Source organism: Nocardia uniformis NBRC 13702 (assembly GCF_001613345.1).
GTDB lineage: Bacteria > Actinomycetota > Actinomycetes > Mycobacteriales > Mycobacteriaceae > Nocardia > Nocardia uniformis.
On record NZ_BDCE01000028.1, the window covers coordinates 1 to 57,671 of the forward strand.

The following is a 57,671-nucleotide window of genomic DNA, read 5'->3' on the forward strand; positions in this document are numbered from 1 at the left end:
GGCCAAAAGCACGCCGGGATGACGGGGGTATGCCGACACCGCGGCGTCAACCTCGATAACCGTTGCCGGGATGACGAGTCCGCGCAGGGCCCCTGACATACGCGAAAGCCCCGCACCCGAGCACTGCTCAGATGCGGGGCCGATGCGAAAACTATTGCGGCTAAACGCTGTCGCCCGCCTGCACCCGCGGCTTGGGCGCACGCATCCGGCGCAGCTGCGAGGCGCGCACGAACGAGTACCACCCGAGCGACATGGGCGATTCGGTGGCATCCGGGAACCGCTCCCGCACCCGCCGGTTCACGATCCGCCCGAGCAGGAAGCCCTCGGCGACCATGAACACCATCATCACCAGCATCGCCATCGTCACGTACGCCTGTAGCACCGGCGATAGGAACATGGTGAGAATCAACACCAGCGCCAGCGGCATGAACAGTCCGAGCAGATTGCGCCGCGCGTCGACCACATCGCGGACATAGCCCTTGACCGGTCCGCGGTCGCGCGGCAGCAGGAACTGCTCCTCACCGGCGAGCATGCGCGCCCGGCGGTCGGCATTGTCGGCCTTGCGCTGCGCGGCGGCGACCTTGCGATCCTCCTTGCTGCCGCGCGTGGCCTTGCGGCGGGCACGCGCTTCCTTGGAGGTCATCGGCGCGGGCGCGACCGGCCCGCGACGCCGGCCCTCGGCATCGCGACGCTTCGGGGTCGGACGCCCTTTACCGAGGGTCACGGTCTGATCGACGGCCGCACCATTGGTAGTGGTGGTGTCGTCGGTGTTGCTGGACTCGCCGCGGCGCAGGAACTTCACGCCGACCAGGCTATTCGATCGCGCCCGCGCGTGGACAACGTGGTCCGTTTCAGATGGCGTCGGTCACCGACCGAATGGCGAATAATCTCGGCCGGGTCAACCGGCATCGCGGCCACATCCCCCGGTCATGACGGGCATAGACCCGTTCAGACCCCGCAATCGCCGGTGTGCGCAGCGCCCACGACCAGCGGTGACGAGCACCTCGAACACGGTCTCGGGGCAGCAATCGCCGAGCGGCGCGCGGGGAGGCGGTATCCAGAACCGAGGTCCCGCGTAGGATATGGAATAAGCCGCCGGGGAAGCGGCGTTGACAGCTGTCGAGCCGTGCGCTGTTCACGGATTGAACACAGGTCCCATAGGAGAGTTCATGACTGCGAACGAGACCACCACTACTCACGGTGCGACTCTGACCGACGCCGCCGCCCTCAAGGCGAAGGCGCTGCTCGACCAGGAAGGCCGCGATGACCTCGCGCTGCGCATCGCTGTGCAGCCGGGTGGTTGTGCCGGCCTGCGCTACCAGCTCTTTTTCGATGATCGCTCCCTCGATGGCGACCTGGTCGTCGAGTTCGGCGGCGTCAAGCTCGCGGTCGATCGCATGAGCGCCCCCTACATCCAGGGTGCCTCGATCGACTTCGTCGACACCATCGAGAAGCAGGGCTTCACCATCGACAACCCGAACGCCACCGGCTCCTGCGCCTGCGGCGACAGCTTCAACTGAGGTAGACCGACCAGCGCGGAACCTTCGACAGGTTCCGCGCTGTCTCATGTCCGCGCCGGACCAGGACAAGAGGGACTCAGCCCCACGGCCTCCCTCCGCCATACTCACCCAGGCATCCGCCTGTTCTCGCCCTCGCCCTCCCGGCGTGACCTACCCCGTCATCCCGGCGTGACCTACCCCCGTCATCCTGGCCTGACCCACCCCCGTCACCCCGGACCTGACTCACCCCCGTCATTCCGGCGTGCTTTTGGCCGGAATCCACCGCTGATAGCCAACGGGTCTCGGCCAAATGCCCGCCCGGGATAACACCCCACATGCAGCACTCGACCGCCCAACCCTGGAGCAGTCCGTCTCGGACAGTGTAGTTTTAGTGTGCGCGGCCACTTTTCGGCCGCTCCCCACCGCCGCCCCGCGTCTGTCGTCACAGCGCAAACCACCACCGAAGGATTCCGCACGTGACCATCGCCGTGTCCGCCTCCATCGCGACCGATCACCTCATGCGCTTCCCGGGCAAGTTCTCCGATGTGCTGTTGGCCGACCAGTTGCAGCAGGTGTCGTTGAGCTTCCTCGTCGACGACCTGGTCATGCGCCGCGGCGGTGTCGCGGGCAATATCACCTATGCGATGGGTCTACTGGGTCGCACCCCGCTGCTGGTCGGCGCGGTCGGCGCCGATTTCGCCGAGTACCGGCAGTGGCTGGAATCCCATGGCGTGGACTGTTCCGCCGTAAAGGTCTCCAGCACAGCGCATACCGCACGCTTCGTCTGCACCACCGATGAGGCGATGGCGCAGATCGCGTCCTTCTACCCGGGTGCCATGAGCGAGGCCCGCGAAATCTCCATCGGCGACCTGGCGCAGTCGCACGATCTCGATCTCGACCTCGTCCTGGTCGGCGCGAACGATCCCGACGCCATGCTGCTGCACACCGAGCAGGCGCGCGCCGCCGGTATCCCCTTCGCCGCCGATCCCTCCCAGCAGCTGGCCCGCCTCGACGGCGAGCAGGCGCTGCGCCTGATCGACGGTGCCGCATACCTTTTCACCAATGAGTACGAGTGGGGCCTGCTGGTGCAGAAGACCGGCCTCACCGCCGCGGAGATCGGCGAGCGCGTCGGCATTCGCGTCACCACGCTCGGCGCGAAGGGCGCGCTGATCGTCGACAAGGACGGCACCGAACTCCATGTCGATGTGGTCCCCGATACCTCCCGGGTCGATCCCACCGGCGTCGGCGACGGCTTCCGCGCGGGCTTCCTCACCGCCCACACCGGCGGGCTGAGCCTGGAGCGTTCGGCGCAGCTGGGTTCGCTCATTGCCGTGCTCATCCTGGAAACCGTTGGCACCCAGGAATGGACCCTCGATCACGATGTGGCGCTGAAACGTCTGCGCGCCGCCTACGGTTCGGAGGCCGCGGCGGAAATCGAACAGATTCTTCGCTGACACCTCCCTGACCCCCGCTGGACTTCTCGGTCCCGCACACTGATCCGAGTGATCAACGTGCGGGGCCTTTCGCCGTGTGCTCGATCACCGGCCCCAGTGCCGCGCCCGGAGAGATCGCCGCGAAAACCTGCCCCGTTCTTCCGGCGAGTTTCGCGCCGACCTTTCTCGACGCGGCACTAGCTTGATCTTCGCGATCAACGACGATCGCGCTCCTACCCGAGGGATTGAGGACAGTGTTTGCGTCAACTGGCGCCACGCCGTCATGCGTGCGAATCGGAATTGTGGATCTGATTTCGCAGCGACCGGAGAGTATGACGCGGCGGGTATTCGCGGAGGCGGTACTCGGCGCGGCGGCGCGACTGGGGGTGCGCGCCACGGGCTTCGGGGGCGAAGCGCTGCCGCAGCAGGACACCGGGTGGGGTGCGATTCTCCCTGACCCCCGGCTGGGCAACCAGACGAGCACAACCATCGCGGATCCTCCGGAAAGCGCCCGCGCGGGCGCAAGTGCCGTGGGCAGTCCGGACAGCAACCACGCAGGCGCAAGCACTACGAGCCGCCCGAAACACAACTACGCGGGCGCAGGCTTCGCAAGCCACCCGCACAACCCCGTGGGCGCAACCACCACGAGTCATCCCGAACCCGACTCCGCAGGCGCAAGCTCAGCGCGCCATCCGGAACAAAGCAGGAAGGGCTCAGGAGTCGCGGACTTCTCGGTCGCCATCGAGCCGATCGCGATCGCACCGCACCGGTCGGACCGCTCGCTGTCACGCGAGTTCGTGATGTACCTCGAGATGCCGTACACCGACACGGCGCGCATCGACCCCGAATATGACGTGGAGATAAGCGTTTTCGGCATCGACCCGCTCGGACCGGTCGAGGCCGTCGACTGGGCGGCATTGGCCGAGATGGATGCGCTGATCATCAGCGGCAGCGAACCGACCGTGCCCGATATCGCCGACGAACCGTGCCTCGCGATCATCGACCGCATCATGCGCGAATGCTCCGACGCGACCTCACTGCTGTTCTCCTGCCATTCCGCCCATGCCGCACTGCATTTGGAGTACGGGCTGCGTCGGCACCGACTGCCGCGACGGGAGCACGGGGTATTCGACCACTGGGTGCACACGCCCGCGCTGTACGCCGATGACTACGGCCGGGCCGAGGAGTACGACCTCACCGAACCGCATGTCATGCACGGCCCGTATCCGACCGAGGACACCGCCCACACCCTGGTCTCCGGACTCAGCACCCCCGTCCGCGTACCCCATTCCCGCTGGAACGTCATGACTTCCGCCGACCTCCGCGCCGCCGACGTCACCGTCCTGCTCGATTCCGCCGACGCCGAATGGCATCTCGCCACCGGCCCCGACGGCCTGCGCCGCGTCTTCATCCAGGGCCACCCGGAATACCTGTCCGACACCATGGCCCGTGAATACCGCCGCGATCTGCGCCGGTGGCTCACCGACGCTCGGCGTCCGTTCCCCGATATCCCGCAGCGCTACTTCTCCCGCGATACCGAGGACCGACTGCTCGACCAGGCGGTCGGCCTGCGCACCAGCTTCGATCCGGCACTGCTCGACGACTTCCCGCTGCCGTCGGACTACACCGAGGTGTCCGCGGATTGGTCCGCGGATTCGACGCTGTTCTTCGCCAATTGGATTCGCGCCATCGCCGACGCCCGACCCGGCGCGCCTGCCGAAATGGTGTCGAATCCGGCCGATGATTTTCGGTACGCCCACCCGTCTACCCAATAGACATCGCGGAAGGAGCGACCATGACCGACCCGAAAACCCACACGCTCGAGGTGCCCGGCGCCACCCTCACCTATGATGTGCGCGAGGCCGAGGCGTCCGATAAGCCGATCCTGTTGCTGATCGGATCCCCCATGGACGCTGGGGGTTTCGGCACCCTGTCCGGGCATTTCAGCGATCGCACAGTGGTCACCTACGACCCGCGCGGGGTGGAGCGCAGCATCCGGACCGATAAGGCGCGCGAATCGACACCCGAGCTGCACGCCGAAGACCTCAGCCGCCTCATCACCGAAATCGGCGGACCGGTCGATATCTTCGCCAGCAGCGGCGGCGCGGTCAATGGCCTCGCCCTGGTAACCGCGCACCCCGAACAGGTCCGCACCCTGGTCGCACACGAACCCCCCGCCGCGCAAAACCTCCCCGACCGGGAGAACGCCCTCGCAGCGGTCATGGATATCCGAGAGACCTACGAGCGCGACGGTATCGGCCCGGGCATGGCGAAGTTCATCGCCATCGTCTCCCATAAAGGCGAGATCCCCGCCGACTTCTTCACGAACCAGCCGCCCGCCGACCCCGCCACCTTCGGCCTGCCCACCGAAGACGACGGCAACCGCGATGACGTACTGCTCGCCCAGAACCTCGTCACCTGCACCCACTACAACCTCGACTTCAACGCCCTGCGCGCGGCACCGACCCGCATTGTCGTGGGCATCGGCGTCGAAGCGGAAGGCGAACTGGCCCGCCGCTCGGCCGAAGCCGTCGCCGAACGCCTCGGCCTGCAGCCGGTAGTATTCCCCGGCGGCCATGACGGCTTCCTCGGCGGCGAGTACGGCATGACCGGCGACCCGGACGCTTTCGCAGCGAAACTGCACGAGGTCCTCGACGACTAGGCGGCAAGCCAAGAGCAGCGCCGGGTAACCCCTTCGCTATTCCGGGCTGGCCAAGAGCACCAGCGACGAACCCCCTCATCGTTCCGGCTGGCCAAGAACACCGGCCGCTGAGCCCCTCGTCATTCCGGCGTGCTTTTGGCCGGAATCCACGCCCGAAGGTCCGAGCCTCCGTGTGGATCACGGCTACGACGCGAGCCGGGATGACCGGGCCTTCGGTCACGCAACGTGCGGTACTTCCGACCGCACTCCAATCCGCCTGAAGGACATCGCGTCGAACACACGTGGTTCTGGCGAGCCACCACTCCCACGACCTGGACAAACGATCACTACGAACAGGTGGCGGCGATGCGCGAGAGCATCCCGCCACCGGTTCATCGTCCATACCTGGCACCTCGCATAAGGATCGGCTGGTAGGAGTCGGTGTTTACACCCCACCGTCGCGCCCTAGGGTGTGGTGTATGGCATCCGACCGTTTGTACTTCCGTCAACTGCTCGCCGGGCGAGATTGGGCCGTGGGCGACCCGATCGCCACCCAGATGCGCAATTTCGCGTACCTGATCGGCGATCGCGATTCCGGCGAGTGCGTGGTCGTCGATCCGGCGTACGCGGCGAGCGATCTGGTGGAGATCGCCGAGGCCGACGGCATGCGGTTGAGCGGTGTACTGGCCACCCATCACCATCCCGATCATGTCGGCGGCACCATGCTCGGTTTCACGCTGCGCGGGGTCAAGGAACTCTTGGAGAACGTCGATGTGCCGGTGCACGTCAACAAGGAGGAGCTGTCGTGGGTCGCGCAGGTCACCGATATCGCGCCGAGTGAGCTGACCGGACACGAGCACGGCGACAAGGTGGCGGTCGGCGGCTTCGAGATCGAACTGCTGCACACCCCCGGGCATACGCCGGGCAGCCAGTGCTTCCTGTTCGAGGACCGCCTCATCGCGGGCGACACCCTCTTCGTGGACGGTTGCGGCCGCACCGATTTCCCGGGTGGCGATTCCGAGGCGATGTTCCACAGCCTCCGGTATCTCGCCGGCCTGAAAGGTGATCCGGTGGTGTACCCCGGCCACTGGTATTCCGAGGAGCCCAGCGCGACCCTGTCCACCGTCCGCGACAAGAACTACGTCATGCGCCCGAAGACCCTGGACGAGTGGCAGATGTTCATGCCCGGCTGATCACGGCACCCACAGCAGTTGCCGTTCGGCATCGTAGATTTCGTACCCGAGCCCCCGGGTCGCGGTCTCCAACACGCGCCGAATAACCGCCGCCGCACTGTCAACCGCCATACTCCGGGTTCTTCGCCGGTCGAAACTGTCGGCCGGAGTGACACGCACGGCATTCCCCGCCGCTTCGATATGCAGCACGGCATGCCGATGGATCACCGGCAGTTCGTCATTCCACATCCGCAGCACATGAACGACGAACAGCATATTGGCGGTGACCGGAATGCCCTGCTGCGCACGCACATACGAGGGCACATCCCCCGCCGCCGCGACAACCCCCTCCGGCAGCACCACGTATTCATAACTCACCCCTTCCAACGTACGTGCCGATGCCGAGCAGGTCGCGGCCCGGATTTCGCGAAAAGCCCACCCCGAGGCCCCACATCCGCTAGTTTGCGAAACGCTTTCGTTTCACAACTTGGGTTGGGGGTCGCTCCACCTCGGCGCGTCCACAACCCGTCGGGGAAGGACCCAGTAACTATGCGTAAAACCCTGTGGCTCAACGGCGCAGCCCTCGCCGCCGCGGCAGTCCTGGCCACGGCCGCACCGGCACAGGCCACCGCCACCGGCATTATCGGCTCCGACGGCACCTTCCAGGTCGGCGTGGATATCAAGCCCGGCGTCTACACCACGACCACCGCGGTCAAGGCGTGCGCGTGGGCGCGGCTGAACGCGAAGACACCGGAGCTGAGCGCCATGCTCGAAACCGGCGGCGCGCTGAACGGCAAGGCGACAGTGGAGATCAAGTCCGGTGACGTCGCGTTCTACACCGTGGGCTGCGGGACGTGGAAACTGAAGACCACCACCGAGTTTCCGACCGGGTCGAGTGGATTCCCGACCGGATCGGCGTCGAATACGACCGGGTCGGCTACCTCCGCCGAACAGGGCTAGCGTTCGCCTCCAGAATGACTGAAGCTCGCCGCCATCATGGCTGAGCCTCGTCATCCAGACAGAGACGCCCCCGTCATCCCGGCATGCTTTTGGCCGGGATCCACACCCCACTCATGAGCTGAGTCTGGTGGACTCCAGCCAACACTCCCCGGAATGACGGAAAGCTCCCGCAACGACCTGACCGGTCACACATCGCGACGTCGACCGAGATGTGTGACCGCTCAGTCCGATTCAGCGCTCAGGCCAGCGTCCGCATCCATCCGTGGCTATCCGCGAAGGTGCCCCGCTGAATTCCGGTGAGCGTCTCCCGCAATGCCATGGTGACCTCGCCGGGCTGCCCGTCGCCAATGGTGAACTCACCCTCGGCCGACTGCACCGTCCCGACCGGAATAACCACGGCCGCGGTCCCGCACCCGAAAACCTCAGTGATCGCACCGGATTCGACGCCGGTGCGCCATTCCGCCACGGAGATCTTGCGCTCTTCGACCTTGTATCCCGAATCGGCGGCGAGGGTGATCAGTGAGTCGCGGGTAATCCCCGGCAGCAGCGATCCGGACAGCTCCGGCGTCACGAGCCGCGCATCCGACCCACTGCCGAACACGAAGAACAGGTTGTTGGTCCCCATCTCCTCGACGTACGTGCGCTCGCAGGCGTCCAGCCACACCACCTGATCGCACCCCTGCGCCGCGGCCTCCTGCTGCGCCAACAGCGAGGCAGCGTAGTTCCCCGCCACCTTCGCCTCCCCGGTTCCACCCGGCGCGGCCCGCACGAACTCCGTGGACAGCCACACCCGCACCGGCTGCAACCCACCCGCGAAGTACGCGCCCGCAGGCGACCCGAGCAGCAGGTACTTGTACCCATCGGCGGGCTTCACACCCAGCCCCGCCTCGGTGGCGAACATGAACGGCCGCAAATACAGCGACTCCTCACCCCCTGCGGGCGGCACCCACTCCCCATCCACCGCGAGCAGCTGCCGAATCGACTCGATGAACAACTCCTCCGGCAGTTGCGCCATAGCCATCCGCTTGGCCGACCGCTGGAACCGCGCCGCATTGGCATCCACCCGGAAGGTAGCGATACTCCCGTCGGCCTGCCGGTACGCCTTCAACCCCTCGAAGATCGCCTGCCCGTAGTGGAACACCATGGTCGACGGATCCATCGACAGGGGGCTGTACGGCAGTACCTCCGCATTGACCCATTCGCCACCGACATAGTCGATCGACACCATGTGATCGCTGAAAAACCGTCCGAAACCAGGTGCCGCGAGAATCTCCTGTCGCCGCTCCGCCGAGGTCGGGGCCGGGTGCGGGGTACGGGTGAATTGCGCGGCAACAGTCATAACCCGGAGTTTAATTCGCCGGTTCGGAGCTGGTGGCTGCCACCCACCCCACTCTGTCGAATCGGCTGCGCGGAGTACATCCGCCACATAGCCAACTCGTCGTCATGGCCGCTCAATCGCCGGACAGCTTCCTCTAGCGACCGCTCCTGGGTGAGCTCGTAGAACAAATACAGCGCGGCGAACAGACTGGCGTGCCCGTACGGCGAGTCGGTCGGCGCGATGTAGTGGTTGGCACCGCTATCGAGGAATGCCCGGGCAAGTTCCGCATTGCCGGTATCGCATCCGAGCGACAGCACGGCACTGCCCTGGAATCGAAGATGCTGACGCACTTCTGCGGGCCCCAGCTTGCCATTGAACGGCTGCTGCGCGGCCAACTCGCCACCGAGTTCCGGCAGCACGATCGAATCGTCCACACCGTGGCAGCACACGATCACATACGGGGCCACGGGCCGCTCACCACCGAGCACCGCAACCAGGTGCCGTGGCTGACCGATCGCCACATAGTTGACCTGAATACCGAACTGTTCCAGGGCATTACGCAGCGGCAGCGCCGTGGAGTCCTCGATGTCGATGAGATCCACTGTGGTCCAAGCCAACCGACCCTGACTGACCTCGTCTATACGCGACACGATCATGAGTCTCGCGGATACCTGAAGCGACAGACAAATCCGTGAGCGGTCGCACGTCGACCCGGTCCGCGAAGATCCGCATACGTCCGGCGATGTGCGACCGCTCAGCCCGGTTGATCAGGCGGTATTCGGCGCAACGAACGGCGGCTTCACGACCTCACACCGCAGCCGACGACCACGCACATCGACCTCGACCTCGGCACCCGGTTCGATTCCGGCGGCGGTGTCGAGGAGGGCGAGCGCGATACCGACCTTGAGGGTGGGCGAGAAGGTCCCGGAGGTGGTCTCCCCCACCTGCTCGTCACCCCGCATCACAGCCTGCCCCTGCCGCAACACACCACGATCAAGCGCCTTCAGCCCCAACAGAATCCGCCGCGGCCCCTCGGCCTTCTCCTTGACGAGAGCGTCCTTGCCCCAGAACTCGGGCTTCTTCCAACCGACCGCCCAACCGGTGCGCGCCTGAAGCGGGGAGATTTCCACCGACAGCTCATGCCCGTGCAACGGGTAACCCATCTCGGTGCGCAGGGTGTCACGCGCGCCGAGTCCAGCGGCCTGACCACCGGCGGCCTGCACCTGCGCGACCAGGGCGCGGAACACCGCCTCGGCATCAGCCCAACGCGGGAGCAGCTCATACCCGTGCTCACCCGTGTAGCCGGTACGGCACACCCGAACCGGCCGCCCATCCCACTCAGCATCGGTGTAGGCCATGTACTCCATGTCCGTAGGCAGCCCGAGCGCCGTCAGCACCTCAGCCGACTTCGGCCCCTGCACGGCGAACACCGCATACTCACGATGCTCATCGGCAATGCTCAGCCCCTCCGGCGCGACCTTCTGCAACTCAGCGACCACGGCCGCGGTATTAGCGGCATTGGGCACGAGGAAGATCTCGTCATCAGAGACGTAGTAGGCAATCAGGTCATCGATCACGCCACCATCAGGCGTGCAGCACAGCGTGTACTGCGCCTTACCGGGCCGAATCCGACCGAGGTCGTTACTCAGCGCCGAGTTCACGAAGGCAGCCGCCCCGGAGCCCTTGATGGTCGCCTTACCCAGGTGGCTGACGTCGAAGAGGCCGACAGCAGTCCGAACAGCAGTGTGCTCCCCCACGGTCCCCGCATAAGAAACCGGCATCTCCCACCCCCCGAACGGTGCGAAGGTAGCGCCGAGCTCGACATGAACGGCGTGGATAGGTCCCTGCAGCAGCTTCTCGTCGGTCACCAGTGCAGCTTATCGGCCCGAGGTCGACCTCCGGCTCAGCGGAACCAAAACCGCCCGACCAGCGTCGATAGTGATGACAGTTCGCTATCGAGCCGTTCAGATTTCGCTGAACATCCGTTCCACCTCGGTAATCGATTGCGTCAGCGATTCCGGATCGGACCGCAGCCCGGCCACGATCTGGTCCACCTTCCGCAGCCCAGCGCGGGCAAGCATCCGCTTCTCATTCAAAACCCACTCCCCGCGTCCCGCCAGAATGGCGTGCGCCGTATATATCGCGGCTGTGGCAATGGCTCCCGCGACTTCGGTGACTTGGTTGCGCGGGGCACAAGCGCTCTTGGCGTACTCGAGGGTCATACTCGCTCGTTCGCGCCATTGCCGCGGAGCCGACTCTCGCAGCGGCTCAGGAAAGCTCGGGCTTGGCAGCTCACCGCGCAGCACCTTGTTCACAGCCAGCTCGGCGACGACAAGATAACTAGGGATGCCCGCCAAATGAAACATCAACGGCTCCCAATGGAACCGCCCCGCCTCAGCCTCCGCCAGCTCATGCTCGACGACATCGAGATCGCGGTAGAGCAGATCGACCTTGCGACCGTCGATGCTCAACCACGCACCACCGTTGAAGACCCCCGCGCCCCACTCACCGACGCCGAAAACCTGCCCTTCCCAGCCAATCGCCCGCAGATCGGCGGGATCGAAATCACCGCGGTAGTAGACACCGAAGTCCCAGTCGCTATCCGGCGCATGGGTCCCCTGAGCGCGGGAACCACCGAGCGCGACCGCTTCCACCGCAGGCAGCACAGCGAGCTGGTCGGCGACGTACTCCTGAAATTCTTCGTCGGCATACTTCATGACATCGATTGATACTGCGGAGAGCCCTCCGAGTCCCGCTGACGCGCCGAGCCCACCGATGTAACCGTCGATCCGAGGTACGAAACCAGCCGCCCCTCGTCCAAAACATCGATCCGATGCCCCTTAGCCCGCAACTCCACCACCCGGCGCGCCTTGGTCGTAGTGAACATCCCAGCGTCATCCCCCGAAAACCCGTCCCCGACAACCAAACAGGTAGTCCGCCGAGTCACATTCTTCGCAGGCACAGCCCCGCAGGCGGCAATCGCATCCCACGCCTGCTGCCGACTCATCCCCGCGAGATCCCCCGTGAACACCACGATCTGCCCATACAGCGGATGCCCCGGATCAGTCCCGAAAACCTCCGGCATAACCAATTCCTCGCGCCCGAAGTAGGCCCGCCGCTCCCGAGGCACAGCCGCTTCCCGCTTCGCCCGCCGAGGCGCCCGCCCAACCCGCATCTCCCCCATCCGCTCGAGCTCCGCCAACGACCCCACCCCGGCCCGCCGTGCCAAAGCCACCACAATGTCCGCCGCCGCCTGAGCATCGGCAGCGGCATTGTGATGCGAAATCAACTCGACACCCAACGCCTCCGCTACATGCGGCAACCGGTAGCTATCGAGATCGAGGTGTCGCCGAGCCAGCGCCAAGCTGCAGCTGAACTCCCAACTGGGAGAATCGATCCCGCTGAGCCCGCAAGCCTCCCGAACAGCTCCACTATCGAACCCGGCATTATGCGCAACCAAAGGAAGATCCGCGACAACCTCCACCACCCCCGGCCACCGCTCCGCGAACTCCGGCTCATAGGCAACCATGTGCGCCGAGATCCCGTGCACCCGAACATTGTGGTACGCAAAGAAATCCACGGAGGCAGGCGGACGACACAACCAGGACCGCGTAGCCACCCGCACGCCGTCCAGCACCACCGAAATCCCCACAGCGCAAATACTCCCCCGCGAGGCATTCGCGGTCTCGACATCGATAGCGGCGAACGACAGTCCCGCCATACTCACCGCACCATCAATGGCAACGGCTGGGCGGAGGGCTCACCCTGCTCAACCACTACCCCTTCACGTCCGACCACCCGGTATCCACCGACCGACGAAGCCACCGCACCACTCCACCCCGGCTCGAACACCCACGCCCCCGATAGCTGCGAAATCCCCTTGTACTGATCAATATTCGCATTCCAGACAACGAACCGTTCGTCAACCTTATTCAGTACAAACACGAGTTCGAGAACAGCTTGCGCTGGGGTGCTCATCACGCTCCGGTGTGTGTTCGCGGACGGCCTGCACGGGACACCGTAGACCATGGGCCCGACAGCCAACCGCTATTCGACGATGGCGCGCCTGGGCTCCACCAGTGCACCCTGACGGCGGCTGCCGAAGAACTCTGGCGTCGGACGGCGCAGCCAAGATCCGTTGGCATCGTTGGAGACTGACGTCGCGGTGCGCGTGGCCGGCCGCTAGAAGTGTCCAGTGAACCCACGACAATCCCTGCGGGCTCAGGCCGCACGGCGGGCGGAAGATCGGGACGAGCGGCATTACCTTGCGGGTAATCGACGCTCGTGACCCCCTCGTGCATTGTGGCCGATATGAACAACATCGCGGCAAACCCCACCCGCGTCCTCGTCGAGGAGCTGCTCCGTCGAATCGGCGCGGGTGCCCCGGACACTGTCGCCGCCCTCTACGCCCCCGTCAGCGACTGGAAGCTGAATTGGCCCGAACATGAGCACGGCCGCGCCGCAACGCCGTGGATTCGGCACCGCTCTACGCGCGCCGACGCGGCCGAGCACTATCGCGAGATCGTCCGCTGCCACGTGCCCGAGGAGGTCGGCACCGTGATCGAACACATTCTGGTCGACGGCCCAGACGCGGTGGTGCTGGGGGAAATCCGCCAAACAGCCCGATCCACCGGCCACGCCTACCGATCCCGATTCGCCCTGCACCTCACTGTCGACAACGGCCTCATCACCCGCCATCACGTCTACGAAGACAGCCTCGCGGTCGCCCAGGCATTCGACCCACCGGCAACCGAGCATGATCGAAGCGACTCGAGCACACGACGATTCCGCTGATCACTCGGATCGCGCCGACGCAGGCCCGGGCGGCCCGAGTTCCCAACTCGCGAACACACCCCTCATGGCTCCCCTTTATGTCAAGACATGGCTGCCACGTTGCGCAAGGCTTCGGCGAATCGGGTTCCGGTACCGTCGAGGACGCGATAACGTCGGTATGAGCAGGGGATTGCGTGGATCTGGAACTGGTCGGCACGAATGGGTCGTGGGCGTTCGGGGCTGACGCGATCCGGATGCAGTATCTCCCGAAGCGACCCGCACACAAGCTGCTTCGTCGACTCGGCGAGCTGGTAGTCCCGGAGCGGGCGTTGGCAGGAGTGACATTCAACGCGGGCCGCAAGGAGGGTGTACTGCGCCTCAAGCTCCGCCCTGGAGCGTGCCCGTTCACCGACGCCGCTGCCGGGCAGCTGCCGGAGAAGGCCGAACCGTACCGGCTCGTGGTCGCCCGCGACAAACAGGAGCTGGCAGGGTACTACGCCGGCTACTTGCGAGACAGGATCGCCCTCAATCCGGATGCCGATCGCCCATCGCCCGAGTACCTCGTGTTCGGGCCGCCCCCTCCATTGACCTTCGAGGGTGAAGACGGACACGTGTCCTTCGACGGCAGGACAATCACGTTCGGCCGGAGCGAGAGCGGCAAGCCTGATAAGACCTTCGACCTGGTCGCCTTGGAAGGGGTGGACTGGACCTTCTCGGGGTGGGGAACCAGCTCCCTACGGGTGCGGCGGCGCGACTCTCGTTCCACCACAATGATCTTCGGCGAATGGACCCAAGACATCGACACAACGCTGCCGTTCGCGGCCGCCGTCCGTGTCGAGTTGGCCAGGCTCCGCGCCGCCGAGCCCGCCCCGCAGGGATCCACCGCCACACCGGCCATAGCCGGGGAGCCATTGGTGACCGCCGAGAACATCCTCACCACGCTGCGGAGCCTCGGCGAACTGCGCGACGCCGGCGTACTGTCCGAGGACGAGTTCCAGCGCAAGAAGACCGAACTGCTCGGCAGGCTGTAGCTGCCTGGTATCCCGGCCGGACAAACGAATGACCGCGTACGCCCGTCCTGGACTCACCGGTAGGGCAGCAGGCGGGACGCGCCGGCGATCGAATACAGGTGGCACCGGAGGTCTCTGTGCCCGATGCCACCTACCGCCTGCCATTGAATCGGTGCCCAGCGTGCCTATGCCGACGAACAGCAGCTATGCCGACGGCGGCGCGAACAACGTCCAAGCCGGAATTCTGGATGCATACACCCCACGTTCCGGATCGTGTCGTAGACGAGTGCGCTGCAACATCAATCGGAGATGACGGCTGGGATCGTCGTCGACCGACCCGGAGTCGAGGATGTATGCCTGATCAGCTCCGTCATGGTGCTTTTCCAAGGCATCGGTGTGGTGGCCGAAGACGCGGGTTCCGTACTCAATATCAGTACGCGTTCGGTCGGTGAGCCAGCGGTGCAACCGCATCAAGAGCTCGCTGGATTCCCCGGTCGCGAAGTCGCCACCGTCGGCGGCGGCCCTGAGTTCCTGCCCGATTCGACGTTCGTCCCAGACGCGGCCGTCGCCGACGATGTGCAGCTGCGATCGTGCCCGGGTAATGGCGACATTCCACAGGTTGGGCTGCTTATCGATCCAATCGATCGATCCTCTCGGCATATCGGGCGTTGCGACGAGAGAGAAGATCATCACGTCTCGTTCGCCACCCTGAAACGTGTGCACGGTACCGACTTTGATGCGATCGTCCCCGCCCACCAGCTCCTCGATGGCCTGCGCTTGAGGTCTGAACGGTGTCACGACGCCGATAGTCGTGGTGTCCGAGAGCTCTCCGGATTCGAACAGAACGCCGATCAGTTCCACAACCGCCCGCACCTCATCGGCGTTGTGCCACGATCCTTTGCGGGCTCGTTCGGCGGCGCCGAGTACGTCATGCCATCTCAGCGCTACACCATCACCGCCAGGCCGTGCCCGCACATCCGTCATCACGGTCAGACGTCCGTTGTAGAACAGTCGGTTGGCGACCTCCGCGATCCGTGGATGGCATCGAAAGTGTTCGTCAAGCAGCATGCTGTCGCCATAAGCGCGGGCGGCCGCGTGGAACGCCGAGTGCCGCGGATACGACATGTCGTGGCGGTCCAGCCAGGTCGCCGAGATTTGCGCGATGTGCTGAGCGGCGGCGTCACCTTGCGCGTCGACGAGCGCAATATGGTTGAGCTGCATGGGGTCACCGATGATCAGGGCTCGTCTGGCTCGAAACAGCAGCGGCAGGACGGCCGGTATCGAGCACTGGCTCGCCTCGTCGATCACCACCAGGTCGAACAAGCCTGGTTTCGGTGGGAAGGCGCGAGCCGACAGAGCGGTGACCGCCCAGGCCCGCGCGCCGCGCAGTGCGGCGGTCTTGGGACCCCAATCGCTGCTGTCGGGCCGGTGGTTCAGTAGCGCATCCAATTGACGACGTCCCGCACTGGCGGCGGCGCGGACGGATGTGTCCAGCAACGTCATCGACGCAGATTGCACTGCCGCTTCGGCAGCATCCATCACCTCAACCAGTTGATGGTCAGCCGATCGCGCATCGTTCTCGTTCTGAGCTGCTCGCCAATCGATTTCCGCTGCGGCAAGCTCGAGCAGTGAGGTGGACTGAGCGAGCGTCGCCGCTGCGCCGACGGGAACCCCCAATCGGCGCAGCAATCGCCGGGAACGCCATGCTGCGATTAATGGAATACGGTTGACAGCTTTGGCTTTCCGGACTACCCAGGCTGGATCGTGGGCCCGGAACAATGCGAGAATCTGCCCGTCGTCCAGCGACAGCCGTTCCCCGTGCGCGCTGCGCCGTTGGGCCGAGTCCAGCAACCGGAGCTCAATGTCCGCTACGCGGGCCAGTGTCACTCGATGGTCGTCGCGTGCCGCTAGCGCGGCATCGATATTCAATAGCGCGGTCTGCAAGTTCGTCCGCGGCGACTCCAGCCGTGTCAGATTAGTCAGCCCGGTCTGAGTTTCCCTCTGAGCCTCACGATTACCGGTCCGGACAACGGTGCCCGGCAAGAGTCCCTCGCAGCGTTGCCACACCTCGTCCACGGCTTTGTTGTTCGTGGAAGCGACCAGCACCGTCTGCTCGTTGGCGATTGCGGTCGCCACGAGGTTCGCCACCAGCTGGCTCTTCCCCGTGCCCGGTGGTCCGGTGGCGACGGTGAGTGGCTGGACCATCGCAGACCGGATCACCGCTTCCTGAGATTCGTTGCAGTGCAGTGGAGTCACCAACCGGACCGACGAGATGTCACCGTTGGCGCCAGGACGGCTCGCATGATCGGGTGCGAGCGCGGCAAGCGCCGTCGAGGCGATCTCGGGCACCCGGCCGGCAATCTCGACGAGGTCTTTGAGCAGCTGCTTGTTCGGGCCGGATTCGACGGATGGCATACGGAACAGCACCGCGACATTGCGCGCGCCGTCGTTGGAGGTATCCACGTCTATGGAAGGCTTGAGGTCATCCGGTTCCGGGTCGTCGACCGATCCGATCTCAAAATCGTTGCGGAGCAACTGCATCAGGTCGTAACCCATCCGAGCGTACTCACCGGCATGCCAGGTCGGTTGATAGCTCTGGACGAACGCGGCCGCCTCGTCGGCGGTCATGAACTCCTGGAGAATCGCTGGATGTGGAATTGGCGGTCCAGCAGGGGCTAGCCTGGTCTCCCCTGCGGATTGGACCAGCTCGACCCTACGAATAAGCAACGGTGCGAACGTAGGACGTATGCGATTGCCACGCTGGTTGCGCCGCAGCCGGTTTGTGACGACGACGGCGGGATACCCGGCCCAGAGCTGTTCGTGCGCTCCAGTGACGCCGACGACGAAATCCTTTGCCTCCGGCGGAACCTCCATCGAATGGTCGGAATCCATCGCTCCGACCAGCAGCCGCTCCTTGCCCTGCAAACAGATGTAGGTTTCGTCGATATCGTCAACCGACAACCACGAATCACCCTCGGACTGGAGGCAGTGGCGATAGTAGTCGATCACTTGATCCCATTGTGGTGCACCGGATTTGGTAGGCGCTGGGGCCAACTCGGTACCCGAGACTGGTTCGACGATAGACGCGAGCGCAATCGGCGACAGCGGTGACGTCGCGAGAATCATCCGATCGTCCACTCCGGACGCCGAGATGACCGGGACCTGTCCGGAGTCACTGCGGCGCAGCCTGTCGTTGACGTGCTCGAACAGATCCTTGACAGAAACCTCCCGACGCCCGCGCGCCGCCTCACCTGTACACAGCGCATCCACCAGGACGCCGGTGAACACCGACGGCTCCTCGGCGCCGCGACCCGCGAACGACCGCTCTCCTGCCCGCGAGGACGACACGACATAGACGCCTCGGCTGGCCAATACCGCAGCTGCCTTCGAGCCCGCGGTGGCCGCGGCGACGCCCTTGGACGCCGGTTGAGCATCAGAAGTGCGCATCCCAACCGAAAATCCACCGCTACGGCAGCTGTCGATGATGACGACCTTCTGCGGAGCCAGACATGCTTCCAACAGGTCATTCACGAATCCGGCTCGCACGGCGGTGTGCGCCATCCGGTTCGGATCGCTATTGGTTGCCATGAAATGGAACTCGCCACTGTCGGCGATTGCGCGGTCGCCGTGCCCGGAGAAGTAGAACAGCGTCAGCTCGTCCTCGCGGCTGCCACCGAGGAAGGCCTCAACCTTCTCCCGCATCTGATCCGCCGTGAGATTGATCAGAGATTCCACCTCGAACGCCCCGATACGTCGATCGGACAGCGCTGCCTCCATCAACTCCAGATCCCTGCGCACCGAAGGTAGCGCCGGAAAGTCGGCGTGATCGTAGACCTCGTTGCCGATGAGCAGCGCGCGCTGCCGCGGCAGCCTGCTCACGATTCCTCCGTCTCGGCGGTGCCGGACTTGCCGTCCGCGCTGTCGAAGAACTCCTCGACGATCGCGAGCTGATCCTTCGGATTGCCCTCGATCACCAATGAGCGGCCGTCCAACCGCATTTCCACGCGCCGTTGCCGATTGAGCGCGCACCATTCCCGAACCATCGTCGCCACCAGTCGGAGAGATCCGGCCGATGCCCCCGCTGCCACCAGCAGGACCAGTTCCTCACCGATGCCACCCTTGTGCCCCGCATCCAGCACCGCGGCGGTCTGATGCCGGACCTGCGCGCCTCCCGATTCGAGATGCGCTCGCAACTCCCGGGTCAACCGTTCGGTGACAAGGCTGCCCGATCCGGTCAGCACCGCCACCTGCCATATGTCGTCACCGTTCACTGCGTAGACCCCCTTTGATTCGACCCTCGCAGTTGTCACCGCAGGTTCAGTATGCACAGCAGAGGGCTTGTGGCAGAGAGGAATTCAGCGAATGCCCGAGAAACTACGATCCGCAGCAGGGCGACTAGTCGGTACTTCATCGCAAGGCCACGGACCTGGTCGGGACGATCGAATATAGGTGGTGCCGGAGGAGAATGATTGCCGGATATGAGCGAGCCCACCAGCCCCCAGTGGACTCCGCCCAAGGCGTGTGATCGATGCCGACATCCGGTCTCCGAACGCACAATTTGGGCTCCGGACGAGGTGTGCGACGGCTGGATGCACTGTGGAGATGCACTGTGGAGCCGCCGCCTGCCGATGCTGGCGCGAGTGGCCGCGGCTGACCCGCATTCAATCGTCCGATTAGGCCCAGCCGGAAGAAGATCACGATCCGATTCGCGCGGTAATCTGTCAGCCGCGCATTTCCGATAGCGACGTGCGGCGGACCGGATCGCGGTCATGCGGTGAAGATCGAGGGGGAATCTCTGATGACGCTGACGGCTCCGACAACGCACGGGAGCTCCACAGCCCGCTTACGAATTGCCTTGGCCAGCTTGGGATTCGGATTGCTGGTCGGTGCGGTGGCGTTGGGGCTGTACAGCCTGTTCATCGCGACGACCGTGCCGCTGAGCGATAGTCATCTCCGCAACGGCGGAGTGACGTGGCGGCTAGAAGAGGTCGGGGGCATAGTCGTGGTCGCGGGTGGACTGCTGCTCGTGCTGACCGCCGTCGCGTTCTGGCGTGGCCGCAGATCCACGGGGACCACCGACCCCGAAGGTAAGTTCGAGAACTTCGCCACCGGCACGGTTGTCGTCACCGTGATGGCGTTGGCGTTCATCGCCTTCGACGCCCGCATACCGACCATATTCGCCGACATCCGCAGTGACTACCCGTACTTCTCCCGTCTACCGACCGCCGTGGCGGCGTTCGTGCTCGTCGCCGCTGGCGCTCTGCTCGTACTGGGCCTGCTCCCGAGGATGACGAACGCGGCGCTGGTCGGGTATCGGCCGGTGGCCACAGCGGTGGTGGTGGGACTGGGACTCTCGACCGCCGTCGGGTTCGCCGCGGTCCGCGCGGGCGACGACAGCGTCAACCTCGACCACGCCACCGCCACCGCTGCCGACCCCCTGCCCACTCCCGACCGGCTGGGCCCCGAGCGCTACCGAGTCGTCATACCGCCCACCGAGAAGGACCCCGACCGCTTCATCACTTCGTCCACCCAGGTGGCGCCCAACATTGTCCGCGCCGGAACCGGATTCGTGATCGGAACTCGCGACGGCCTCACCGCCTATGACGGCAACACCGGCCGTGAACGCTGGCACTACCGTCGACTCCCGCGCGACGGCGAACTCCGCCTGCCCTACGCCGCGAATTCGCTTCGCTCCCTCGACAACGGCACAGTCGTACTCGCGGTCTGGCGCGGGATCGGTTACCGCGCCTTCGACGCGATCACCGGTGAGCTCTTGTGGACCGAATCCGAGTTCACCCGCGACAATTCGGCCATCGACTGGTCGACGTCCAGCCATCACCGCAACGGCTCTCTACCGGGCCTGCTGATACTGGCCAGCGAGACCCGGATCGCTCGCTACGACGCCCGCACCGGAACACGCGAGTGGATCAGCGACATCGATGGCGGGGAATGCCCCGGCTTCGACCGCAACAGATGGAACCCGCACAGCGACGACGCGCACACCGCCAACGCCGTCTACCGCCTGCTGCACTGCGAACGCGACGACCAATCGTGGATCCAGATCCAGGCCCTCGACACCGGCACCGGGGCGGCCATCGGCACCCGCGATATCGCACGCGGGCCGCTCGAACACGAAAGAACCTCCAATCCACTCCGCTCCTATCCCGACATGGAGCGACTCGAGAACACCCTGGTCATCGACTGGAAAACCCGGGAATCCGGACCCTGGCACCTACTGGTCGACCACCCGAGCCACCTCGTCACAGCGCCAATCCGACAGCCCGGCACCCCCTTCGGAGCGGACCCGGAAGGATCGGAAGTTGCGGTCGGAACGTACGGCGCTCGCTACGGCGACGGCTACGCGGACGTGATCGCCGCCGACAGCGACACCCTCGTACTGCCGATCCAGGAGATGGACCTCTGGTCTGCGATGCCGAAACGAGTGGTGTTCCTGCGCGACGAGTTGCTGACGGTCCTGCTCGACCCGTCTCGCACGGTCGAAGGACCACAGGTGGGCGCATGGGATCGCACTGACGGTCGCTTCGTCGGGATGCAGCCGATCGGACACGGACGTGAACGCTGCGACTCCATCACACTCCTGCCGGTACCCTCCGCGCTGCTGGCCATTTGCGCCCCACGGGATCCCACACGCTCGGAAACGACGATCATCGGCTATACGCGGTGAGGGTAGAGGCGGGAGTCGGGCCTCGTGGCGAAGATGTATGGCCCTTGTGGTCATGCGCGGCACGCCATCTCGACGGACCGAGCAAACGCTGATGGGGAGCCGTGAGGCCCTGGCGCTCTGTCGGCACTACCGAGCCATCTCCTCCAAGAACTCCTGTGTCTCCGAATCCGTCGAGTAGACACAGGTGCCCTTCATTCCACGGGTCAGCAGCACCTTGTAGGTGTTCCGAATCAGAGCGCCGTAGTCCGACTCTGCGGCCTCTTTGACCTGGGAATCCCAGGATGGTTCCCGCCGGGCTACCCACCTATTACTTCGCCGAACGAGATCGGGACCGAAAATTACTCCAGCCCAATCATATTCGAATCCCTGTGCGGTATAGATGCAACCAACCTGGCCGACTCCCCGCTCATCGGAGGCCCAGTAGTCGGCGTCCGGCACTCCCGGGACGTGCTTATCAGGCTTCGCATTCCACGGTCGGCTCCAGTCATCGATTCGCACATCACCGACAAGGCGCTTCTGATCTCCTCGACCGACAGGATCGCTCCACTCCCAACAGAATCCGGCCGCCATCCGCGCCGACCCGGACTCGTGTTCGTGCTTATGGTTCGTCCAGGCTTCCAGCGCGGCGGGCGAGCTCGCGTTGGAGACAACGAAGCCGTCATCGACGTCAGCCGTGAGCTGACTCCAGCTGACTGGAGGTCGCGGGTCGAGTTGAAGCAGCCGTCGGACCCACACCTCGTAGAGATCCGAACCACCACAACGGAACTGACCATCGAGCCGCACAACCCGCACCTTGCATCCAGCGGCCTGAGCGGCTGCTTTGATCTCGGCAAGCGAGCCCATCTCGCGCGGGCGCACCAGCTGCTGCTCATCGAGCAGGAAGATCGGAACCCAGGCCACGTCGATCAGTTGATCGATCTGGCGGCGACGCTTCCAGGGCTCGTCTGGACCTGGTCGCCAGTAGTCGCTGTCATTGCGAATCCGATGTGCCTCATCACAAATCAGCACATCGAGCTCGCCCGGCGCAGACTTCTTGTAGTCGTAGAAATACTTGAAGATCGATTCGGCACGCGCACTTCCGGCAGCCGCCACCTTCCGCATCGTTTTAGTGAAGGCACGCGAACCAGTGGCATGATTAATCGTCAGCCCGCGACAGGCCAGATCGCCGAGCAGGCTGAGCGCGATAACGCTCTTCCCGGAACCTGGACCGCCCAGCACAACGACGACCGTTTTGGTTCGTTTCGTGCGTGCACGCTCCACCGCCCCCATGACCAGCTCGTAGGCCACCCGTTGTTCGTCCAACAGCATGAACTGTTGACGGCCTCGGATTTCCGCGGCAGCCAGCTGGAGCAACGGCTTCGTCGGCGCGTGCCTGAAATTGAGGAGCCGGTTCGCCGCATCATGGGCAAGTCCACGTCCACCTGATGGATCCAGTAGCGTCCGTAGATATTCGAGCATCTCCGACTTACTGTCTCCGGTGAACAACCGCCCGAAGCCGGTTTCCTCACACTGGTTCAGCACCTCGACGTCAGCGGATAAGGCGTTGTGCAAGTAGGCGATGCCATGCACGGAATTCGGCAATCCGACAAGGTCCGGTGTCATATCGACCAAATATTGGCAGTACCACCGAACCTGCTCGACCGGATGCAGGATCGCGTCCGCGTACCCCCTGATCGACACCAGCTTTTCAGTTGCTGCTTCGACCCGGGACCATTGCTTCAGCTCCACCACCACATAGCTGAGCGCTCCGGTTTGCGGATGAACACCGCACAGGACAGCGTCCATGCGCTTCGGGCTGTTCGGAAGTTGCTGCTCGAGCAGCACCTCGATGTCGCCGAGTCCGCCGCCGACCAGGTCGTGCAGAAACTCCAGCAGGCTGTGCTTCCACGAGGCCAGTTCACTCGTTCCGACTTTCTGCTCCCACTGCAGCAGAGCCTGCGCCGACATCAGTTTCGCCAGTTCGCCGGACTCTGCCGCAGTCCACAGATCCTCAGCACTTCCTTGCACGAGAGCCACTTGTCATCCCCACTGACGCACGCGAAATCGACGTGCGGGTGGGGGCAGCGGTCGATGCGGTGCATCGGTGCCCGGCGGGCCGCGAGGTTCAGATTAGCGGAGGCCGAACCCGAGGTGACCGAACTGCCTGGGAGAGTGCATGTTTCCTGCGGTACAAGGACTTCGTTCGCGCTGAGTTCCAGCCCGGGGGCAGCGCCTCATCCAACGGTGGCGTCGCCGCTGTCGAGCTCCGAATATTTCACAGCACGCCCACGAGCCTTGTCCGCAGGGTAGCGCCGTTCGTTCAACCTCACCTTGGCCTCTGCCACAGCGACGAGATCGACGTCCAGGACATCGGCAAGGCGCACAAGGTAGAGGAAAACGTCAGCGAGTTCCTCGTCTACCTTCGAACGTCCTGCGTCGCTGTGCCGGATAGCAAGGCTCTCCTCTGGCGTCAGCCATTGAAAGATCTCAGAAAGCTCGCCCACCTCCCCGGTCAAGGCCATTACCAGGTTCTTCGGCGTATGGAACTGCTCCCAGTCGCGACGGCGGGCGAACTCGGACACCATTTCCTGCAATCTTTCGACTGTCATAGGGCCTGTGTATCAGCCGTGCTCGACGACGTGGTAACCGGCCCGCGCACCCTTCCCATGCCGGAGCCAACGTCCGCACGGCAGGATCCTAGAGTCGACGCGAGCTGCGCACCCCGCTCGGCCTCAGCTCAGCGCACGGGTACTCAACCTCACCCGGCCACACGATCTGGTGCTGCCATCTCCTCCAGGAACGCCTGCGTCTCTGGGTCCGTCGAGTAGACGCACGTCCCCTGCATGCCGCGAGTGAGCAGCACCTTGTACGTGTTCCGGATCAACGCTTCGAACTCGGAGTCCTCAGCCTTTCGTACTGCCGGATCATGGGACCGCGACCTCACCGCCACCCACCGATCACCTCTGCGAACGAAGTCTGGTCCGAAAATTACTCCCGCCCAGTCATATTCGAAGCCCTGCGCTGTGTAGATGCAACCGACCTGACCGAATCCGCGGTCGTCGGAGGCCCAGTAGTAGGACTCTGGCGCATCGGGGACTCGCTTCTCCGGTTTCGCGTTCCAGGGACGTTCCCAGTCGCCGATCGTCACATCGGCGACCAGCCGCTTGCTGTCTCCGACCGTGACGGGGTCACTCCAGGTCCAGCAGTATCCAGCCGCGATGCGAGCGGTGCCTCCACGTTCGGCGCTCTGGTGCAATAGCCATGCTTCGAGCGCCTGTGGCGATGCGGCGCTGGCGACACGGAATTCATCGTCACTGTCGCGGACAAGTGTGCTCCACGCGATCGGTCCCTCAGCGTTCAAACCAAGCAGTCTCTCCACCCACACATCGAACAGTTCCGAACCACCGCAGCGGAACTGGCCATCCAAGTAGACGACCTCGACCTCGCAGCCGATGGCCTCAGCAGCCGACCTGATCTCCTCGAGCGAACCCATCTCGCCGGGCCGCACAACCTGGTTCTCATCCAGCAGGAACACCGGAACCGCTGCTACATCGATCAACTCGTTGATCTGTGGGCGAGCCTCCGAGCGAAGTTGTGCGGAGGTATAGCGGTTGGCACTGGTTTCGCGGACGCGGTGCGCCTCGTCGCAGATCAATACATCCAGTTCGCCACGTCGCGAGCTCATGTAGTTGTTGAAATACTTGAACATGGTCTGTACGCGCTTATCTCGGCGTCCGGCGACCTTCCGCATCGTCTTCGTGAACGCACTCGAGCCTGTGGCGTGGTGTACCCGGCGACCTTGCCTGGACAGCTCACCGAGAAGGCTGAGCGCGATCACGCTCTTGCCTGAGCCTGGCCCGCCGATCACGATCACGATCGTCTGGGTCCGCCCGTCACGTGCGCGGTCCACGGCCTGCATCACCAGCTTGTAAGCGACCCACTGCTGGTCCAACAACACGAACTGTTCCCGGTCTTGAATCTCCTTGGCCGCCAGGTCGAGTAGCGGTTTGGAAGGGGCATGCTCGAACTGGAGGAAATCGTCGGCGGCTTTCAGAGCAAGAGCACGGCCACCGTTGACGTCGAGCAGCGCGCGCAGGTGCTCCGCGAAGGCGGCCTTGTCGGCCATGGTGAACATGCGCCCGTATTCGCTCGGCGTGTACTGCTCGAGCGAGGCAATGTCACTGGAACGGGCATTATGGAGATACGCGACACCGTGCACGAGTCCCGGCCGCTCGGCGAGCGCGGGCGTCGAATCCATCAGGTACACACAGTATTGCCGCACCTGATCGACCGGGTGCAGATGCTTCTTGGCCATCCCGGGAACCGTGACCAAACCCTCGCCGCACAGTTCGACCTTGGACCACTGTTTCAACTCCACCAGAACGTAACTCGGCGCACCGGTACCCGGATGAACGCCACACAACACGGCGTCCACCCGCATAGGGCTATGCGGCAGTTTGTGTTCCAGCAGCACCTCGACATCGCCGAGCCCCGCCTGGACGAGGTCGCCGAGAAAAACCACCAGGCTGTTGGTCCAGGAATTCTGCTCCGACCCACCGACCTTCTTCACGCCCCACTTGAACAAAGCCTGATCGACCATCAGTTTAGTGAGGCGACCGGCAGTCGCCTCGGCGAACAGGTACTCGGCACTATGCCGCACAAGAGCCACTCGCCACCCCTACAGACGCATGCGGAAGTCAACATGCGGGTAGGGGCAGCAACGAAGCGGTGTTCGGTGCCCGGCGGGCCGCGGTGATGACATTACTCGTACGGCTAATGACCGGAACCATGCGCCACTGGAGCATCCAGCGCCAGAAGCGAATTCACACAACGTGCATATGTCCCCAATCACCATGCGCGTCAATCCAACCCGCACCGCAGGCTGAACGCCCTCTACCACGGCGGCACAGCGTTCGAGCGTGCGCAGCGACTGACCTGAGTGGTCCCGGGGTTATGGCGTTGCCTCAGATTTCTGGCCGTCTACCTGCGACACTATGGTCAACCAGATCAGCACGCTAATCGTGCCGACAGAGATGATGTGAGTGATGAAAGTGAATGAAAAACCGGGAGATTCGCAGGAAACATGCAGGTGAAGAAGTGTGCTCCCCGCGCATGCGGGGATGAGCCCCCCACACTGGTCAGCTGCCCAGGATGTGGCGCGTGCTCCCCGCGCATGCGGGGATGAGCCCAACCATCTGCGGGTGGGCCTATTCGTGCAGCGGTGCTCCCCGCGCATGCGGGGATGAGCCCGCAGATTGACCCTGAAACGCGAAAAGAGCCCCGTGCTCCCCGCGCATGCGGGGATGAGCCCTCGAGCGTGCAGACGATCCAGCTGACCGTCCCGTGCTCCCCGCGCATGCGGGGATGAGCCCCTGGGGGTCTGGTTATTCCTTGGGCAGGCCCGGTGCTCCCCGCGCATGCGGGGATGAGCCCCACGATGCGTTTACTCATAGAACCTCCGTAAAGTGCTCCCCGCGCATGCGGGGATGAGCCTCGACAGTGTGGCACCGACCTCGAGATGATCCGGTGCTCCCCGCGCATGCGGGGATGAGCCCACCCTGACGACGTGGGCACGTGCTGTAGCTGAGTGCTCCCCGCGCATGCGGGGATGAGCCCGGCACCCAGCTTCTTCGGGGGCAAGTCGTACTGTGCTCCCCGCGCATGCGGGGATGAGCCCATCGGGCACGATGGGCTGGACGGAATGCTCAGGTGCTCCCCGCGCATCGGGGATGAGCCGCCACTGCGCCCGTTCAGGTCTCGCCTTCCGACATGCTCCCCACGTGTGCGGGGAGCACAACATCTCCACTTGCTCACTGGCGTCCGGGAAGGGCTCAGCCCCGCGCGTGCGGGGAGCACATCACCGCATCCGCCGACCAGATCAGGATGGCGGGCTCAGCCCCGCGCGTGCGGGGAGCACACTTCCTGAACAGTGTCTTCCTGCTCGAACATACTGTTTTCATTCACATTCCATCGTTCATGGCGTAGTTGTTGCCGAAGTGAACGGCTTCTCAGTGTCTGCTGGCACTTCTCCATCCTGCACACCGTTGCCCGGATTGCGTCGTCTGTATCGGTGGCAAGTCTGCACAACGACTCGGTGGTGGTGTCACTATCGGCTACCGGTGTTGGACCCTTCGTTGCGAGTGGGCAACGGTCACGCCTTCTCCCTCTGCTAGCGTTTCGGCGTTGGGACAACAGTGCTCCCGGCACCATGCCGGGATGAGCCGAGCTCGACGTCGGCACCGCCGAGCGCGCTATCGAGTTCCCCGCATGCGGCGGGGATTGGGCTGGCACCGCGTCCCAACCCAAGTGGCAGGTAGCGGTCGTTCGGGATGACACACAGCGACTCGGAACTGCGACTGAGTCACTTCACAGCCCGTGGGCAAGAGCTTGGCAACTGGTATTCCAGTAAGTGTGTCATCCCTGTGGATCGAAAATGGTCTCCATACCGACTGGCCGCCCCGACTCCCTGTTACCTGACGGCTATCATCGACGCTCTCTGAAAATCGCCAATCATCAACAGCTCCACGTCTGCTGAGATATATAGTGGCCTGGGCGCACCCAGGCCCGAATGAAACCGGATGCGCCCCTTATGGATTACCGCCTCAATGATTGGCGCCGAGGCGACACTTGCGTTCTTTGATGACGATTGGAGCACTGCTCGTGAATTCGACTCCGCCTGTGAGGAATGCTGCCGATGACGGGTCGGGCCAGCCGGCGCCCAAGGCGATTCCACCGATCTTCGGGCTGGGCGTGAGCGCATTGGTTGCGCTGGCGGTCGGTCTCCTGGATGACTGGGGAACGGCATCAGATGTTTTCATCCTCGTGATGGGACTGTTTAGCGGCCAGCAAGGATGGGGAAGCCGCGCTCAGTCGAGTCGGGCACCAGGACCGGAGTAACGCGCAGACCCATATCGGAGATGCACCGGCTAGTGGTGGGTCTTTGGGTTCGATCCTGCGGTAGTTCGTGCAATGCCTTCGAGGGGTCGGATCGGATTGGCGAACCTGTCGGTGGGGCTCGATATGCTGCCGAAGCCAATGATACTTACGATCTTAATATTCGAGATGTAGGTTAAATGCTTTCTCCTGCAACGCGTTCCGCGTGGGCTAAGAGCGACCGTGAGGGCGGGAGCCTGTCTGTGGCGCGGCATCTACTCGACTCCGTCGCCGTAGCTGGGCTGCTATGGGATCAATGGTTACCTAAGAGGACTCAGCAGTTGGTTTCGGCTGCTCTACCTCGAGGGCTCGAAGACGGGCGGCTATTGCTGCGGTGGTTGGCTGGGGTGCACGACATCGGCAAAATCAGCCGGGCTTTTGCCTGTCAGGTACCGGATTTAGCGGACAGAATGCATGCGAAGGGGCTGACGTTCTCTGGTGTGCCGGCGAATCGAAAGGCGTTGCCGCACGGCCTTGCTGGTCAGGTTGCGGTGGATCGATTCTTGGAGCAGCACGGGTGGAGTCAGCCGGTTGCGCGGACGTATTCCATTGTTGTGGCCAGTCACCACGGAGTGCCGCCGACGCGGCAGGAGTCTCGTGACGCGCCTCGTCGTAAAGGGCTACTCGGTGACGGTGCGTGGGACCGTTCTCGGGAGGAATTGCTCGACCATGTCACCGAATTTGTTGGCGCACGGGAGCGTTTGCAGGAGTGGAGCCGGGCTCCGTTGCCGGTCCCGGTGCAGGTGCTGCTAACCGCAGCGGCGATCGTGACCGATTGGATTGCCAGCAACCAAGATCTGTTCCCGCTCGACAGCGACCGGGATTCGGAGAAAGTGGCGGTGGAGGCATGGAAGCTGTTGGGACTGCCAGCACCCTGGCGGCCGTCGCCGGACACCGACGGTGAGGACCTGTTCCGAAAGCGTTTCGATCTCGCGGCGGACACGAAAATCCGTCCGTTGCAGGCGGAATGCGTGCGGTTGGCGGAGTCGCTCGACGAACCAGGGCTAATGATTGTTGAAGCGCCGATGGGAGAGGGTAAGACCGAGGCCGCGTTGCTCGCCGCGGAAGTACTGGCTCGCAGGTTCGGGGTGGGCGGGGTATTCGTGGCATTGCCGACTATGGCGACGTCGAACGCCATGTTCGACCGGGTACACGAGTGGGCGGAGAACCTGCCCGACACCGCGGGCAGCATGTTCTTGGCGCATGGCAAAGCGGCCTTGAACGACACATTCAACCAGTTGCGGCGCAAGGGATTCGCCTCGATCGGCATCGACTGCGGTCACCAAGACGTCATCGCGCACAGTTGGTACGTCGGGAAGAAAGGCCCGCTCGCCAACATCGTGGTCGGCACAATCGACCAGGTGCTGCGCGCGAGCTTGAAGACCCGGCACGTCATGCTGCGGCACTTGGCGCTGGCCAACAAGGTAGTCGTTATCGACGAGGTCCACGCCGCTGACAGCTATATGTCGACCTATCTCGAGCGTTGCCTGGAATGGCTGGGCGCCTACCGGGTGCCGGTGGTGTTGATGTCAGCGACATTACCTCCTGCGCAACGGCTTTCGCTGCTTCAGGCGTACCAACGTGGCGTGAACGGCACCGAAGCGGGCATGGACGACATAGCAGTACGTGACATCTACCCCTGCGTGACCGTATGGCCGTCCAGCGTCGACGCCGAACCTATCGCGCCTTCGGGGCGGGCGACCGATGTGCGGATCGAGCATCTCGGTGACGAGATTGCCGACGTTTTATCGGTGCTGGAGGATGCGCTGCCCGAGGGTGGGGTCGTCGGCATCGTGTGCAACACGGTCGCACGGGCACAGGAGCTGTTCGAAGCGCTCCGTAGCAGCGGCAGATTCGATTCCAACGACGAATTGCTGCTTCTGCATTCACGATTCGTCGCTCCGCACCGTGCCGAGCGGGAGAAGCGACTGCGCGCGCTGCTGGGTCCGCCGGGCAAGGCGGACCGGCCGAAACGTTTTATTGTCGTCGGTACCCAGGTTATCGAGCAGTCACTCGATATCGATGTCGACCTGTTGATCACAGATCTGGCCCCGATCGACCTTCTCCTGCAACGCGTCGGTCGCCTGCATCGACATCTTCGGGACTCCCGCCCGGCCCGAGTCGTGTCCGCTCGGTGCCTGATCCGGGGAGCCGACTGGTCGGGTGCGGTGCCCGTCCCGGTCGTCGGGTCGGTGGCGGTGTATCAGGCGGCACGGCTACTGCGGGCAGCAGCCGTGCTCGACCGCAGATCAGGCGGACAGATCCAGATCCCCGGCGATGTGCCGGCATTGGTCGCCGACGGCTACGCGGAATCCTTCGTAGCGCCCGAGGGGTGGGAGTCGGAGGTAGAGGCCGCAGAGCGGACATGGGCGGCATTCGAGTCCGAGCAGCGGGTTTCTGCCGGTACCTACCTGCTCGGGCGTCCGTTCGGGGAGTCGGCGAGCCTGCGGGGCTGGCTGACCGCCGCGGCGCCGGATGTCGATGGTGCGGGTGGTCAAGCCCAAGTCCGCGATGGCGAGGACACGATCGAGGCGATCGTGGTGCGTCGCGACGGTGATGACGTGTATGTGCTCGACGAGGTGGCCGACTACGGCGGTCGACTCGTCCCCACCGAAGGGCCGCCGCCGTCGCGATTGGCAAAAGCACTGGCGGGCTGCACGATCCGCCTGCCCGCTGCGCTGACCCGGTACGGCCGGATGGACGCTGTGCTCGACACGCTGGAGAAGAACTGGTACCCGGGCTGGCAGCAGTCGCATTGGCTCGCCGGTGAACTCGTCCTCGAGCTCGACACCAGTGGGTCGGCGATCGTCGCCGGACACCGGCTGCACTACGACACCGTTCTCGGATTGCGGATCGAGCGGATGGAGACACCTCAATGACCGCCCCCGGCACCGACTTCGACCTTGTCGACGATCCCTGGATCCTGGCCTTGGACACCGCAGGCAAACCCTGCACGCTGACTCTGCGGGGAGCCCTGCACCGCGCAGACGAAATATCGACTCTCACAGGCGAAGTGCCCACACAGGTGTTCGCGATCTTGCGACTGCTGCTGGCGGTGCTGCGGCGCAGCATCCACGAGCGGACGGAACCGACCTATGAGATCTGGAGTGGTCTGTGGACCAGCGACACTTTGCCCATCGCGGAGATCGACGACTATCTCGGCAAGCATGCTGGGCGTTTCCGGCTGTTCGATCCAGATGCTCCGTTCTTTCAGGTCGCCGGGTTGCGGTCGGATAAGGACGCGGTCAGCTCGCTCGACCGGTTGATCGCCGATGTACCCAACGGGGAGAAGTACTTCACGACACGCGCCGGTGCGAGTATCGACCGTATCGGTTTCGCCGAAGCAGCACGATGGCTGGTGCACGCGCAGGCGTTCGATCCGTCCGGGATCAAGACCGGCGCGGTTGGGGACCGTCGGGTCAAGGGCGGCAAGGGATATCCGATCGGTGTGGCTTGGACCGGCAACCTCGGCGGCGTGTTCCTGGAAGGTACGACCCTGCGGGAAACATTGCTGCTGAACCTGGTGCTGCGCGATATCAACAGCGAACGGTTCAGCATCGACGACCGGCCCGCCTGGGAACGCGACCCCACCGGCCCAGGAGCAGTCGAGGGCCGACGACCGGCCGGTCCTGCGGACCTGTGCACCTGGCAGAGCCGACGAATCCGACTGGTACACAACCAAACCGAAGTCACCGGTGTGGTGTTGTGCAACGGTGACGCGCTCGAGCCATTCAACTGGCAGCACCTCGAGCCGATGACGGGCTGGCGATACAGCGAGATCCAATCCAAGAAGGCCCGCGAGACCCGGCACTACCCGATAACTCACGATCCCGAACGTGGGCTATGGCGAGGGTTCACCTCGCTGGTCCGCCAAATCGGCAATACCGGCAGCACCGAGGGCAGGCCGATCGCGCCCGCGTTACTGGAGTGGGCCTGCTACCTCATCGACGAAGGCGTACTGAACGAAGCGCATCCGATGCGGTTGCACGCGATCGGGATGCAGTACGTCAACAACCAATCGGTCGTCGGCGACATCGTCGACGACACCCTCGGGTTCCGAGCGGCACTGCTGGCCAGCAACCCGGACCTGCGCGTCACCGCCATCGATGCAGTACAGGTCTCCGACAGCGCTGTCGACACCTTGGGGGCATTGGCCGCGAACCTTGCACTAGCCGCCGGAGGTGTGCCGGACGGTGCGCGACGTCGTGCCCGCGAACATGGATTCTTCGCTCTGGAACACCCGTACCGGCAGTGGCTCGCCGCGCTCCTCCCGGAAGGCAATACCGAAACCTACGGCCAACACTGGCAGCGGCAAGTCCGGCAGGTCATCGAAACCATCGGCACCGACCTGATCGAATCGGCAGGACGACCCGCGCACCTCGGACGCGTGGTCGGTGAACGGTATCTCGACGCCAGCCTCGCCTCGATCTGGTTCTACGGCCGTCTGAAGAAACTGCTCCCGGCCGCCTACCTGGGCGGCACCGAGCGAGGAAGGAACATCGCGTGAACACGGTGAAGAAGGACTATCGCGAGATGGACCGAGCACTAGCGGAGCATGTCACCCAACGAGTATCGCGCCTGCAATCGAGCTATAAGCGCAACGACGCCGACGCGGTCGCGGCCATCGCACGCCTGCGGCGCGGCGTCGGACACCCCGCCGGGAGCCTGATGGACCTCTGGGACCTGACCTTCGACAAGCTTCCCGAGATCCTGTCGGACCAGTCGAGCTTTTCCTTCGCAGAGCGCGACGGTGCGCCGACAGCATGGGAGCAAGCCGCCCACGACGCGATCACCCTGCATGCCTGGCACCAGCAATCCAAGTCCGAGCCCATGCACCAGCGCGGCGCGACTTTCGGTGGCGCGCTCCGCACTCTCGGCTATCGAACATCGGAAGATGCGGTCCACCGACGATTTCAGGCTCTGGGCGCCAGCGATCGCCACGAGGCCCGACTGGTCCTGCTACGCGGGCTGATCAGCCAATTGCGGGCCCACACCATCGCGCTCGACTACGCGAGCTTGGCGCGTGATCTGCGCCAGCTCGATCACGGCACCTCCACCGATCAGGTTCTGCTGCGCTGGGGGCGCGACTACCACCTGACCAAGCCCGACGGCACCGACCCCGGCGACGCGGACACCACCCCAGTGAAAGGCGTAGACCAGTGACCCGATTGTTCGTCGACGTGCACATCCTGCAAACAGTGCCACCGAGCAACATCAACCGTGACGACACTGGAAGCCCGAAAAGCGCTGTATACGGTGGAGTTCCACGAGCGAGAGTGTCGAGTCAGGCGTGGAAACGCGCCACCCGGCAGATGTTTCGGGAATTGCTCGATCCAACCTCCTTGGGTGTACGGACCAAACGCGTCGTCGAGCTGATCGCCGCGCGCATCACCGAACTGAACCCGGAGATCACCGAACCGGAATCGCTTGCCGCGCAGGCACTGAAAGCCGCCGGGATCGAGCTGGAGAAGCCGAAACGCGCCAAGAAGGGTGAATCAGCACCTGAGGAAGCCGAACAGGCGAAGTACCTGCTGTTCCTGAGCGCCTCACAGATCGACCGCCTGGCAGTCCTGGCCATCGCGGCGGCGGGCACCGACACCGCGATCGACAAGTCCGCGGCCCGCGCCGCCGCGCACTCCGCGAACAGTGTCGATGTCGCCTTGTTCGGGCGTATGGTGGCCGACGCAGCCGATCTCAACGTGGACGCTGCCGCGCAGGTGGCACACGCGATCAGCGTGCATGCGGTGAACAACGAGTTCGACTACTACACCGCAGTCGACGACCGGGCTCCGGACAACAACTCCGGCGCTGGGATGCTCGGCTACGTGGAATTCAATTCTTCCACCCTCTACCGGTACGCCACTGTCAGCGTGAAAGCGTTGCGCGACAACCTCGGTGACGACACCGCAACTCTCCGCGCGATCGAGGTGTTTCTGACCGCCTTCGTCAAAAGCATGCCGACCGGCAAGCAGAACACCTTCGCTAACCGCACACTCCCAGAAGCCGTTCTGGTCAGCGTGCGTACCGATCAGCCCGTGAACCTGGTGGGCGCGTTCGAAGAACCGGTCAACGCAGCGGGTGCCGCTCGCGCCACCGCCGCCGCCAAAGCTCTCGCCACGACCCTGCAGGCGGTCGAGAAGGGTTATGGGGACGGCTCCACCGAGAATTTCGTGGTCGCGATCGGCGACGGGGCGCAGGAACTGACGGCACTCGGCGATCCGATGCCATTCGTGGAGGTGGTCGCCCGGGTCGGATCGAAGGTCGAGGCGGCACTCGGTGGACGGCCGTGAGTGTCCTGCTGCTGAAACTTGCCGCGCCCCTGCAATCGTGGGGTGTGTCGAGTCGGTTCGCGCGACGAGAGACCCAACAGTATCCGTCCAAGAGCGGAATCATCGGCCTGATCTCCTCAGCGAAGGGTCGGCGCCGGACCGACCCGATCGAGGACACATTGCGGGATCTGCGATTCGGGGTGCGTATCGACCAGCCCGGCAGGCTGATTCGGGATTTCCAGGTGGCGCTCAGCCTGGACGGTCGCACCCAATACCCGCTGTCGCAGCGGTACTACCTGGCGGACGCGAAATTCGTCGCTGGCATCGAAGGCGAGACGAGCCTGCTCGAAGGTATCCGAGACACGTTGGTGCGCCCGGAGTTTCCGCTCTACCTCGGTCGGCGTTCCTGTCCGGTGACCGAATCGCTCGTACTGGACCAGATCCGGGACGAGCCCCTGCCGCAGGCGTTGAAAGACCCCACTACTTGGCAGGCCGCCACCTGGTATCGCAAGAAGCAACCCACGGTCGTACATCTACCGATCTTCCGCGATCACGCAGAAGACGACACCGTCGACGCCCTCACCGAGCAAGTCCGTGACGTGCCGCTCGATTTCAACCCGGCGCGGCGCGAATACGGGTGGCGCACCGTGATCACCGATCACATCGAGGTTCACAATCCCGAGGGTCGCGACCTCGCCCATGATCCGTTCGCAGCCTTTGGGGGCGACTGATGTATCTCTCGCGGGTCCCACTGAACCCTGCCCGCCGCGGTAGCAGGAGGTTCCTGTCCTCACCACATGTGCTGCACGGCGCGGTGATGAAGTCCTTCCCTCCTGGGGTGTTGGACCATCCAGACGCCGAAGGCAGAGTGCTGTGGCGAATCGACAAGACCGCCAATGACATTCACCTCTACGTGGTGAGCCCCGTCGAACCGGACTTCACCCATGTCATCGAACAAGTGGGCTGGCCGACAACCGGAGCGTGGACGACCCGAAAATACGGTCAACTGCTCGACAACCTGGCAGACGGTCAACGCTGGCACTTCCGACTGACAGCCAACCCCGCCCGGAGCACGTTCATCCCGCCGGAACAGCGAATCGTCGACGACGGAGCCGGTACCAAGACACAGCGCGGAAAAGTGGCGGGGCTGAACCAGGAAGAGCAACTGGAGTGGTTGCGCCGCAAAGCGATTGGTGCCGGTTTCGCCGTTACGGCAGCCGGACCGGCTCACCAACGCGAAGACGACGTGCGCATCATCAGCCGCGAGACGCTCACGTTCGACCGAGCCGACAGGAAGGTGGTCCTGTCGGTCGCCACATTCGAGGGGGTGCTCACGATCACCGATCCCGGCCTCCTGCGCAACGCCCTGATCAACGGGATCGGCCGAGCGAAGGGCTATGGCTGCGGCCTGCTGACGTTGGCGCCGAACCGATGAACGACATACCCGGTGTGCGGCCGGTCCGCATCGGCGAACTGGTACGCGCCCAAGACCGGCTGACCTTCATCTACCTCGAACGCGCTGTCGTGCACCGCGACGCCAACGCCATTACTGCCACCGACGAACGCGGCGTCGTACACATCCCGGCAGCCACATTGGGCGCGCTGATCCTTGGACCAGGCACGCGCGTCACCCATCAGGCCATGATGCTGCTCGCCGAAAGCGGTTCCACCGCAGTGTGGGTCGGCGAACGAGGAGTGCGTTACTACGCTCACGGCCGCTCACTGGCCCGCAGTTCTCGACTGTTGGAGGCGCAGGCGGCCGCGGTCTCCAATCAGGCCACGCGACTACGCGTCGCCCGAACCATGTACGCGATGCGTTTCCCCGACGAGGACACCTCCGGCCTGACAATGCAACAACTCCGTGGCCGAGAAGGAGCCCGAGTTCGACGCATCTATCGCCAGCACGCCGAACGAACCGGAATCGACTGGCGCAGGAGAGATTACGACCCGAACAACTTCGGTGCCAGTGACCCGGTCAACCAAGCCCTATCAGCAGCCACCACCTGTCTGTACGGGATCGCCCACGCCGTGATCGTCGCGCTCGGCTGCGCGCCCGGTCTCGGGTTCGTCCACACCGGCCACGAACGGTCGTTCGTCTTCGACCTGGCCGACCTGTACAAGGCCGAATTCGCCATTCCCGTCGCATTCGACGTCGCAGCCGAAGGCCCCGAAGACATCGGCGCCGCTGCACGACGCGCAGTCCGTGACGCCGTGCACGCCGGCGGGCTACTCGGCCGCTGCTGCAAAGACATTCACGCCCTCCTGTTGCCAGACGAGCCGGACGCATCCGACACCTGGGACACCGACGTCGTCGAACTGTGGGACCGCGCAGGCAACGTCGCCGGCGGAATCTCCTACGACGACGAGGAAGTCCCGTGGTAGTACTCGTCCTCAGCGCCTGCCCAGCAGGTCTGCGAGGTCACCTGACCCGCTGGCTCCTCGAAATCAGCCCAGGTGTGTTCGTCGGCGTTCTGACCGCGCGGGTCCGCGACCTCGCCTGGCAACGCGTCGTCGAACTGTCGAAAGACGGCCGCGCCATCATGATCTACTCGACCCGTTCCGAACAGGGCCTCGCCTTCAAAGTGCACCGCCACGAATGGGAGCCTGTCGATATCGACGGCCTCCACCTCATGCGCCGCCCTCACACGGGTCGTACGAAACCCACCGGCCCGCGCGCCGGGTGGAGCAAAGTTAGTAGATACCGGAAGGCCGCGCGGCGTCGCAGTAGCACCGCCGAGCTCGACGAAAGTGAATGAGAATTGGCGCTATCGTGAGAGAACACGCTGGTCATGAAGTGTGCTCCCCGCACGCGCGGGGATGAGCCCTGGAAATCCTCCGGATGGGTCACCGAAGAAAAGTGCTCCCCGCACGCGCGGGGATGAGCCCGCCGCGACTAGGTTGTCTTGTACTTGGTTGGTGTGCTCCCCGCACGCGCGGGGATGAGCCCGCCAGATCCGCACGCCGCAAATCCCGGTCGGTGTGCTCCCCGCACGCGCGGGGATGAGCCCACCCCGACTGGATTGTCGACACCAGCGGAACTGTGCTCCCCGCACGCGCGGGGATGAGCCCTGCGACATCACCGGACGACTGCAGATCACGGGGTGCTCCCCGCACGCGCGGGGATGAGCCCGGCGGCGTGACCCCGCACCTCCACCTGGAAGTGTGCTCCCCGCACGCGCGGGGATGAGCCCTCCCATTCCACGTACTCGCCGTTGAAGTAGGTGTGCTCGCCGCACGCGCGCAGGGATGAGCCCGATGAGCTGCTCGCCGCGACCCTGCGCGGCTCGTGCTCCCCGCACGCGCGGGGATGAGCCCGGTCGGTTCGCGCTGTGGCTTGCCCGCCGTCGTGTCTTCCCCGCACGCGCGGGGCTGAGCTCACCTTCGACGGTCCGGACGAGGAGGGGTGGTGTTCTCCCCGCCACGCGAGGCCTGAGCCACTGGACAACGGCTGCAGCGACCTGCGCCTCAACAGTTCAAAGACATTGCATTGCGCAAGCTGCGATGCTCAGCTTCGATACGAGCTTGGATCTCGGCAACTGAACACCCTGGGCTACACCCCGGCGTTCTTGACCTTTTCAGCCATGCGGTAACCGCCGTTGGCATCCACCGGACCGAGCCTCCTGCGATCATGCCGATCGCCAAGAATGTCAACTGACCGATCATTTTGGCTCCCCGCCTATTTCAGGACCCTGACAGACCGGGCACATACCCACCGGACCGAGCCCATGTCTCCACTGCAGCAGAAGGTTGCGGACGTATGCGCCCATTTGGCACCGACCAGCGTCGCAGTCCCGGTGCTTCTGAAATTCCTTATGAGCGACGGAAACATTCGTGATCGGTCGCTCAGGCATCCGACAGAAGGCTGGGTTGAGCTTCATGATCGGACCTCCACAGATGTTGCTCCAGCGGGGATCAAGCGGGCCTCTTCGACTAGCCGAGCCTTTGCTTGACGCTTACGGGGACACAGCGTGATCAGGCAGTCGATGTGATCTTGCATGACCCGGTGGGCCTCCTCGACGGTCATCACAGGCAGGGGCATGTGGTCGGTAGGCGGAAGGTTGTACATCGTTGCGGCTCCTAAACTTCCACGCGGTTGCGCACGGCCGGGGACGCCGATGACCGGTGTTGTCCTGGTGTTCCACGTCGGCTTGCCGATCAGAGACGACGGATGCGGCGAGCACTCCGGCCATCGGGCACACCAGCAGTAGATGCCTGGGAAAGCCGGACTGCCAGCAAATTTGGACCATCCAGACACATTCATCCGTTTCTCAAGCATGTCATCCACCCAGCGCGCACACTCACACCCAGAGGCTCGAAAGTTCAGTCCACGAATCGATATGGGTGCCATCCAAATTCGGGAGCAGTGCTAATGAGCGGCAAGAACCCGACAACGATCCCCCGACGACAGCTCGGGAGGCAGCTTCGTGAACTACGTCAGGCTGCGGGGATATCGATCGCGGATGCCGCTCGGCTCATCGAGCGCGGGGCCGGGACCCTGCAACGGCTGGAAAAGGGTGAGAGCCCTCGGATTCGCCTCTTGGATATCGAGGCCCTGTGTCGGCTCTACAACGCTGAAGCCAAGATGGACGCACTCAAAGCTCTCGCCACGCAGGCTGATGAGCGAAGCCGGCCGGTGGACGAGAAGGTCTGGTGGCATCGATATGAGGATCTGATTCCGAATGACTTCGAAACATACGTCAGCCTGGAGTCGGCCGCTGCGCACATCACGATGTACCAGTCAGACCAGGTACCGGGTGTAGTCCAAACAGCCGACTACGCAAGAGAACTCGATCGACTTTACTTCAGCTCCGAGACACCGATGGAGCTGGAACAACGCATTCAGGTGAGGATGCAGCGGCAGAGCTCCATCAAGCGGAGACTCGCTCCTGTCGAGGTAGATTTGTTGATCGATGAAGCTGTGATCAGACGACTTGTCGGGAGCCGGAAGATCATGGCCGCGCAGCTGTGGCGGCTGGCTGACACTCCGTCGAATGTCCGAGTCCGGCTCGTTCCATTTTCAGCTGGGTTCCCGCTTGGAATTGCGCCTGGACCATTTGTAATCCTGAGATTCGCAACCGATCCGATCACGGGCACCCCTATTGAGCCCACCACGGTGTACGTCGAGTCCTACGGCTCCAGGCTGTACTACGAACGCACCGATGTGGTGAGCCGATACGTGGAGATGCACGAGACGATCGGCCGGGTAGCGTTGGGCGTGGCAGATAGCAAGCATCTGCTCAGGCGGGTAGCGAAGGAGTTCGAAGCGTGAACATTGATCTGTCGGGTGCACGCTGGTTCAAGAGCAGCCGCAGCGGAGGGGGTGAGGCGTGTGTCGAGGCGGCACACCTGACTGGCGGCATGATCGGAGTGCGGGACTCGAAGGACCCTAGCGGTCCGGCGCTCGTGTTCGGGCCCGCCGAATGGGACCACTTCGTTGCCGTACTGCAGTCTGGAGAGTTCAACTGCCCCTAGGTGATACGCCAACACAAGCGTTTAGTGGTCGACGGCTTACCCTTTGCTCGGCTCTGCGGCAAACACATGAAACGCGCGGTCGCTCGTGCCCACTCGACGGTGATCGACGACCACCAAACCCGCTGCCACGATCGCGGTAACGACCTCATCGAGAGGTCGCAGCCGCAGTCCGGCGCTGAATGGCAAGGTTGCCATGAAGTCTGGATCACCGAGGCCCACCACCAACCGTCCCGACGGCCGCAATACCCGCGCCAGCTCGTCAATTGACGGTCGCAAATCCTCATCCGGGACGTAGTAGAGCGTGTTCACGGTCATCGCCCTATCAAGGCTGTTGCCCGGCAGTGGGATTCGATCCATCGGAGCTTGGGTCAAATGGAGGCGACGTTCGGCTATCTCGCGTCGAAACCGACGGCGCGCGTCGGACATCGCCTGTGTCGAGATATCGATGCCATGGGTGGCGCCTTGCGGTCCAACCTTATCGATGAGTTGCCGAAGACCTAATCCGCCTCCGAAACCGATATCCGCCACTGCGGTACCGGATTCGACTCCGAGCGCTTCCACCGAGCCTGTCACCGGGCCGCGGTTCGCACGATCGAGCAGTCGTCCGACTAATGACCCGGCGACACCGGTCGGGTGCCCCAACTGGTGAGCGAATCGACGCATTATTGGATCCAAGACCGACACACGGCCAGTCTTTCACGGTCAGCGGTGAACAGCTGGTGGCAGCACCTCGACAGGAAGATCTGGTTGCGCACGGTGGCAGCCGCGCTTGCCACCAAAGATTGCAAACTTGCAGCTACCTTCGATTGTGGACTGGGGCGTGGAAACCAGCTCGCCGTTCCTTTGGATAGTCGAAGTGATTCAAGGATTGACACTATGTCCGACCTGCCAGCTGGTGAACTTACCGGGCGCGATGTTCTGCTGAGAATCTATGCCCGCGGAGTCGAACGTCGTCACGGTTGAGCAATGAGCTAGTTTCGGACTGGGGTGCTGTTCGAGCCAGGCGGGGCGAGAAGGAGACGACAGTGTCAGATGATCCGTATGCCGGGCTCCCGGCGGAGTTCGCCGAGGCCATGAGACAGGCGGAGAGCGAAGAGAGTTCCCCACTACATCCCGAAAGCGAAAGCACCACAGTCGATCCGACTGCCAGACAAGTTCACGATGCCGCCGTGACGTACGAAGACTGGCAGGCCGAACAGAACTGGAGCATCATCGATCCTCCTCGATGGGCCGAGAACGCGCCACCTGATTCGGATGCGAAGCCGGAATACAACGCCGCGATCGAATACGAGGACTGGCAGGACGAGCGCACCCGCGGAAGCATCTCCGCTCCCCCGTGGTGACGGTTCACCGAGACGATGCCGCGATCGGGCACGACGGGGGTGCAGCTGCGTCACCCTCGGACTCGGACGCCAGACTCGCGGGAATTTGTCGTAGGATCGACGACCAAAGATCAACTGGTGAAGAACGCGCACTTTTTCAAGGGGGAGCGCCATGTTGGTGCAGGCTGATATCGACCAACTCCGGGCATTGGCCACGACACTCGACGGAATCAAGACCGCGATCGATGGAATCGATGTGCGCTCGTCAGCCGTGCCCGTCGGTGCCGCGTTGCCCGGAACGGTGTTCGGGGACACGTGCGATCTGGCCACCGAGAACATCGAGCATGGCTGGTATCGCGTGGCGGAGCGGATCGGGCGGGTCGGGACCACGATCGCGCAAGCCGCCAACTCCTACAACACGGCCGAGAAAGTCAGCGAGGGTGAGTTCGTGGACCTGATGGCGGGCTTCGACTTCCGGGCCGCGGATAACGGCTGATGGCCCAAGCGTGGAATCTGACTCGAGCGAACGTCACCGCATGGCAAACCAGCGCGCTGTCGGACCTGGCCGGGGCGATCGAGACGGCAGCCAAGACCTATGACGAGAAGTCGGGTTCGATGTCCACCCATTTCGCCAATCTCAATGGCAGCTGGGCGGGCAAGGCATACGACGCCGCCTATAACAGGATCGGCGAGGAGCATCGGGAAAGCCTCAAAGTCGGTGACGAGGTGGACGACATCGTCACCGCGCTGCGGGCCGCCGATACCCGGTTGCACAACGAGCGAGAAACCCTGCTCAACAAGGTCGCCGACGCCGAAGATCCAGCTGGCGCGATAGCGGGTGAGAAAGTCACAGTCAGCGATTCGTGGCTCGTCTCGGCGACGACACCCGACGGCGTGACTGACGAGCAGAAGAAGCAGATCCGCGACGCCTGCAAACTTCATCAGGATGCGATTGGCACGGCGTTGATGTCGTTGCGGGACGCGGCGTTCGAGGAAGCTCAGAAGGTCACCACCGCTTCCCAGGAGGCGCGTGATCGCGGCACTTACTTCGGTGACGGGATCAATTCCGCGTTGCCCGAGGGCGGTCTGGTCCGCGATACCGAGTTGGGTTACGACACCGGCCGTGAAGACGGCGAAGCAATCGCGGACGGCACTGCCACCGAGGCCCAGATCCAGCGGATCGCCGCGCGTCTCGCCGAAGCCGGCCTGACGCCGGAACAGCTCGCCGCGCTCGCCAACGGTCAGGAAGTCACCGTCCCGGTGACCGCGATGGCCTATCTCGACGAGTTCTATGCGACTGCCGGGCGCGATGGTCTTCTCTCGTTCTCAGAACAGTTGAAGAACAACGGGTCTCCGCAGGCGACGCAGCTGCGTGAGGATCTGGCCGATGGGCTCATGATCCTGTCCAACGAGAAGGTCGTCGTTCGCAACTCGAACGGAACCGGCGCCGTCTCGATGCGCGGCGGATACGATCGACTGCACCCCGAAGTTCAGGAATTGGTCGGTACCCGGCCAGGTCTAGACCTGCCGGACGGGAACACCCGCGAGGTGCCCGACGACTACCGCAGCGGCGGGTTGTTCGGAAATAACAGTGGCGCGACCGAGGAGTACGACCGCGATCTGAAGCGATTCGCGAGTCTGATGAACGCCGCTGGGGAAGGCTCGGAGCCTGGGCAGCGGTTCGGTATGGAACTGACACGCCAAGGCGCGCACCAAGCCGTCCTTGCCGACAAGTGGTCCTCCGGCGGCACCCATGACGGCCCTGCTGAGCAGATGATCCAGGATCTGGTCGGTGCCGGAACCCGCAGCGACGAAGCCAATTACGCGCTCCTCACCGGGAACGGGTCCGAGGAACTGTTCGGCAAGGGCACGCCGGGCCAGGAGTATGGCGACGGCTACCACCGCGATGAGTTACTGGTGCCGTTGTTGACGCACGGGTGGAGCGATGACGGTGAAAGCCTCTCGGAGATGTTCACCTGGATCAACGAGGACGCGCGGATTACCGACCCGAGCAATCTCGTGCAAGTCGAAGACGCCCGCCAAGCCGGTGAAGCCGCCTACGGATTGGCACAGTTGCTGTCGACCACCGAGTCCGGGCTCAATGGTCAGAACCTCTACGAGTCCTGGCTGGATCTCCCTGGCCACGACGGCCAATCCCTCGGTGAGGTCAATCCCACCGCCACCAAGGCGCTGGCCGCCGCGCTCGCGCCGTACACGCTCGACATGGTCGATGCCAACGATGATCTGAAGAACACCGTCGGATTCGGTGATCTCGGCGGACCTATCGAAGCCACCCGAGTGTTCAGCATCCTCGACACCGACCCCGACGCCGCAACCATCATCAACAGCGCCGCACTCGCCGAGGCCGAACGCATCGACGGCATCTTCGCTGACCGTTACGCCAATGGTGACCAGGATCATCTGCTTGGTACCCAATCCGGCGACCTGCGCTGGCTCGTCAACGCTGGCATCGAGGCTGAAATCGCCGACCGCCAGCTCAACGCTGCGGATGCCGATACCGCGAAACAACAGAAGTACGCCGCCGCCTACACCGCTGGGCAGATCCTCCTTGGCGGATTCGGTCCCGAATACGCCGCTGCGGCAGCGGTTACCGAGTTCTTCAAGAACGACATCACTTCCGTTGACGGCACCTTTGTCAACCCGTTCAATGAACTCGAAATCACCAGCGATGGAACTGATTACAGCAAGTACAACCCCGGAGAGATCGGCGATGCCAACAACCGGATGTACGCCATGATGCAAGGACTCGTCAACGGCGGTCACATCGACCCATCAACCGTCCCAGCAGAATTTCGCAATCCAGACGGAACCCTCAAAACATACGTGGCAGTCATCTCCGCAGATCCTGATCGAACTCCAGTAATCAATGAGGCATTCAAAGCGTTGCCGCAGATCATCAAAGACGGTGGCGTTACTGACAAGACCGACTACACGGATGCCGTCACCGAAACAGCTACGATCAACAATCGTGACATTCTTTACCGAGGCAACACCAACAACCAGGTCGCCCTCGAAGACGTCCTGAAAAATGACAGCACTAACGCTGATCGCAGTAACCAGTGGAGGCGACGCGACTAATGAACCGTAACCGCCTTCGCGCCACTTTGGCCTCGGCAATCTTGCTGCTCACAGCTGGCTGCACAACGAGCACCTCCAACCCGCCAGACAGCGCCGGCACTCCGGCATATCGCCCACCTGAACAGGTCCGCAATGCGACCGTCGTCTGGTCTGCTGAATCTGATGTCAACCTGTTCGACTCGCACTCGACTCTCGTCCGCGCTGCCGCCGAGGCACTCGAGGTCGCTGTCCTGGCAGGACCCGAGAAATCATATCCGGGCTTCGACCAAGCCGTGACCGACCCGACCACACGGGACATCTATTTCAGAAGCGGGAGTCGCGCAACCGCATACGGCACCTTGTACAAACACATCTTCGACATCATCCCCACCAACGGAGGATTCACCGCACTCACTTGCACACTCTTCAAGGAATTCGCCTATGAGAGCGAACACGGCTATAAGATCCCCCAAAGTGGGCGCCGCGGCAATGCTCTATCCATCACGTTCAGTAATATCGCCTCGTCGCACACAGAGATCCCGCGCGCGACGACGACATCCACTCCGGCGTCGACGACCCCGTCACCGCGTACCTCCGGCCCAGCTGAGTGGGAGGCACCGGAGGACAACCTGTTCGAGGGTTGGACCATCGAACCCGGCTCTGCCGACGATTACCGCAGCGAGCGCTGCGCCCCTTGGATCGCGACCCTCGAACCGAACGCCCCAGCCGAAACCGAAACCGTCACCACTGATTCCCCGCCCCAGGCCCTGCCCGCATACCCCGGCTGGCCCAAACTGCACTAACCACCTTCCGGCTACACGGTGAGCTCTGGGGTGATGTTATGAAGGTTGCCGAGCGAATAGCATCACCGGTTCGGCTGCGGTGGATTCCGCACGACTCGAAACGTACCGCGGCACCACCTACAAGGGAGCGCATTACCGAGACGCGACCGGTTCCCGCGAGATCCCCGGAGTTGCCCGATATATGCACACCTGGGAGCGCGGCGACCACACCTCGGGCGCAGTGATATTCACTGACACGCTTGCCGTTTCGGTGAATTTCAGACCGGCCCCGACGACCAAGCCGCCCCAATGCCCGCACCAACCGACGATGAGTGGAAGGTAGCGGCAAAACAGCTCATCACCAGACTGCCGTCATAGCGACATCACAAAGTCCAACATCACTGAGGAGGTACCGCGGCCAATGAACCGTACCTGTCTCCGCACCGCATGGGCCTCGGCGATCCTGTTACTCACGGCCGCTTGCACCACAAGCCCGTCCGCTCCCCCAGCAGACACCGGCACACCGGCCTATCGCCCGCCCGAAGAGGTTCGCAACGCTACTGTCATTTGGTCCGCCGAACCAGGCGTCGATCTGTTCGATTCGAATTCGACTCTCGTCCGCGCCGCCGCTGAAGCGCTCGAGGTCGCCATACTCGCCGGACCGGAAGACTCCTATCCAGGATTCAACGACGCCGTGACTGACCCGACCACTAGAGACCTTTACTTCCGAAGGTCGACCCGCGACACGACTGCGTACGGCACGCTTTACAAGCACATCCTTGATGTCACACCAACCAGCACCGGATTCACCGCGCGGACCTGCGAGCTGTTCAAAGCCTTCGCTTACCAGCGCGACGGCATATACAACACCTCCCGCACCGGTCGCCTCGGGAACTCAAAAACCATCACCTTCATCAGTAACACCCCGTTGCAATCTGAGGCCCCCTCGGGAACGACACCGGCCACTACGCCAGTAGCCACGCCCACACCGCGCACGTCAGGTCCAGCGGAATGGCAGGCACCCGAAGACAACCTATTCCAAAGCTGGACGATCGACCTCGCTGCGCCTGATGACTATCGCAGCGAACGTTGCGCACCTTGGGTGGCGACCCTAGATCCGGACGCCCCGGCTGAGGGTGAAACCGTCACCACCGACAATCCGCCCCAGACCTTGCCCGCTTACCCCGGCTGGCCCAAACTGCACTAGCTACCCTTCCAGCTGCGCGTGAAAGTCGGTGAGCAGCAGTTGGGTGGCGGGTCGCATCAGGTCGTCAAGCCTGGCCCTGACAGTGACGCGAGGATTCAAGATTCTCGAATCCGACTCCGGCTCAGCGGTCGAACTGCCCCGCCCGGATGCCGTCCACGAACGCATCCCACATAGGACCGTCGAACATCAACGCCGGGCCATGTGTCGACAAACTGATGGAAATCCAGCCTGACCTTCTGCCATATTCCTGGCGCAGCCCTACTCACGATCCGTGCCCATCGGATAGCGCCGGTGGCGTTCGGGCGGCTATCGAGGCACGGACGAAGGCGTAGGTGGCGGTGTCAAGGGCGCATTCCAGCGGGGACCAGGAAGCCTTCATCCTGAGTGGGCGGTGATCGAGGTCCCTTCGACAGCGTACGGCCGACATCCTCGGAACTGGGCTTCACAGACCGCCCGCAACTCGTCTACCCGCAAGCCGCGTCGGCAGGATGGCAACGTCGCAGGTTATTGTCCTAACGAACTCCACTCGTTTGCTAGGGGATCTCTGTGGCGCTCCTACAAGTAGATATAGACCGGCTGAATGCGTTATCGACCACCGCCGACGACGTGGCAAAACAGGTCGATGATATCGATGTCCGCACGGCTGCCAAGCAGGTCGCTGGCGCATTGCCAGGCACGCCGATCGATTCCGCATGCGCGCTGGCCACCGAGTATGTCGAAGGTGCGTGGCTGCGGGTTTCCTGGCGAGTCGGCCAGGTCTCGTCCGCCATCCGCCAGACGGCCGCGGATTTGACTGCCACCGATACGAGCTTCGCCGCCCGACTCGATGAGTTCGACTTTCAAACCCCACCGGGGCCGCGGTGAGCGGCTGGAATCTCACCCGAGCCCACGTCACGGCCTGGAGAACCAGCCAGCTCGCCAGCCTGGCAACCACACTGACCACCGGGAACAGCACCTTCTCACACCAGGTCGACCGATTGCCGAAACACCTCGCTGACGTCGGCACCGCCTGGGTCGGGCGCGCCCATGACGCCGCCTATGACCGCGTCATCGAAGACCACCGGCAGGCACGCAAGATCTGGGAAGAGACCAACGACCTGGTGACCGTTCTCGGCGAAGCGGCCGACCGCCTGTATTGGGAGCGCGACAACCTGCTGCGGAAGGTCGCTGATGCCGAAGCCCCGGACGCCGCGGGTGCGGGTACGGCCATGAAGGTCGAGGACAACTGGTCGATCACATTTACCATCGCCGATACCGTCCCGGCCGACCAGCACGCCGATCTGCGCCGCGCCGCCCAGGACCACCAGAACCTGATCGCCAAGGCCCTCACGGAACTGCGCAATGCCGCTCATCAGGTCGACCGACTCATTCGTGAAGCGGCATGGCAAATCCGCTGGGCCGGAAATCATTTCGGCGATGGGATCGACGCCCCCACCATCAATGGCACCGCGGACCCCGGCGATGCCGTCTATCAGCGTCAGCCCGATCTGGGTCCCGACGGATACAGCGAGGAACGAACCCAGGCGGCTGCGGTCGCGTTCAAAGAGCTGTTCGGCCGACCACCGACAACGCCAACCGACTGGCAAACGGCACACGTCCTGAATCCACACAGCTACACGCCGAAATTTCAGGGCGTGGCCCCGGCGATCCAGGTGGTCAAGATCGAGCCCGTGCGTGGACAGGGCGTTGTGCGGGCCGCGCAGTACATCGAGCAGCGGGACGTCACCAGTTGGCCCCCACCGCGGAGAGACCTGGGTGACAATCGCACAGCCGACCCACAGTTCGATCCCGAGCACGCCAAAGTCACCACCTACATCGACTACGAGAACGGGATTGTCGTCATGCGGCAGAACCCGTCCGTTCGGCAGAACGCCGACGGCAGCGCGGGAGAGGTGCAGGTTTCCGCTCCCGTCGGCGAGGTCTGGCAGACCGACAGTGGTTCGGTGCGGATCAAGTACGACGCCGGAAATCCATTCGCGCCGGACTGGACCGCGGATCCGCCACTCGATACCAAGTTCGATGACCATCCGGTCACCGTCAATGGGGATCTGGTTTTCATTCCGAGCGAGAGCGGCGTCGAGGTGCACGGCGTACGTACGGACTACCCCTCGCTGGAGGTGTATCAAGATGACCCGCAAGGCAACACCCGGACAGTCGTGACCGATCCCGCGGTAACCGGACGCTCCTGGGGACCGAGTGTGAACCTGCCTCTCCACCACGAGATCGGGCTCGGAGAACTGGCATTTCGCCCCTTCCACGAATGGAACAACACCTACGACGTGCCCGGACCGGCGAAGCAGTCGACACCATTCGGACCGACAGCGAATCCTCCACGCGTTCCACTCCCGGAAGGAACGATCTGATGCCGCAAGGAAAATGGGGCTCGTCGTATTGGATTGCCGCGACGGCCAGCGTGTCCGCTGCCTGCGTTGTCGAACTCGCCGTTCTCGCAGTCATTTTGAGGTTTCGCGATCCTGATTACCTTCGACTGCCCGCCGTCGCATTCCTGATACCGGTCGGGATCGGGCTCGCAATCGCGGCGGTGCTGAGAGGTTCGGCGTCGAGTGCTGCTCGCGGGGCGTCACGCGGCGTGGTGGTCGCCTCCGCGATAGTGGCGACGGCTGGACTATTGGCGGGACTGCTGTACCGGGGAGGGTGGGTCTGATGGCCGAGTCGGCTGAGCTCCCTGGGCCCTCGAATCTGGACAGGATATGGGTCGGCAGCCCATCGTTCACTGCCGCCGGCACGGTTCTGTTCCTGAATATCGTTCCGGTAGTGGTGATTCCGTACCTGTGGGTGCTCTACCTCATTGTCCTGCCAGTTGAGGTCGTGACCGCTGTCCTGCTTGTGCCTCGTGCTGGAGCCGCCCGTCAGGTGGGAGTCGGCATGCTCATCGGCGTCTTGACCTCTGTCGTGTCGATCGGGATCGGCCTTGCGGCGTTCAACGTGTGATCGGGATACTCGTCCGGATCGCCCTGTCTGAGTTGGGATTCAGCCTAGTTCTCGGTCACACCGGCAATCCAGCGGGCTATCGAGGTACGGGGGACGGCGGCGCGGAAGTCGGTGTCAGCAGTGTATTCCAGCCGGGACCTGGAACGCGGCAACCCGAGTGCGCTGTAATCGACGCCGCCACCTGAGAGCCGATACCGATCACGGTGCCGTCCTCCGCGTAGAAGCGGACGTCATGATTACCTGGCTTGTCCTGAAACACCTGCATCTCTGTGGCACCGAATCGCGCCGCGACGATTCGGGTCGCTTCGACAGCCTGCGGCCAAACGTCGTCGGAGATGGGACTGGGCGAGTAGTAGTGCGGAAGCAACGCTCGCAAGCCGTCGGTCTTATCGAAAGGCTTCGAACATCCGACAGCGCCGAGTTCACGGTTCCACTGCCACTGCACTGTGGGATCGAGAGTCGTGACCGCCGTGCCGATTTCGACCATCCCCTGTTCGAGTGCGTTGACCTCGTCTTCAAGTGCTGGTCTGATTTTCAGCGTCTCGGCCCCTATCGTGGTGTCGGTGGGGGAATTCTTCTCGTAAGGGTCAGCGCAGGCGGTAATGCAGAAGGTGCTTACCACAAGCCCAGTGAGCAGCTTCAATCCTCGTGAAATCATTTGGTATACACCACATTTCCTGGGGCCAGCCACGGTGGCGGCGAGGTTGTAGCCGGGTATGCGTGGGTCTTCCCGCCGGGACGAGGTACGCGCTGCACCCGTGGGCTCCGTCGAGATACCGTCCGGTTCCGTCTCGAGTCGGCCCAACATCAGTATCGAGATGACTGAATCTGGGTTCGTCGCCGGACTCGGACCGAAACCACCGCAGTTTCGTGCGGTCGGGAGCTATCGAGGTGCGGGTGAAGGTGGCTTGGTCGTCGACGTCAGCAGTGCCTTCCAGCCAGGCCCGGGGATATGGCAGCCCGTGCGGGCCGTGATTGTCGCCGCCACCTGACTACCTATGCCGATCGATCTCGCGCTCGACCTCGCGCTCACCTTCCGACCGAACTATTCGGAATTTCCGAATAGTTGCCTCCGTCACACACTCCCCGTCGGCATAAATGGTCTTGATGTGCTCGTTTATGGTCGGCACACTCTTGTCGAACAGATCCGACATCTCACGCTGCGTCAGCCACACCGTGCCATCGACCGTGCGGAGCTGCACTTCAGTGCGGCCGTCCTCCGTGTTGTAGACGACGAACTCTCCTGGGACGACGACCGCGGCACGGGCATCGAGGTTCTCCGCAGCGTCGGCATCAGCGTCGAAGGTTTCTTCCATCCTGATTTTTCTCCTGCTTCCGGGTACGGCAGATACACCGAGCGCTGCCAACAGGCAATCGTGGCCGCCTGGGATCATTGCGCCGGCAGCCTGGCGCCCCTCCGTAGTAGCGCCGATGTCGACCCTGACGGGTGGCACCCTCTATTGGAATACTGCGTCGATGGTGTCGGCGGTGAGCACCCGCGCCGCCCACTGCCGCACCTGGGCAATCCGCGCGGCGCGGACCATGGCGACTGTCTCCGCAGGCAACGGCCCGAACTTCGACTCCAGCTGCTCGACCAGCGTCTCCGCACGTCCTCGCGCTTCACCTCGCGCTTCGCCTTCAGCGCGACCTTTTTCTTTGAGTTGTTCTGCCAGGGTCATGAGGGCCTCTCGAGCGCGGGAACCGACCTGCTCGGTAATGGGTTCGAATTCCGTATCGCTGATATTGCTCTGCTGGAAAACGTACGTCAGCGGTGTCGGCGGTGTGAGATGGCGTGCGCGCAATGCGGGGACGTCGTGCACGGTGAGGTCGTCCAGCAGGATCCGGAACCGGGGCAGGTACTCACCCAGGTCCTCGCGGGTGGCCGGGTCCAGGTCGAACAGCTCCGAAAGTTCGGTCGGGTAGCTCCAGCGCCGTCCGTCCGGCCCAGCATGGATCGCGAGAGCCAGGACGGCGGGCACGGTGGTGCTGCGGTGGGTGTGGACGTGCTGAGTCAGAAAACCAGTCACGTATTCGAGCATCCGCAATGGCATGAGCGGGTCAGGGCTGGATTGGTGTTCGATGAACACAGTCAGGTAGGCGGTGCGGTTATCGATCCGGGCGCGGAAAACCAGATCGCTGTAGCGTGACCGCAGGTCCTGGGTGATGTAGCTACCGGGCTGCAGCTCCAGTGTGTCCCACTCGATATGGGCGGTGATCTTCTCCGGTAGCACCGCACGCAGTTCACTCGCCGCGTCGGCCGGACGGGCCAGGATCTTGCGGAACAACGCGTCATGCGGATTGGGCACCGGATCGGCCATGATCGGGCAACCTACGCCCGAACCGGCTGCGACACGCCGAACTCCGCTGCGGTCACGTTCACCTGACCAGGGCACACGCCCGAATTCAGAAGGGGTGATGCCCGATGCCTGGCAGCCAGGTTCCCCCAGTCGGGTTCGGGTTCACAGTGCCGGGCGCAGGTGAGCGCCTAGCCATGCCTGGATATCGTCGAGTGCGGCCTGCGCCATCCGGGTCGGGTGTCCCGTAAACCCGTGGGGCGATTCAGGATAGACGCGGAGGTCGACGTCTGCGCCGAAGGCTGATAGTCGCGCGGCCATGGCCAGGTTGTCCTGGAGCAGGATGTCGGCCTCTCCGACGACCATGAGGACCGGAGGCAGGTTGGAGAGTTCGGCGTAGATCGGTGAGAGGTCCGGGTTTGTGCGGTCCGGTGCCGCCCCGGCGTAGGCCTCGAGGAAGTACTCGTCGGCGATCAGCCGCCCGGCCGGGGTGTGTGCGCTCAGGTCATAGGTTCCGAATTGCAGTGCAGCACAGTCGAATGCGGTGATCCCTCGATTACGCAGGCGCAGCAGCGTGGTCATTGCCAGCGTTGCACCGGCCGAGAAGCCGCCGACAGCGAGCTTCGCTGTGCCGAAACGATTCTGGGCGTGGTCGATGAGCCAGAGCGCGGCGGCTTCGCAATCGTCCGGAGCGGCCGGCCATGGATGTTCGGGTGCGAGCCGGTAGTCCACGCTCGCGACCACGATGCCGAGTGCGTCGGCGAGCTGGCGGTTGCGGACGTCGCTGTCAGCGGCCGATCCCATGTAGAAGCCGCCGCCGTGGATGTCCATGAACACGCCGTTCGCCGCCGTGTCCACGGGAGTGTGGATCCGCAGTGGGACGCTGCGTCCGTCGGCGACGACGAGCTCTTCGACGGCTGGCGGAGTAGCCGGGGTGGGCTCGGCGACACCGGCTCGGAATGTGCGCAGCTCCTCTGAACTGTTCGGACCTCTTCCAGCCGTGCGCTTTTCATAGAAGGCGCGTGACTCGTCGACGAGAAGGTGGAGGCGAGGGTCGATCAGATTGGCCAGTCCGAGTTGCACGGAGACCACCCTAGCGATTGCTGGTTTCGGCGAGCGTTGCGGATCCTCGGAACGAGGGCGATGGTGTCGGGCAGCCAGGTCGCTGCTGAGCAAAACCACTTACGTCCAGCCGTCGACCAGTTCGCCCGGTCGCATTCGATGGTCTTGCGCGACCGATCATGTCAGCAGTTCGTTGATATCCACGGTTTGCAGGTGTTTGCGCACGCGGTTGGCGAATGCCGGTGCTCCCGCCCTGACCAGCATGTCGGGTAGCGACACCCTGCTGTCGGTGCTCCGGCGAAGGTGGTATACGAGTTGTTCCCTCGTGACAGCAAGCACCGCGTCGGGGCTACTGTCATCCACCAGTTCGAAGAACTCATCCGCCGAGTAGACCTCGTATGTGAGGTGGTCCATCTCGCGGAAGTCCTTGGTGTTGCCGGTCAGCAGGATGTCAACCTGACCGTGGACAGCGGCGCTGTGGACATGAGCGTCACCGGGATCGGTGTAGTCGCACGACGGGTCGATGGTGAATCCGCTGATCCGGCCCGCCTCGAAGACCTTCTCCAGCCGACGGCGGATACCGCCGACCTGAGCGTCGGCGAGGAACGGGTTCTTCTTTCGCAGGTGGTAGACGAACTCGGCCATGATGTCGTCGGTCCACATGACTTCGAACATCTCGCCACCGTGTAGATACAACAGGGCCAACCAGTCTCGGAATGTACGCGAATAGAGAACATTGGCGTCGACGAGAACCTTCATCCCCCACCCGTTGACCATGGCGGCCATGCTACCGCGAGCGGAGGATAGGGGTTCGAAATCAGAAGTTGGACAAGCGAATACGTCAAAACTCGATGCCGAGTTCGTCCTCGATGTCCCGAAGTTCCGAAAAGGCGCGACGGCGCTCGGCCAGTTGCTGATCCTTGTACGCGAAGACGTCGCTACTGAGGAGTCTGGTATGCGATCGAACCTTGTGAGCCGGAAGCCTTCCTTCGCCAATGAGTTTCATCAATGTTGGACGCGATATCCCGAGCAGTTTCGCCGCCGTGGTCGTGGATACCTCATTGGGCACACTCGCCACGGTGACGGTGCATCCGTGGGCGACGAGGTCGAGTATCCGCCCCACCAGAGCCGACAACTCTGCGGGCATTTCAACGGCACTTCCTTGACCGAGACCGACGAGAACAGCTTCGTCGCTCGAGTCCGCTGCTACATCGCGCACCTTGCCTACGCTCGCCGTGAAGGCACGCGCTTGCTCCAACTCATTCTCCGTGAGCGACACGAGGGCCCGATTGTCACGTATCACTGCTTCACTCATCGACCCACTCCCCTGCTGCGCAAACGCGGTGGCCAGCCCAGATTAGCGACTTGCACTTATAAGTGCAAGCTACATCAGCACGGGGGCGGTAGCTGTGGGCGTGAGCCGCAGGGGTCGTGGCGCTACCCAATGGGAGATCAGCGCTGCGATCACCGCAGTCTCTCGAGCTGCAACCAGTTCCGCTCAGCACTGTGGCCCGCCGAAGCTTCGGCGGGCCACAGTGCTGAGCTTGTGTCTGGAACCTCGAGCTAGATACTCGACATCAACGCGCCGGTTCCTCCACCGCCTGCCCCATGGCTCCTTCCCAGCTGCGCACAGGCGGGCTACCGACGAACCGTCCGAACACCACGGCGGCGACGGTCGCGACGATGAAGCCGGGGATGATCTCGTACAGGCCAGTGTCCGCGAGCACGTCGATCTGACGCCAGATCACCACTGTCGCAGCACCGCTGATAATGCCCGCCAGTGCGCCCGCACCGGTCATGCGCGGCCAGTACAGCGACAGCAGGATCACCGGTCCGAATGCCGCACCGAACCCGGCCCACGCGTAGGCGACGATATCGAGTACCGCTCCCCCGCCGAGTGCGATCACGTAGGCGATTACGGCCACCACGATTACCGAGCCGCGGCCCACCCAGACGAGACTGCGTTGGGACGCTTCACGATTGAGGAAGGCGTGGTAGAAGTCCTCGGTCAATGCGGTCGAGGACACCAGCAGCTGGCTGTCCGCCGTAGACATGATCGCGGCCAGCACCGCGGCCAGGACGATTCCGGCGACCCACGGGTTCAGTAGTTGCTGGGCGAGTGCGATGAAGACCGTTTCCGGGTTGTCCAGCGGTTGGTCGAGCACGCTGATACCGACGAGACCGACCAGGCAGGCCGCGCCCAGGGTCACCACGACCCACGAGGTGCCGATGCGGCGGGCGGTGGGAATGTCCTTGTGGCTGCGGATGCCCATGAAGCGGGCGAGGATGTGCGGCTGGCCGAAATATCCCAGGCCCCAGGCGAGTAGCGAGATGATCGCGACGAAACTCAGTGGTGCGCCCGCACCCCAGACGCCACCGGTGAAGCTGGCCTCCGCGTTCATATCCAGCAGCGCGGGTGATTCGTCGTTCAGGGCGTTGCGCAGTGCGCCGAAACCGCCCAGGGTGCCGACCGCGATCAGCGGCAGCGCCACCAGTGCGGCGAACATCAGCAGGCCCTGCACCACGTCGGTGAAGCTCACCGCGAGGAAACCGCCGAGGAAGGCGTACACCACGATCACCACGACGGCGACGGTCATGGCCAGGGTCGATTCGACGCCGAAGACCTGCTCGAACAGCACGCCGCCCGCGACCAGGCCGCTGGCCACGTAGACGGTGAAGAACACCAGGATCACTACCGCGGAGATGACCCGCAGCGCCCTGGTGCGGTCCTCGAAGCGTTCCTCCAGGTAGGCCGACAGGCTCACCGAGTCCTTGGCGCGTTCGGTGTAGGTGCGCAGCCGGGGAGCGACGAACAGCCAGTTCAGGTAGGTGCCGACGGCGAGGCCGACCGCGATCCAGCTCGCGCCGATGCCCGCGGCGTACACCGCGCCGGGCAGGCCCAGCAGCAGCCAGCCGGACATGTCGCTGGCCTGCGCGGACAGCGCGGCCGTGGGGGCGTTGAGGCTGCGGCCGCCTAATGCGAAGTCGGACAGGGTTTTCGTGCGGTTGTATACCCAGACCCCGATGGCCACCATCGCGACGAGATACACGATGAAGGTTCCGAGAGTGACCCCATCGAGGTCGACCATGACAACTCCTTACTTCCGCGACGTCGCGGAACGCAGAAAAAACGCGACGTTCGCGGGCCGCTCCGCCAATCGCCGAATGAAGTATCCGTACCACTGGTCACCGAACGGCACATATACGCGCACGTGTCGGTCGAGCGTAACCAGCCGTGCCTGCTCGGCATCGCGGATTCCGTACAGCATCTGGTACTCGAAGGCGGTGTTTCCGCGTCCGGCGGCGGTGGCGAGGAGTTCCGCCGTGCCGATGACGACCGGATCGTGCGAGGCGACCATCGGATACCCCGAACCGGCCATGAGGATGCTCAGGCAGCGCAGGTAGGACGCGTCGACCTCGGGTTTGCGGCGGAATGCCACGGATTCGGGCTCGTCGTATGCGCCCTTGCACAGGCGGATGCGGGCACCCTCGGCGGCGAAGGCGCGGCAGTCGTCCTCGGTGCGGTGCAGGTAGGCCTGCAGGACGGTGCCGACCGTCTGTGGGAAGTCGCGGCGCAGTTCACGCACGATCGCATGGGTGGAGTCGGTGGTGGTGTGGTCTTCGGCGTCGAAGGTGACCCACACCCCGGCGGCGTGCGCGGCCCGCACTACGGCGCGGGCGTTGTCGAGTGCGATCCGGTGCCCGTCCCTGGGTAGTGCCTGACCGAGCGCGGACAGTTTCACCGACACCTCGACGGGCCGCACATCTCCCGAATCGCCTGCCAGGGCGGATAATTCGTCGATGAGGGCCAGATAGGTGTCGACGGTCAGCCGGGCCTGGGCCGGGTCGACGGTGTCCTCACCGAGGAAGTCGATGCTGACGAAGCGTCCGGACTGGAGCAGCTCCCGGACGGTGGCCAGGGCCGAGGCGAGGGACTCACCGGCCACGAACCGGTCGACGAGGGTGCGGGTGACCGGGAATCCGGTGACGGTGCGCTCGGCCCGGGGTGAGCGGGCGGCGGCGAGCAGCATGGGCCGCATGGGATTGATGAGGGTCACGGGGTCACCTCCGGAGCTTGATGCGGGTACTCGTGTGCGGTCGCGGGGACGAAGGTTTCCTTGATGGACCTCGGTGAGGTCCAGCGCATCAGGTTGAGCGGTGATCCGGCCTTGTCGTTGGTGCCGGAGCCGCGGGCACCGCCGAACGGCTGCTGGCCGACGACCGCACCGGTCGGCTTGTCGTTGATGTAGAAATTGCCTGCGGCGAAACGCAATCCGTGCAGTGCGGCCTGGACGGCGCTGCGGTCCTGGGCGATGATCGCGCCGGTCAGCGCGTATCCGCTGCTGGAGTCGACCAGCCGCAGTATCTCGTCGAATGCTCCGGCGCGGCTGTCGTCGTAGACGTGGACGGACAGGATCGGGCCGAAGTACTCGGTGGTGAACGCCTCGTCTGCGGGGTCGTCACCGAGCAGCAGGGTGGGGGCGATGAAGTAGCCCTCGCTGTCGTCGCAGTGGCCGCCGGCGGCGACGGTGAGACTCGATGTGGCCTTGGCGCGGTCGATGGCGGTGGCATTGCGGTCGAAGGCCCGCTGATCGATGACGGCTCCACCGAAATTCGCGAAATCGGTGACGTCACCGTAGGTCAGGTTCTCGACGGTGGCGATGAGCTGTTCGCCGATGCGCGACCACACCGACTTCGGGATGAAGGCACGCGAGGCGGCCGAACACTTCTGGCCCTGGTATTCGTAGGCACCACGGACCATGGCGGTGATCAGGACGTCCGGATCGGCCGAGGGGTGCGCGACGATGAAATCCTTACCGCCGGTCTCTC

50 protein-coding genes, 1 pseudogene and 2 CRISPR repeat arrays (1 of these 53 running past the window's edge) are annotated in these 57,671 nt (G+C 63.8%); of the genes and pseudogenes, 27 read left to right on the top strand and 24 right to left on the bottom strand.

The window, feature by feature from the left end; genetic code table 11:
• Window positions 1-160: 160 nt before the first annotated feature.
• On the bottom strand, window positions 161-802 hold the full coding sequence (locus NU1_RS08050) for a DUF3043 domain-containing protein (RefSeq protein ID WP_067518962.1): 642 nt from the start codon (window positions 800-802) through the stop codon (window positions 161-163).
• Between the two features lie 367 nt (window positions 803-1,169).
• On the opposite strand from NU1_RS08050, the gene NU1_RS08055 reads away from it, so the two are divergent.
• The 5 genes from NU1_RS08055 to NU1_RS08075 all read left to right on the top strand — a co-directional run bounded on the left by NU1_RS08055 (window position 1,170) and on the right by NU1_RS08075 (window position 6,766).
• Window positions 1,170-1,520 (top strand): HesB/IscA family protein, encoded by a 351-nt coding sequence (locus NU1_RS08055; RefSeq protein ID WP_067518963.1) that lies wholly within the window; start codon window positions 1,170-1,172, stop codon window positions 1,518-1,520.
• 455 nt (window positions 1,521-1,975) lie between these two features.
• On the top strand, window positions 1,976-2,953 hold the full coding sequence (locus NU1_RS08060; RefSeq protein WP_067518965.1) for a carbohydrate kinase family protein: 978 nt from the start codon (window positions 1,976-1,978) through the stop codon (window positions 2,951-2,953).
• Window positions 2,954-3,219: 266 nt separating this feature from the next.
• On the top strand, window positions 3,220-4,707 hold the full coding sequence (locus NU1_RS08065; protein ID WP_157552040.1) for a homoserine O-acetyltransferase/O-succinyltransferase family protein: 1,488 nt from the start codon (window positions 3,220-3,222) through the stop codon (window positions 4,705-4,707).
• A gap of 20 nt (window positions 4,708-4,727) precedes the next feature.
• Window positions 4,728-5,594: an alpha/beta fold hydrolase gene (locus NU1_RS08070; RefSeq protein ID WP_067518968.1), complete on the top strand. Its 867-nt coding sequence runs from the start codon at window positions 4,728-4,730 to the stop codon at window positions 5,592-5,594.
• Between the two features lie 458 nt (window positions 5,595-6,052).
• Window positions 6,053-6,766 (top strand): MBL fold metallo-hydrolase, encoded by a 714-nt coding sequence (locus NU1_RS08075; protein ID WP_067518970.1) that lies wholly within the window; start codon window positions 6,053-6,055, stop codon window positions 6,764-6,766.
• Here NU1_RS08075 and NU1_RS08080 read toward each other — a convergent pair whose 3' ends face one another.
• On the bottom strand, window positions 6,767-7,123 hold the full coding sequence (locus NU1_RS08080; RefSeq protein WP_067518972.1) for a hypothetical protein: 357 nt from the start codon (window positions 7,121-7,123) through the stop codon (window positions 6,767-6,769).
• Between the two features lie 171 nt (window positions 7,124-7,294).
• Here NU1_RS08080 and NU1_RS08085 point away from each other — a divergent pair, with 171 nt between their 5' ends.
• The gene (locus tag NU1_RS08085) at window positions 7,295-7,705 is read left to right on the top strand and encodes an Rv1352/Rv1906c domain-containing protein (protein ID WP_067518974.1); all 411 of its coding nucleotides are present in this window, start codon (window positions 7,295-7,297) and stop codon (window positions 7,703-7,705) included.
• A gap of 238 nt (window positions 7,706-7,943) precedes the next feature.
• Here NU1_RS08085 and NU1_RS08090 read toward each other — a convergent pair whose 3' ends face one another.
• The 6 genes from NU1_RS08090 to NU1_RS08115 form a co-directional block, all read right to left on the bottom strand.
• Window positions 7,944-9,044: a branched-chain amino acid aminotransferase gene (locus NU1_RS08090; RefSeq protein WP_067518976.1), complete on the bottom strand. Its 1,101-nt coding sequence runs from the start codon at window positions 9,042-9,044 to the stop codon at window positions 7,944-7,946.
• Window positions 9,041-9,679 (bottom strand): hypothetical protein, encoded by a 639-nt coding sequence (locus NU1_RS08095; protein WP_245719994.1) that lies wholly within the window; start codon window positions 9,677-9,679, stop codon window positions 9,041-9,043. The genes NU1_RS08090 and NU1_RS08095 overlap by 4 nt, the downstream gene beginning before the upstream one ends.
• A 111-nt stretch (window positions 9,680-9,790) precedes the next feature.
• Window positions 9,791-10,891 carry a glycine cleavage system aminomethyltransferase GcvT gene (gene gcvT / locus NU1_RS08100; RefSeq protein ID WP_067518980.1) on the bottom strand — a complete coding sequence of 367 codons (1,101 nt, stop codon included), beginning with the start codon at window positions 10,889-10,891 and terminating at the stop codon, window positions 9,791-9,793.
• 96 nt (window positions 10,892-10,987) lie between these two features.
• Entirely contained in the window at window positions 10,988-11,740 is a 753-nt protein-coding gene (locus NU1_RS08105) for a nucleotidyltransferase domain-containing protein (RefSeq protein WP_067518982.1), read from the bottom strand.
• On the bottom strand, window positions 11,737-12,744 hold the full coding sequence (locus NU1_RS08110) for an exonuclease domain-containing protein (protein ID WP_067518984.1): 1,008 nt from the start codon (window positions 12,742-12,744) through the stop codon (window positions 11,737-11,739). Before NU1_RS08110 ends, NU1_RS08105 begins: the two co-directional genes overlap by 4 nt.
• Before the next feature lie 2 nt (window positions 12,745-12,746).
• A complete protein-coding gene (locus NU1_RS08115) occupies window positions 12,747-13,001 on the bottom strand; it encodes a hypothetical protein (RefSeq protein WP_157552041.1) in 255 nt (84 codons plus the stop codon).
• Between the two features lie 333 nt (window positions 13,002-13,334).
• Here NU1_RS08115 and NU1_RS08120 point away from each other — a divergent pair, with 333 nt between their 5' ends.
• Both NU1_RS08120 and NU1_RS08125 read left to right on the top strand, forming a co-directional pair.
• Window positions 13,335-13,817 carry a nuclear transport factor 2 family protein gene (locus tag NU1_RS08120; protein WP_067519095.1) on the top strand — a complete coding sequence of 161 codons (483 nt, stop codon included), beginning with the start codon at window positions 13,335-13,337 and terminating at the stop codon, window positions 13,815-13,817.
• A gap of 173 nt (window positions 13,818-13,990) precedes the next feature.
• The gene (locus NU1_RS08125; RefSeq protein ID WP_067518988.1) at window positions 13,991-14,827 is read left to right on the top strand and encodes a DUF4429 domain-containing protein; all 837 of its coding nucleotides are present in this window, start codon (window positions 13,991-13,993) and stop codon (window positions 14,825-14,827) included.
• Between the two features lie 183 nt (window positions 14,828-15,010).
• On the opposite strand, the gene NU1_RS08130 is transcribed toward NU1_RS08125, so the two are convergent.
• The 3 genes and pseudogenes from NU1_RS08130 to NU1_RS42145 form a co-directional block, all read right to left on the bottom strand.
• Window positions 15,011-17,434, bottom strand: coding sequence for a DEAD/DEAH box helicase (locus NU1_RS08130; protein ID WP_245719995.1), 2,424 nt, complete (start codon window positions 17,432-17,434; stop codon window positions 15,011-15,013).
• A 567-nt stretch (window positions 17,435-18,001) separates the two neighbouring features.
• Window positions 18,002-18,685, bottom strand: a pseudogene (locus NU1_RS44165) (caspase family protein); the annotation flags it as partial.
• A complete protein-coding gene (locus NU1_RS42145) occupies window positions 18,682-19,077 on the bottom strand; it encodes an effector-associated constant component EACC1 (protein ID WP_067518992.1) in 396 nt (131 codons plus the stop codon). The pseudogene NU1_RS44165 and the gene NU1_RS42145, both read right to left, overlap by 4 nt.
• Before the next feature lie 584 nt (window positions 19,078-19,661).
• On the opposite strand from NU1_RS42145, the gene NU1_RS08140 reads away from it, so the two are divergent.
• The gene (locus NU1_RS08140) at window positions 19,662-21,491 is read left to right on the top strand and encodes an outer membrane protein assembly factor BamB family protein (RefSeq protein WP_169815015.1); all 1,830 of its coding nucleotides are present in this window, start codon (window positions 19,662-19,664) and stop codon (window positions 21,489-21,491) included.
• A gap of 126 nt (window positions 21,492-21,617) precedes the next feature.
• On the opposite strand, the gene NU1_RS08145 is transcribed toward NU1_RS08140, so the two are convergent.
• The 3 genes from NU1_RS08145 to NU1_RS08155 form a co-directional block, all read right to left on the bottom strand.
• A complete protein-coding gene (locus NU1_RS08145) occupies window positions 21,618-23,507 on the bottom strand; it encodes a DNA/RNA helicase domain-containing protein (RefSeq protein WP_067518996.1) in 1,890 nt (629 codons plus the stop codon).
• Between the two features lie 197 nt (window positions 23,508-23,704).
• Window positions 23,705-24,079, bottom strand: coding sequence for a nucleotide pyrophosphohydrolase (locus NU1_RS08150; RefSeq protein WP_067518998.1), 375 nt, complete (start codon window positions 24,077-24,079; stop codon window positions 23,705-23,707).
• Window positions 24,080-24,228: 149 nt separating this feature from the next.
• Window positions 24,229-26,139 carry a DUF2075 domain-containing protein gene (locus NU1_RS08155; RefSeq protein WP_067519000.1) on the bottom strand — a complete coding sequence of 637 codons (1,911 nt, stop codon included), beginning with the start codon at window positions 26,137-26,139 and terminating at the stop codon, window positions 24,229-24,231.
• Window positions 26,140-26,569: 430 nt separating this feature from the next.
• A CRISPR array of direct repeats spans window positions 26,570-27,147; the repeat unit is 29 nt; unit sequence GTGCTCCCCGCGCATGCGGGGATGAGCCC.
• 1,396 nt (window positions 27,148-28,543) lie between these two features.
• Between NU1_RS08155 and NU1_RS08160 the strand changes: the two genes are divergently transcribed.
• From NU1_RS08160 to NU1_RS08205, 10 genes are all read left to right on the top strand, one after another.
• The gene (locus NU1_RS08160; RefSeq protein WP_067519002.1) at window positions 28,544-31,282 is read left to right on the top strand and encodes a CRISPR-associated helicase/endonuclease Cas3; all 2,739 of its coding nucleotides are present in this window, start codon (window positions 28,544-28,546) and stop codon (window positions 31,280-31,282) included.
• A complete protein-coding gene (gene casA / locus NU1_RS08165; RefSeq protein WP_067519004.1) occupies window positions 31,279-32,910 on the top strand; it encodes a type I-E CRISPR-associated protein Cse1/CasA in 1,632 nt (543 codons plus the stop codon). The genes NU1_RS08160 and casA overlap by 4 nt, the downstream gene beginning before the upstream one ends.
• Complete coding sequence (gene casB, locus NU1_RS08170; protein ID WP_084521088.1) at window positions 32,907-33,566, top strand: type I-E CRISPR-associated protein Cse2/CasB; 660 nt, start codon at window positions 32,907-32,909, stop codon at window positions 33,564-33,566. The genes casA and casB overlap by 4 nt, the downstream gene beginning before the upstream one ends.
• 17 nt (window positions 33,567-33,583) lie before the next feature.
• Window positions 33,584-34,693, top strand: coding sequence for a type I-E CRISPR-associated protein Cas7/Cse4/CasC (gene cas7e, locus NU1_RS08175; RefSeq protein WP_281221090.1), 1,110 nt, complete (start codon window positions 33,584-33,586; stop codon window positions 34,691-34,693).
• Window positions 34,690-35,403, top strand: coding sequence for a type I-E CRISPR-associated protein Cas5/CasD (gene cas5e / locus NU1_RS08180; RefSeq protein WP_067519008.1), 714 nt, complete (start codon window positions 34,690-34,692; stop codon window positions 35,401-35,403). Before cas7e ends, cas5e begins: the two co-directional genes overlap by 4 nt.
• Window positions 35,403-36,107 carry a type I-E CRISPR-associated protein Cas6/Cse3/CasE gene (cas6e, locus tag NU1_RS08185; protein WP_067519009.1) on the top strand — a complete coding sequence of 235 codons (705 nt, stop codon included), beginning with the start codon at window positions 35,403-35,405 and terminating at the stop codon, window positions 36,105-36,107. The genes cas5e and cas6e overlap by 1 nt, the downstream gene beginning before the upstream one ends.
• On the top strand, window positions 36,104-37,054 hold the full coding sequence (gene cas1e / locus NU1_RS08190; protein ID WP_067519011.1) for a type I-E CRISPR-associated endonuclease Cas1e: 951 nt from the start codon (window positions 36,104-36,106) through the stop codon (window positions 37,052-37,054). The genes cas6e and cas1e overlap by 4 nt, the downstream gene beginning before the upstream one ends.
• Window positions 37,048-37,428 (top strand): type I-E CRISPR-associated endoribonuclease Cas2e, encoded by a 381-nt coding sequence (gene cas2e / locus NU1_RS08195; protein ID WP_067519013.1) that lies wholly within the window; start codon window positions 37,048-37,050, stop codon window positions 37,426-37,428. The genes cas1e and cas2e overlap by 7 nt, the downstream gene beginning before the upstream one ends.
• A gap of 40 nt (window positions 37,429-37,468) precedes the next feature.
• Window positions 37,469-37,864: a CRISPR direct-repeat array (repeat unit 29 nt; unit sequence GTGCTCCCCGCACGCGCGGGGATGAGCCC).
• 1,177 nt (window positions 37,865-39,041) lie between these two features.
• The gene (locus NU1_RS08200; RefSeq protein ID WP_067519015.1) at window positions 39,042-39,941 is read left to right on the top strand and encodes a helix-turn-helix domain-containing protein; all 900 of its coding nucleotides are present in this window, start codon (window positions 39,042-39,044) and stop codon (window positions 39,939-39,941) included.
• A complete protein-coding gene (locus tag NU1_RS08205; protein WP_067519017.1) occupies window positions 39,938-40,144 on the top strand; it encodes a DUF397 domain-containing protein in 207 nt (68 codons plus the stop codon). Before NU1_RS08200 ends, NU1_RS08205 begins: the two co-directional genes overlap by 4 nt.
• Before the next feature lie 36 nt (window positions 40,145-40,180).
• Here NU1_RS08205 and NU1_RS08210 read toward each other — a convergent pair whose 3' ends face one another.
• Window positions 40,181-40,717 carry a class I SAM-dependent methyltransferase gene (locus tag NU1_RS08210; RefSeq protein ID WP_245719997.1) on the bottom strand — a complete coding sequence of 179 codons (537 nt, stop codon included), beginning with the start codon at window positions 40,715-40,717 and terminating at the stop codon, window positions 40,181-40,183.
• A gap of 596 nt (window positions 40,718-41,313) precedes the next feature.
• On the opposite strand from NU1_RS08210, the gene NU1_RS41180 reads away from it, so the two are divergent.
• From NU1_RS41180 to NU1_RS08250, 8 genes are all read left to right on the top strand, one after another.
• Window positions 41,314-41,487, top strand: coding sequence for a hypothetical protein (locus NU1_RS41180; RefSeq protein WP_157552043.1), 174 nt, complete (start codon window positions 41,314-41,316; stop codon window positions 41,485-41,487).
• Between the two features lie 151 nt (window positions 41,488-41,638).
• Window positions 41,639-41,962 carry a hypothetical protein gene (locus NU1_RS08220; protein WP_067519022.1) on the top strand — a complete coding sequence of 108 codons (324 nt, stop codon included), beginning with the start codon at window positions 41,639-41,641 and terminating at the stop codon, window positions 41,960-41,962.
• The gene (locus NU1_RS08225) at window positions 41,962-44,565 is read left to right on the top strand and encodes a TPR repeat domain-containing protein (protein WP_067519024.1); all 2,604 of its coding nucleotides are present in this window, start codon (window positions 41,962-41,964) and stop codon (window positions 44,563-44,565) included. The genes NU1_RS08220 and NU1_RS08225 overlap by 1 nt, the downstream gene beginning before the upstream one ends.
• A complete protein-coding gene (locus tag NU1_RS08230) occupies window positions 44,565-45,347 on the top strand; it encodes a hypothetical protein (protein WP_067519027.1) in 783 nt (260 codons plus the stop codon). The genes NU1_RS08225 and NU1_RS08230 overlap by 1 nt, the downstream gene beginning before the upstream one ends.
• Window positions 45,348-45,747: 400 nt before the next feature.
• Window positions 45,748-46,533: a hypothetical protein gene (locus NU1_RS41185; protein WP_157552044.1), complete on the top strand. Its 786-nt coding sequence runs from the start codon at window positions 45,748-45,750 to the stop codon at window positions 46,531-46,533.
• 546 nt (window positions 46,534-47,079) lie between these two features.
• Window positions 47,080-47,397, top strand: coding sequence for a hypothetical protein (locus tag NU1_RS08235; RefSeq protein ID WP_157552045.1), 318 nt, complete (start codon window positions 47,080-47,082; stop codon window positions 47,395-47,397).
• On the top strand, window positions 47,394-48,896 hold the full coding sequence (locus tag NU1_RS08240; protein ID WP_067519031.1) for a WXG100 family type VII secretion target: 1,503 nt from the start codon (window positions 47,394-47,396) through the stop codon (window positions 48,894-48,896). Before NU1_RS08235 ends, NU1_RS08240 begins: the two co-directional genes overlap by 4 nt.
• A 301-nt stretch (window positions 48,897-49,197) precedes the next feature.
• Complete coding sequence (locus tag NU1_RS08250) at window positions 49,198-49,485, top strand: hypothetical protein (protein WP_067519035.1); 288 nt, start codon at window positions 49,198-49,200, stop codon at window positions 49,483-49,485.
• A 76-nt stretch (window positions 49,486-49,561) separates the two neighbouring features.
• Here the strand turns inward: NU1_RS08250 and NU1_RS40120 are convergent, their stop codons facing one another.
• The 9 genes from NU1_RS40120 to pruA form a co-directional block, all read right to left on the bottom strand.
• Window positions 49,562-50,143, bottom strand: a complete 582-nt coding sequence (locus NU1_RS40120; RefSeq protein WP_169815017.1) for an LppA family lipoprotein — start codon at window positions 50,141-50,143, stop codon at window positions 49,562-49,564.
• A 334-nt stretch (window positions 50,144-50,477) separates the two neighbouring features.
• On the bottom strand, window positions 50,478-50,801 hold the full coding sequence (locus tag NU1_RS08260) for a virulence RhuM family protein (RefSeq protein ID WP_157552046.1): 324 nt from the start codon (window positions 50,799-50,801) through the stop codon (window positions 50,478-50,480).
• Window positions 50,802-50,942: 141 nt separating this feature from the next.
• A complete protein-coding gene (locus tag NU1_RS08265) occupies window positions 50,943-51,803 on the bottom strand; it encodes an Rpn family recombination-promoting nuclease/putative transposase (protein ID WP_067519041.1) in 861 nt (286 codons plus the stop codon).
• Window positions 51,804-51,944: 141 nt separating this feature from the next.
• On the bottom strand, window positions 51,945-52,862 hold the full coding sequence (locus NU1_RS08270) for an alpha/beta hydrolase (RefSeq protein WP_067519099.1): 918 nt from the start codon (window positions 52,860-52,862) through the stop codon (window positions 51,945-51,947).
• A 156-nt stretch (window positions 52,863-53,018) separates the two neighbouring features.
• Entirely contained in the window at window positions 53,019-53,618 is a 600-nt protein-coding gene (locus NU1_RS08275) for a PIN domain-containing protein (RefSeq protein WP_245719998.1), read from the bottom strand.
• 64 nt (window positions 53,619-53,682) lie between these two features.
• Window positions 53,683-54,156: a helix-turn-helix domain-containing protein gene (locus NU1_RS43085; RefSeq protein ID WP_067519045.1), complete on the bottom strand. Its 474-nt coding sequence runs from the start codon at window positions 54,154-54,156 to the stop codon at window positions 53,683-53,685.
• Window positions 54,157-54,418: 262 nt separating this feature from the next.
• The gene (gene putP, locus NU1_RS08285) at window positions 54,419-55,930 is read right to left on the bottom strand and encodes a sodium/proline symporter PutP (protein ID WP_067519046.1); all 1,512 of its coding nucleotides are present in this window, start codon (window positions 55,928-55,930) and stop codon (window positions 54,419-54,421) included.
• Window positions 55,931-55,939: 9 nt separating this feature from the next.
• A complete protein-coding gene (locus NU1_RS08290) occupies window positions 55,940-56,881 on the bottom strand; it encodes a proline dehydrogenase family protein (protein ID WP_067519102.1) in 942 nt (313 codons plus the stop codon).
• A 14-nt stretch (window positions 56,882-56,895) separates the two neighbouring features.
• On the bottom strand, window positions 56,896-57,671 hold the 3' portion of the coding sequence (pruA, locus tag NU1_RS08295) for an L-glutamate gamma-semialdehyde dehydrogenase (RefSeq protein WP_067519048.1). Its footprint extends 874 nt past the window's final position; the window shows 776 of its 1,650 coding nt (coding positions 875-1,650); its start codon lies off the right edge, out of view; the stop codon is at window positions 56,896-56,898.

Coding starts and splice junctions, on each gene's coding strand:
- NU1_RS08055 (WP_067518963.1), top strand. CDS start 1,170: ATGACTGCGAACGAGACCACCACTACTCACGGTGCGACTCTGACCGAC.
- NU1_RS08070 (WP_067518968.1), top strand. CDS start 4,728: ATGACCGACCCGAAAACCCACACGCTCGAGGTGCCCGGCGCCACCCTC.
- NU1_RS08075 (WP_067518970.1), top strand. CDS start 6,053: ATGGCATCCGACCGTTTGTACTTCCGTCAACTGCTCGCCGGGCGAGAT.
- NU1_RS08085 (WP_067518974.1), top strand. CDS start 7,295: ATGCGTAAAACCCTGTGGCTCAACGGCGCAGCCCTCGCCGCCGCGGCA.
- NU1_RS08090 (WP_067518976.1), bottom strand. CDS start 9,044: ATGACTGTTGCCGCGCAATTCACCCGTACCCCGCACCCGGCCCCGACC.
- NU1_RS08095 (WP_245719994.1), bottom strand. CDS start 9,679: ATGATCGTGTCGCGTATAGACGAGGTCAGTCAGGGTCGGTTGGCTTGG.
- NU1_RS08105 (WP_067518982.1), bottom strand. CDS start 11,740: ATGAAGTATGCCGACGAAGAATTTCAGGAGTACGTCGCCGACCAGCTC.
- NU1_RS08110 (WP_067518984.1), bottom strand. CDS start 12,744: ATGGCGGGACTGTCGTTCGCCGCTATCGATGTCGAGACCGCGAATGCC.
- NU1_RS08115 (WP_157552041.1), bottom strand. CDS start 13,001: ATGAGCACCCCAGCGCAAGCTGTTCTCGAACTCGTGTTTGTACTGAAT.
- NU1_RS08120 (WP_067519095.1), top strand. CDS start 13,335: ATGAACAACATCGCGGCAAACCCCACCCGCGTCCTCGTCGAGGAGCTG.
- NU1_RS08130 (WP_245719995.1), bottom strand. CDS start 17,434: ATGACCGCCGACGAGGCGGCCGCGTTCGTCCAGAGCTATCAACCGACC.
- NU1_RS08150 (WP_067518998.1), bottom strand. CDS start 24,079: ATGACAGTCGAAAGATTGCAGGAAATGGTGTCCGAGTTCGCCCGCCGT.
- NU1_RS08160 (WP_067519002.1), top strand. CDS start 28,544: ATGCTTTCTCCTGCAACGCGTTCCGCGTGGGCTAAGAGCGACCGTGAG.
- casA (WP_067519004.1), top strand. CDS start 31,279: ATGACCGCCCCCGGCACCGACTTCGACCTTGTCGACGATCCCTGGATC.
- cas6e (WP_067519009.1), top strand. CDS start 35,403: ATGTATCTCTCGCGGGTCCCACTGAACCCTGCCCGCCGCGGTAGCAGG.
- cas1e (WP_067519011.1), top strand. CDS start 36,104: ATGAACGACATACCCGGTGTGCGGCCGGTCCGCATCGGCGAACTGGTA.
- NU1_RS08200 (WP_067519015.1), top strand. CDS start 39,042: ATGAGCGGCAAGAACCCGACAACGATCCCCCGACGACAGCTCGGGAGG.
- NU1_RS08220 (WP_067519022.1), top strand. CDS start 41,639: ATGTTGGTGCAGGCTGATATCGACCAACTCCGGGCATTGGCCACGACA.
- NU1_RS08225 (WP_067519024.1), top strand. CDS start 41,962: ATGGCCCAAGCGTGGAATCTGACTCGAGCGAACGTCACCGCATGGCAA.
- NU1_RS08230 (WP_067519027.1), top strand. CDS start 44,565: ATGAACCGTAACCGCCTTCGCGCCACTTTGGCCTCGGCAATCTTGCTG.
- NU1_RS41185 (WP_157552044.1), top strand. CDS start 45,748: ATGAACCGTACCTGTCTCCGCACCGCATGGGCCTCGGCGATCCTGTTA.
- NU1_RS08250 (WP_067519035.1), top strand. CDS start 49,198: ATGGCCGAGTCGGCTGAGCTCCCTGGGCCCTCGAATCTGGACAGGATA.
- NU1_RS40120 (WP_169815017.1), bottom strand. CDS start 50,143: ATGATTTCACGAGGATTGAAGCTGCTCACTGGGCTTGTGGTAAGCACC.
- NU1_RS08260 (WP_157552046.1), bottom strand. CDS start 50,801: ATGGAAGAAACCTTCGACGCTGATGCCGACGCTGCGGAGAACCTCGAT.
- NU1_RS08265 (WP_067519041.1), bottom strand. CDS start 51,803: ATGGCCGATCCGGTGCCCAATCCGCATGACGCGTTGTTCCGCAAGATC.
- NU1_RS08275 (WP_245719998.1), bottom strand. CDS start 53,618: ATGGTCAACGGGTGGGGGATGAAGGTTCTCGTCGACGCCAATGTTCTC.
- NU1_RS43085 (WP_067519045.1), bottom strand. CDS start 54,156: ATGAGTGAAGCAGTGATACGTGACAATCGGGCCCTCGTGTCGCTCACG.
- putP (WP_067519046.1), bottom strand. CDS start 55,930: ATGGTCGACCTCGATGGGGTCACTCTCGGAACCTTCATCGTGTATCTC.
- NU1_RS08290 (WP_067519102.1), bottom strand. CDS start 56,881: ATGCGGCCCATGCTGCTCGCCGCCGCCCGCTCACCCCGGGCCGAGCGC.